The 55,499-nt window shown below is 71.4% G+C and carries 51 protein-coding genes and 4 pseudogenes; 17 read left to right on the top strand and 38 right to left on the bottom strand.

What is annotated here, in order from left to right; genetic code table 11:
* Positions 1-862: 862 nt before the first annotated feature.
* The gene (locus AAW14_RS12805) at positions 863-1,699 is read right to left on the bottom strand and encodes an alpha/beta fold hydrolase (protein WP_265563289.1); all 837 of its coding nucleotides are present in this window, start codon (positions 1,697-1,699) and stop codon (positions 863-865) included.
* A 175-nt stretch (positions 1,700-1,874) separates the two neighbouring features.
* Here AAW14_RS12805 and paaK point away from each other — a divergent pair, with 175 nt between their 5' ends.
* A complete protein-coding gene (gene paaK, locus AAW14_RS12810; protein WP_265563291.1) occupies positions 1,875-3,170 on the top strand; it encodes a phenylacetate--CoA ligase PaaK in 1,296 nt (431 codons plus the stop codon).
* A gap of 6 nt (positions 3,171-3,176) precedes the next feature.
* Here the strand turns inward: paaK and AAW14_RS12815 are convergent, their stop codons facing one another.
* The 12 genes and pseudogenes from AAW14_RS12815 to AAW14_RS12870 form a co-directional block, all read right to left on the bottom strand.
* Positions 3,177-4,676, bottom strand: a complete 1,500-nt coding sequence (locus AAW14_RS12815) for an acyl-CoA synthetase (RefSeq protein ID WP_265563293.1) — start codon at positions 4,674-4,676, stop codon at positions 3,177-3,179.
* Between the two features lie 119 nt (positions 4,677-4,795).
* Positions 4,796-6,346 carry an acyl-CoA synthetase gene (locus tag AAW14_RS12820; protein WP_265563295.1) on the bottom strand — a complete coding sequence of 517 codons (1,551 nt, stop codon included), beginning with the start codon at positions 6,344-6,346 and terminating at the stop codon, positions 4,796-4,798.
* Positions 6,343-7,467 carry a nitronate monooxygenase gene (locus AAW14_RS12825; protein ID WP_265563297.1) on the bottom strand — a complete coding sequence of 375 codons (1,125 nt, stop codon included), beginning with the start codon at positions 7,465-7,467 and terminating at the stop codon, positions 6,343-6,345. The genes AAW14_RS12820 and AAW14_RS12825 overlap by 4 nt, the downstream gene beginning before the upstream one ends.
* A gap of 137 nt (positions 7,468-7,604) precedes the next feature.
* Complete coding sequence (locus AAW14_RS12830) at positions 7,605-9,176, bottom strand: phytoene desaturase family protein (RefSeq protein WP_265563300.1); 1,572 nt, start codon at positions 9,174-9,176, stop codon at positions 7,605-7,607.
* A 58-nt stretch (positions 9,177-9,234) separates the two neighbouring features.
* Positions 9,235-11,460 carry a serine/threonine-protein kinase gene (locus AAW14_RS12835; RefSeq protein ID WP_265563302.1) on the bottom strand — a complete coding sequence of 742 codons (2,226 nt, stop codon included), beginning with the start codon at positions 11,458-11,460 and terminating at the stop codon, positions 9,235-9,237.
* A 59-nt stretch (positions 11,461-11,519) separates the two neighbouring features.
* Complete coding sequence (locus AAW14_RS12840; protein ID WP_265563502.1) at positions 11,520-12,317, bottom strand: oxygenase MpaB family protein; 798 nt, start codon at positions 12,315-12,317, stop codon at positions 11,520-11,522.
* Between the two features lie 688 nt (positions 12,318-13,005).
* On the bottom strand, positions 13,006-13,389 hold the full coding sequence (locus AAW14_RS12845; protein WP_265563503.1) for a DUF6415 family natural product biosynthesis protein: 384 nt from the start codon (positions 13,387-13,389) through the stop codon (positions 13,006-13,008).
* A 5-nt stretch (positions 13,390-13,394) separates the two neighbouring features.
* Positions 13,395-13,622, bottom strand: a complete 228-nt coding sequence (locus tag AAW14_RS12850; protein ID WP_265563304.1) for a hypothetical protein — start codon at positions 13,620-13,622, stop codon at positions 13,395-13,397.
* Between the two features lie 85 nt (positions 13,623-13,707).
* Complete coding sequence (locus tag AAW14_RS12855; RefSeq protein WP_265563306.1) at positions 13,708-13,905, bottom strand: hypothetical protein; 198 nt, start codon at positions 13,903-13,905, stop codon at positions 13,708-13,710.
* Positions 13,906-14,002: 97 nt separating this feature from the next.
* Positions 14,003-15,192 (bottom strand): annotated as a pseudogene (locus tag AAW14_RS12860) (helix-turn-helix domain-containing protein).
* A gap of 105 nt (positions 15,193-15,297) precedes the next feature.
* Positions 15,298-15,939 (bottom strand): HAD family hydrolase, encoded by a 642-nt coding sequence (locus AAW14_RS12865; RefSeq protein ID WP_265563309.1) that lies wholly within the window; start codon positions 15,937-15,939, stop codon positions 15,298-15,300.
* A 26-nt stretch (positions 15,940-15,965) separates the two neighbouring features.
* Positions 15,966-16,295 carry a hypothetical protein gene (locus tag AAW14_RS12870; protein WP_265563311.1) on the bottom strand — a complete coding sequence of 110 codons (330 nt, stop codon included), beginning with the start codon at positions 16,293-16,295 and terminating at the stop codon, positions 15,966-15,968.
* Positions 16,296-16,310: 15 nt separating this feature from the next.
* Between AAW14_RS12870 and AAW14_RS12875 the strand changes: the two genes are divergently transcribed.
* Positions 16,311-16,430 carry a DUF6233 domain-containing protein gene (locus tag AAW14_RS12875; RefSeq protein WP_265563313.1) on the top strand — a complete coding sequence of 40 codons (120 nt, stop codon included), beginning with the start codon at positions 16,311-16,313 and terminating at the stop codon, positions 16,428-16,430.
* A gap of 77 nt (positions 16,431-16,507) precedes the next feature.
* Here AAW14_RS12875 and AAW14_RS12880 read toward each other — a convergent pair whose 3' ends face one another.
* The 8 genes from AAW14_RS12880 to AAW14_RS12915 all read right to left on the bottom strand — a co-directional run bounded on the left by AAW14_RS12880 (position 16,508) and on the right by AAW14_RS12915 (position 23,581).
* Positions 16,508-16,819 (bottom strand): hypothetical protein, encoded by a 312-nt coding sequence (locus AAW14_RS12880; RefSeq protein ID WP_265563315.1) that lies wholly within the window; start codon positions 16,817-16,819, stop codon positions 16,508-16,510.
* Positions 16,820-17,291: 472 nt separating this feature from the next.
* Positions 17,292-17,489: a hypothetical protein gene (locus tag AAW14_RS12885; RefSeq protein ID WP_265563317.1), complete on the bottom strand. Its 198-nt coding sequence runs from the start codon at positions 17,487-17,489 to the stop codon at positions 17,292-17,294.
* Positions 17,490-17,556: 67 nt separating this feature from the next.
* Entirely contained in the window at positions 17,557-17,925 is a 369-nt protein-coding gene (locus AAW14_RS12890) for a hypothetical protein (RefSeq protein WP_265563319.1), read from the bottom strand.
* Positions 17,926-17,949: 24 nt separating this feature from the next.
* Positions 17,950-19,164 carry an acyl-CoA dehydrogenase family protein gene (locus AAW14_RS12895; protein ID WP_265563320.1) on the bottom strand — a complete coding sequence of 405 codons (1,215 nt, stop codon included), beginning with the start codon at positions 19,162-19,164 and terminating at the stop codon, positions 17,950-17,952.
* Between the two features lie 237 nt (positions 19,165-19,401).
* Complete coding sequence (locus AAW14_RS12900; protein ID WP_265563323.1) at positions 19,402-19,773, bottom strand: ferredoxin; 372 nt, start codon at positions 19,771-19,773, stop codon at positions 19,402-19,404.
* 94 nt (positions 19,774-19,867) lie between these two features.
* The gene (locus tag AAW14_RS12905) at positions 19,868-21,232 is read right to left on the bottom strand and encodes an NAD(P)/FAD-dependent oxidoreductase (protein WP_265563325.1); all 1,365 of its coding nucleotides are present in this window, start codon (positions 21,230-21,232) and stop codon (positions 19,868-19,870) included.
* A gap of 175 nt (positions 21,233-21,407) precedes the next feature.
* A complete protein-coding gene (locus AAW14_RS12910; protein ID WP_265563326.1) occupies positions 21,408-22,985 on the bottom strand; it encodes a glycerol-3-phosphate dehydrogenase/oxidase in 1,578 nt (525 codons plus the stop codon).
* Positions 22,982-23,581, bottom strand: a complete 600-nt coding sequence (locus AAW14_RS12915) for a TetR/AcrR family transcriptional regulator (RefSeq protein ID WP_265563328.1) — start codon at positions 23,579-23,581, stop codon at positions 22,982-22,984. The genes AAW14_RS12910 and AAW14_RS12915 overlap by 4 nt, the downstream gene beginning before the upstream one ends.
* Positions 23,582-23,664: 83 nt before the next feature.
* On the opposite strand from AAW14_RS12915, the gene AAW14_RS12920 reads away from it, so the two are divergent.
* The 6 genes and pseudogenes from AAW14_RS12920 to AAW14_RS12945 all read left to right on the top strand — a co-directional run.
* Entirely contained in the window at positions 23,665-25,260 is a 1,596-nt protein-coding gene (locus AAW14_RS12920) for an FAD-binding oxidoreductase (RefSeq protein ID WP_265563329.1), read from the top strand.
* A gap of 83 nt (positions 25,261-25,343) precedes the next feature.
* The gene (locus AAW14_RS12925; protein ID WP_265563331.1) at positions 25,344-26,222 is read left to right on the top strand and encodes a YegS/Rv2252/BmrU family lipid kinase; all 879 of its coding nucleotides are present in this window, start codon (positions 25,344-25,346) and stop codon (positions 26,220-26,222) included.
* Between the two features lie 424 nt (positions 26,223-26,646).
* Positions 26,647-27,639 (top strand): dihydroxyacetone kinase subunit DhaK, encoded by a 993-nt coding sequence (dhaK, locus tag AAW14_RS12930; protein ID WP_265563333.1) that lies wholly within the window; start codon positions 26,647-26,649, stop codon positions 27,637-27,639.
* Positions 27,640-27,674: 35 nt separating this feature from the next.
* Entirely contained in the window at positions 27,675-28,274 is a 600-nt protein-coding gene (gene dhaL, locus AAW14_RS12935) for a dihydroxyacetone kinase subunit DhaL (RefSeq protein ID WP_265563505.1), read from the top strand.
* On the top strand, positions 28,267-28,683 hold the full coding sequence (locus AAW14_RS12940) for a PTS-dependent dihydroxyacetone kinase phosphotransferase subunit DhaM (protein ID WP_265563335.1): 417 nt from the start codon (positions 28,267-28,269) through the stop codon (positions 28,681-28,683). Before dhaL ends, AAW14_RS12940 begins: the two co-directional genes overlap by 8 nt.
* A gap of 367 nt (positions 28,684-29,050) precedes the next feature.
* Positions 29,051-29,314, top strand: a pseudogene (locus AAW14_RS12945) (hydrolase); the annotation flags it as partial.
* Here AAW14_RS12945 and AAW14_RS12950 read toward each other — a convergent pair.
* The 3 genes from AAW14_RS12950 to AAW14_RS12960 form a co-directional block, all read right to left on the bottom strand.
* Complete coding sequence (locus AAW14_RS12950) at positions 29,311-29,859, bottom strand: PadR family transcriptional regulator (RefSeq protein WP_265563337.1); 549 nt, start codon at positions 29,857-29,859, stop codon at positions 29,311-29,313. The pseudogene AAW14_RS12945 and the gene AAW14_RS12950 overlap by 4 nt on opposite strands.
* A gap of 31 nt (positions 29,860-29,890) precedes the next feature.
* Positions 29,891-31,906: an NADPH-dependent 2,4-dienoyl-CoA reductase gene (locus AAW14_RS12955; protein WP_265563339.1), complete on the bottom strand. Its 2,016-nt coding sequence runs from the start codon at positions 31,904-31,906 to the stop codon at positions 29,891-29,893.
* A gap of 369 nt (positions 31,907-32,275) precedes the next feature.
* Positions 32,276-33,091, bottom strand: a complete 816-nt coding sequence (locus AAW14_RS12960) for a putative protein N(5)-glutamine methyltransferase (protein ID WP_265563341.1) — start codon at positions 33,089-33,091, stop codon at positions 32,276-32,278.
* Positions 33,092-33,485: 394 nt separating this feature from the next.
* Here AAW14_RS12960 and AAW14_RS12965 point away from each other — a divergent pair, with 394 nt between their 5' ends.
* Complete coding sequence (locus AAW14_RS12965; RefSeq protein ID WP_265563507.1) at positions 33,486-33,941, top strand: MarR family winged helix-turn-helix transcriptional regulator; 456 nt, start codon at positions 33,486-33,488, stop codon at positions 33,939-33,941.
* A gap of 52 nt (positions 33,942-33,993) precedes the next feature.
* Here AAW14_RS12965 and AAW14_RS12970 read toward each other — a convergent pair whose 3' ends face one another.
* Positions 33,994-34,710 (bottom strand): GNAT family N-acetyltransferase, encoded by a 717-nt coding sequence (locus AAW14_RS12970; protein ID WP_265563342.1) that lies wholly within the window; start codon positions 34,708-34,710, stop codon positions 33,994-33,996.
* Entirely contained in the window at positions 34,707-35,633 is a 927-nt protein-coding gene (locus AAW14_RS12975) for an NADP-dependent oxidoreductase (protein WP_265563344.1), read from the bottom strand. The genes AAW14_RS12970 and AAW14_RS12975 overlap by 4 nt, the downstream gene beginning before the upstream one ends.
* A gap of 245 nt (positions 35,634-35,878) precedes the next feature.
* On the opposite strand from AAW14_RS12975, the pseudogene AAW14_RS12980 reads away from it, so the two are divergent.
* The 6 genes and pseudogenes from AAW14_RS12980 to AAW14_RS13005 form a co-directional block, all read left to right on the top strand.
* Positions 35,879-36,012, top strand: a pseudogene (locus tag AAW14_RS12980) (oxidoreductase); the annotation flags it as partial.
* A gap of 516 nt (positions 36,013-36,528) precedes the next feature.
* The gene (locus AAW14_RS12985) at positions 36,529-37,113 is read left to right on the top strand and encodes a hypothetical protein (RefSeq protein WP_265563346.1); all 585 of its coding nucleotides are present in this window, start codon (positions 36,529-36,531) and stop codon (positions 37,111-37,113) included.
* A gap of 122 nt (positions 37,114-37,235) precedes the next feature.
* Positions 37,236-38,201, top strand: a complete 966-nt coding sequence (locus tag AAW14_RS12990) for an acetylxylan esterase (protein ID WP_265563348.1) — start codon at positions 37,236-37,238, stop codon at positions 38,199-38,201.
* An 8-nt stretch (positions 38,202-38,209) separates the two neighbouring features.
* The gene (locus tag AAW14_RS12995) at positions 38,210-38,614 is read left to right on the top strand and encodes a nuclear transport factor 2 family protein (RefSeq protein ID WP_265563350.1); all 405 of its coding nucleotides are present in this window, start codon (positions 38,210-38,212) and stop codon (positions 38,612-38,614) included.
* A gap of 133 nt (positions 38,615-38,747) precedes the next feature.
* Entirely contained in the window at positions 38,748-39,914 is a 1,167-nt protein-coding gene (locus AAW14_RS13000; RefSeq protein ID WP_265563353.1) for a serine hydrolase domain-containing protein, read from the top strand.
* Between the two features lie 129 nt (positions 39,915-40,043).
* A complete protein-coding gene (locus tag AAW14_RS13005) occupies positions 40,044-40,778 on the top strand; it encodes a GntR family transcriptional regulator (RefSeq protein ID WP_265563355.1) in 735 nt (244 codons plus the stop codon).
* An 87-nt stretch (positions 40,779-40,865) separates the two neighbouring features.
* Here AAW14_RS13005 and AAW14_RS13010 read toward each other — a convergent pair whose 3' ends face one another.
* Positions 40,866-41,618 carry a class I SAM-dependent methyltransferase gene (locus AAW14_RS13010; protein ID WP_265563509.1) on the bottom strand — a complete coding sequence of 251 codons (753 nt, stop codon included), beginning with the start codon at positions 41,616-41,618 and terminating at the stop codon, positions 40,866-40,868.
* A 449-nt stretch (positions 41,619-42,067) separates the two neighbouring features.
* On the opposite strand from AAW14_RS13010, the gene rho reads away from it, so the two are divergent.
* Positions 42,068-43,207 carry a transcription termination factor Rho gene (gene rho, locus AAW14_RS13015; RefSeq protein WP_265563357.1) on the top strand — a complete coding sequence of 380 codons (1,140 nt, stop codon included), beginning with the start codon at positions 42,068-42,070 and terminating at the stop codon, positions 43,205-43,207.
* 100 nt (positions 43,208-43,307) lie between these two features.
* The gene (locus AAW14_RS13020; RefSeq protein ID WP_265563359.1) at positions 43,308-44,459 is read left to right on the top strand and encodes a D-alanyl-D-alanine carboxypeptidase family protein; all 1,152 of its coding nucleotides are present in this window, start codon (positions 43,308-43,310) and stop codon (positions 44,457-44,459) included.
* A gap of 224 nt (positions 44,460-44,683) precedes the next feature.
* Here AAW14_RS13020 and AAW14_RS13025 read toward each other — a convergent pair.
* From AAW14_RS13025 to crcB (AAW14_RS13075), 11 genes and pseudogenes are all read right to left on the bottom strand, one after another.
* Positions 44,684-45,616 (bottom strand): annotated as a pseudogene (locus tag AAW14_RS13025) (glycosyltransferase family 87 protein); the annotation flags it as partial.
* A complete protein-coding gene (gene mptB, locus AAW14_RS13030) occupies positions 45,565-46,953 on the bottom strand; it encodes a polyprenol phosphomannose-dependent alpha 1,6 mannosyltransferase MptB (RefSeq protein WP_265563361.1) in 1,389 nt (462 codons plus the stop codon). The pseudogene AAW14_RS13025 and the gene mptB, both read right to left, overlap by 52 nt.
* A gap of 149 nt (positions 46,954-47,102) precedes the next feature.
* A complete protein-coding gene (locus tag AAW14_RS13035) occupies positions 47,103-48,035 on the bottom strand; it encodes a glutaminase (RefSeq protein ID WP_265563363.1) in 933 nt (310 codons plus the stop codon).
* 148 nt (positions 48,036-48,183) lie between these two features.
* Positions 48,184-49,596 carry an aspartate ammonia-lyase gene (aspA, locus tag AAW14_RS13040; RefSeq protein WP_265563365.1) on the bottom strand — a complete coding sequence of 471 codons (1,413 nt, stop codon included), beginning with the start codon at positions 49,594-49,596 and terminating at the stop codon, positions 48,184-48,186.
* A gap of 37 nt (positions 49,597-49,633) precedes the next feature.
* Positions 49,634-50,686: an asparaginase gene (locus AAW14_RS13045; RefSeq protein WP_265563510.1), complete on the bottom strand. Its 1,053-nt coding sequence runs from the start codon at positions 50,684-50,686 to the stop codon at positions 49,634-49,636.
* Between the two features lie 11 nt (positions 50,687-50,697).
* Entirely contained in the window at positions 50,698-52,155 is a 1,458-nt protein-coding gene (locus AAW14_RS13050; protein ID WP_265563367.1) for an amino acid permease, read from the bottom strand.
* Positions 52,152-52,829, bottom strand: a complete 678-nt coding sequence (locus AAW14_RS13055; protein ID WP_265563511.1) for a FadR/GntR family transcriptional regulator — start codon at positions 52,827-52,829, stop codon at positions 52,152-52,154. The genes AAW14_RS13050 and AAW14_RS13055 overlap by 4 nt, the downstream gene beginning before the upstream one ends.
* A gap of 202 nt (positions 52,830-53,031) precedes the next feature.
* Positions 53,032-53,865, bottom strand: a complete 834-nt coding sequence (locus tag AAW14_RS13060) for an undecaprenyl-diphosphate phosphatase (RefSeq protein WP_265563369.1) — start codon at positions 53,863-53,865, stop codon at positions 53,032-53,034.
* 84 nt (positions 53,866-53,949) lie between these two features.
* On the bottom strand, positions 53,950-54,324 hold the full coding sequence (gene crcB / locus AAW14_RS13065) for a fluoride efflux transporter CrcB (protein ID WP_265563371.1): 375 nt from the start codon (positions 54,322-54,324) through the stop codon (positions 53,950-53,952).
* Complete coding sequence (locus tag AAW14_RS13070) at positions 54,321-54,701, bottom strand: DUF190 domain-containing protein (protein ID WP_265563373.1); 381 nt, start codon at positions 54,699-54,701, stop codon at positions 54,321-54,323. Before AAW14_RS13070 ends, crcB (AAW14_RS13065) begins: the two co-directional genes overlap by 4 nt.
* A 34-nt stretch (positions 54,702-54,735) precedes the next feature.
* Complete coding sequence (gene crcB / locus AAW14_RS13075; RefSeq protein WP_265563376.1) at positions 54,736-55,206, bottom strand: fluoride efflux transporter CrcB; 471 nt, start codon at positions 55,204-55,206, stop codon at positions 54,736-54,738.
* Between the last annotated feature and the right edge of the window lie 293 nt (positions 55,207-55,499).

Below are 55,499 nucleotides of genomic sequence, written 5' to 3' on the forward strand. Positions count from 1 at the left end.
GGCAACTACGGCATCAGGCTCTACTGGCAGGGGAGGAACGCGCCGAGCAACGCGCGAACTCCTACAGGGAGATGCGGCGCGAGTCGTACGAGCGATTCCTGTCTCGGGCTGATGCTGCCTACCGAGTGCTGGATAGCGGCTGGACGGCAAGGCCGTTCACCGAGCCACCGCATTGGGAAGCGGGATTCGCTGCACGCAGGGCACTGGACGAGGCTTACATCCGGGTTCGTCTGGTGGGACCGGAGAACGTCGCAGAGCTGGGAGCCGCAGTAGTGCGGGGCATAGGTGACGAATTTCGACTGCATGCACGTGTCGTGGGCTCTCATCCCGATGCGACGGACTGCGCCGCTGAGCTCGATCCGTCTACCCGAACGCAAGTGCTCCAGGCTCGGTTTGCCACGAACGGCGAGTTCGTCGCCGCGGCGCGCCGGGCACTCGGTGCTGAGCTCGCGCAGATACCCGACGCGGTCAACGCTGGGCGGAGCCCATCGACACGGTGAATCGAGCCTTTCGAAGAGGGCGCGCGCGGCCGTGGACGACGCACTGATCCGGCACAACCTTTGCCGGATCAAGGGCGCGGATCGGCGAGGTCGGCGACTGCGGTCGCGATGAGCCGATCGGCCGACTCGGGTGGCAGGGAGGGGTTGGTGGCCAACCCCTGCAGGACGGGGTTCACGGGGAATCATCGTGCCGGAAGCGTGGTCGGGCGGCTCGAGATTTCAGCGCTGATACGGTCCCGTCAGCATCCGGTGAAGCCCTCACCGAACCCCGCGGCGCCGGTCTTACGGACGCCTTCGGCGTTCCCGCGGATGCCGCCGTCCGAGCGGCACGCGGCCCGTCCGGCCGGGCCCCGCCCTCCGCGTCATCGCGCGAAGAAGCCGCCCACGCGCGCGGCGAACCCGTCGGGGTCGTCCAGCCACGGGTAGTGACCGGCGCCCGGCTGGACCACGAACTCGGCGTGCGGCACGCATTCCGTGACGCGCCGGGCGAGGCCGGGGCGCGGACCGCCGTCGAGTTCGCCCGCGTACACGAGGACGGGCGCGTTCAGTCCGGCGAGCGCGGCCCGGGTCGCGGGCGCGTCGTAGGCGCCGTCGGAGCCGAAGACGTCGGTCGCCGTGTCGTTGAACTCCTCGTCGGCTGCCGCGTCATGGGCCTGCGCCGCCGCGTCCCAGCGCCCGTAGAAGAAGGGGGTGAAGACGGGGTCGAAGTCCCCTTTCCCCACGAGCCACTCCTCGAACACCGGGAAGGCCGCCTCGAACCAGGGTTCGCCCTTCCGCAGCAGGGCCGCTTCGAGCCGGTCCTCGGCGGTGGCGGGCATCCCCAGCGCCCATGGCGTGACGGTGATCAGGGCGAGCCGCGCGACACGCTCCGGGTACCGGGCCGCGTACAGCATGGCGAGGCTGCCGCCCGCCGAGTGCGCGAGCACATCCATGCGCTCGAGGCCGAGATGCGCGCGCAGCGCCTCCACGTCGTCGACGAGCCGGTCGCACCGGTACGTGGCGGGGTCCGTGGGGGACGCGGAGTCACCCGTGCCGCGCAGATCGAGCAGCACCAGCTGCCGCCGTTCGCCGAGTCCGCCCAGATCGCCGAGATAGGCGGAGGCCCGCATGGGCCCACCCGGCAGCACCACGAGCGGCTCCCCCTTTCCCCTCAGGTGGTAGGCGAGTCGGGTCCCGTCGTAGGCATCGAAGCTCGGCATGGCCCCGATCCTCACGTCACGGAGTGGCTTGTCGCAACGGGATTGAGTGCGGCCCGGCCGGAAAGTGGCACCGAACCCCTTGCTTCGGGCCGGGCGGCCTGGATTACTGATCTCCAGCAGATCTACCGAATGATCGGTCGCCCGAATTGGTGCGATGGGTGAGGGAGACGTTCCCATGGCGGATGCACACGACCTGCTCGACGCGGGGGAACGGCTCGGCACGGATGAACTGCGGGCCCTGCAGCTGGAACGGCTGCGGACCTCACTGCGGCACGCCTACACGCACATCCCCTTCTACCGCGACTCCTTCGACAAGGCCGGCGTCCGCCCGGACGACTGCCGGACGCTGGACGACCTCGCCCGGTTCCCGTTCACCGTGAAGGCGCACCTGCGGGAGAACTACCCGTACGGGATGTTCGCGGTGCCCCGGGAGCGGATCCGGCGGATCCACGCCTCCAGCGGTACCACCGGGCGGCCCACCGTGGTCGGGTACACCGACAACGACCTGTCCATGTGGTCGGACATGGTGGCCCGGTCGATCCGCGCGGCGGGCGGGCGGCCCGGTGACACGGTGCACGTGGCGTACGGCTACGGCCTCTTCACCGGCGGCCTCGGTGCCCACTACGGCGCCGAGCGCCTCGGCTGTACGGTGATCCCCGCCTCCGGCGGTATGACGGCGCGCCAGGTGCAGCTGATCCAGGACCTGAGGCCGGGCATCATCATGGTGACCCCCTCCTACATGCTGACCCTCCTCGACGAGTTCGAGCGCCAGGGCGTCGATCCGCGCACCACCTCCCTGCGCGTGGGGATCTTCGGCGCCGAGCCGTGGACGGAGGAGATGAGGCGCGAGATCGAGGAGCGCTTCGCGATCGACGCGGTCGACCTCTACGGTCTGTCGGAGGTCGTCGGCCCGGGCGTGGCGATGGAGTGCGCCGAGGCCAAGGACGGCCTCCATGTGTGGGAGGACCATTTCTACCCCGAGGTGGTCGACCCGATCACCGGCGAGGTGCTGCCCGACGGCGAGGAGGGCGAACTGGTCTTCACCTCCCTCACCAAGGAGGCCATGCCCGTCATCCGCTACCGGACCCGGGACCTGACCCGTCTGCTGCCCGGCACTGCCCGCGTCTTCCGCCGGATCGAGAAGATCACCGGCCGCAGCGACGACATGGTCATCCTGCGCGGTGTCAATCTCTTCCCCACCCAGATCGAGGAGATCGTGCTGCGGACACCGGGCGTGGCACCGCACTTCCAGCTCCGGCTCACCCGTGAGGGCCGGCTCGACGCGCTGACGGTGCGGGCCGAGGCCCAAACGGGCGCCACACCCGAGCAGCGTGAGGCGGCGGCGCTCGCCATCGCCGCGGCCGTGAAGGACGGGGTCGGCGTCTCGGTCGCGGTCGAGATCGTGAAGCCGGAGTCGCTCGAGCGGTCGGTGGGCAAGATCAGGCGGATCGTGGACCTGCGGCCGCGCTGACCCGCCTCAGGCCCCGGCGAACCGGTCCCGCAGCTCCCGCTTGAGGATCTTCCCGCTCGCGTTGCGCGGCAGCTCGTCCACGAACAGCACCCGCTTGGGCGCCTTGAAGGGGGCGAGCTTCTCGCGTGCGTGGGCGAGGAGTTCGGCCTCGGTCACTCCGCCGCGGGGTACGACGACCGCGGTGACCGCCTCGATCCACCGCTCGTCGGGCAGCCCGATGACCGCCACCTCGGCGACGCCCTCGTGCGTGTACAGGGCGTCCTCGACCTGCCGCGAAGCGACGAGCACGCCACCGGAGTTGATGACGTCCTTGACCCGGTCGACGATCGTGAAGAACCCGTCGGCGTCCCGCACGGCGAGGTCGCCGGAGTGGAACCAGCCGTCGCGGAAGGCCTCGGCACTCTCCTCCGGCTTGTCCCAGTAGCCCTCGCACAACTGCGGCGACCGGTAGGCGATCTCACCCTGCTCCCCGTCGGGCACGTCCTTGCCCGACTCGTCGACGAGCTTGGCCTCCACGAACAGCACCGGGCGTCCGCACGAGTCCATGCGTCCCTTGTGTTCGTACGGCCCGAGGACCATGGACAGGGGGCCGATCTCACTCTGTCCGAAGCAGTTGTAGAAGGCGAGCTTCGGCAGCCGCTCCTTGAGCCGTTCCAGGACCGGCACGGGCATGATCGAGGCTCCGTAGTACGCCTTGCGCAGCCCGCTCAGGTCGCGCGTGGCGAAGTCGGGGCGGCCCGCGAGGCCGATCCACACCGTGGGCGGCGCGAACAGGCTGTCCGCGCGGCCGGTTTCGATCAGGTCGAAGAGCCGGTCCCCGTCCGGGGCATCCAGAATGACGTTCTGCGCGCCGACGGCGAGGTAGGGCAGCAGGAACACGTGCATCTGCGCGGAGTGGTAGAGCGGCAACGAGTGCACGGGCCGGTCGCCCGCGCTGAGGTCGAGGGCGGTGATCGCACTCAGGTACTCGTGCACCAGGGCACGGTGCGTCATCATCGCGCCCTTGGGGAGGGCTGTCGTGCCGGAGGTGTAGAGCAGTTGCACGAGGTCCTCGCCCAAAGGCTCCTCACCGTCGTAGGGCTCCGTCGTGGCGAGCCGCGCGAGCAGGGAGTCGCCCGCGTCGCGCAGCGGCATGACCCGCACACCCCGGGCGAGGTTCCCCGCGAGGTCCGGATCGGTCAGGACGAGCCCGCAGCCCGCCTGGCCGACGATGTACGACAGCTCCTCGCCGGTCAGGTTCTGGTTCACCGGCACATGCACCAGACCCGCGCGGGCGCAGGCCAGGAAGGCGATCAGATAGGCGTCCGAGTTGTGGCCGTAGGCTCCGACCCGGTCGCCGGGGACGAGTCCGGCCTCGCGCAGCACACGGGCCCCGCGCGAGACGGCGTCGTCGAGTTCCGCGTACGTCCACGACCGGTCGCCGTAGTGGATCGCGACGCGTTCCGGGGTGCGCCGGGCGCTGCGTCGCAGCGTGCCGTCGACCGTGACGCTTCGTCCCGCCGTCATGACCAGCCCTTCGTCCGCCTTCCCCTGGCGTGATCCTCGTTGCGTTCCGCAAGGGCGGTCAAGTCCGGGCCGCCTTCGGAGCGAAAACGGCTCCCGGCCCGTTGCGTGCGCTGCCCGGCTCACACCGGGCGGGTACGGCCCTCCCAGTACGGGTCGCGCAGCCGCCGTTTGTACAGCTTGCCGTTCGGGTCACGCGGCATCGTCCCGATGAAGTCGACGCTCCTGGGCCGCTTGTAGCCGGCCAGTTGCCGGGTGCAGTGGTCGAGGATGTCGGCGGCGAGTGCCGGGCCGGGCTCATGGCCGGGAGCGGGTTCGACGACCGCCTTCACCTCCTCGCCCCAGTCCTCGTGCGGGATGCCGAAGGCGGCCGCGTCGGCAACGGCGGGGTGGCTGAGCAGGGCGGCCTCGATCTCCGCGGGGTAGATGTTGACCCCGCCGGAGATGATCAGGTCGATCTTACGGTCGCGCAGGAAGAGAAAGCCGTCCTCGTCGAGACATCCCAGGTCGCCGACGGTGAAGAAGTCGCCGATGCGGTTCTTGCGTGTCTTGGCCTCGTCCTTGTGGTACGCGAATCCGCCCGTGCTCATCTTCATGTATACGGTGCCCAGTTCACCGGGAGGCAGCCGGTTGCCGTCGTCGTCGAAGACGGCGAGTTCGCTGATGGGCCACGCCCTGCCGACCGTGCCGGGCTTCTTCAGCCAGTCCTCGGCGGTGGCGAAGGCACCGCCGCCCTCACTGGCCGCGTAGTACTCCTCCACGCAGTCGCCCCACCACTCGATCATCGCCCGCTTCACGTGGTCGGGGCAGGGGGCGGCGCCGTGAATGGCGTGCCGCATGGAGGAGACGTCGTAACGCGTCCGCACCTCCTCGGGGAGCGCGAGGAGCCGATGGAACTGGGTCGGCACCATGTGCGTGTGGGTGCACTCGTGGGCGTCGATGAGCCGGAGCATCTCCTCGGGCGCCCACTTGTCCATCAGGACCAGCCGGTGCCCGATGTGCAGGGACGCGCCCGCGAACTGGAGCACCGCCGTGTGGTAGAGCGGTGAGCAGACGAGGTGGACGTTGTCGTCGTACGGTTCGATTCCGAAGATGCCGAGGAAGCCGCCCAGGTACGCCTCCTCGGGCGGTTTGCCGGGCAGCGGGCGGCGGATGCCGCGCGGGCGGCCCGTGGTGCCCGAGGTGTAGTTCATGACCCAGCCGAGGGTGCGCTCGTCGGGCGTCGACTCGGGCTGTCCGGCGAGGAGTTCGGCGTACGGACGGAAGCCCTCGACCGCTCCGACGGCGTACCGTGCCGCAGCGGGCATCCCCGCCTCGTCGGCGGCGCCGCGTGCCGCGTCCGCGAACCGCTCGTGCGCGATGAGCACCTTGGCACCGGAGTCGGCCACGATCCAGGCGATCTCGGGTCCGACGAGGTGGTGGTTGACGGGTACGAGATACAGGCCGGCCTGGCTGGCGGCCAGGTAGGCGGTGAGGAACTCGACTCCGTTGGGCAGCAAGACCGCGAAGGAGTCCCCGCGTTGAAGACCTGCGGCGCGCAGTCCGTGCACCAGCTGGTTGGCCGTGCCGAGCAGCCCTCCGGCGGTCCACTCCTGCCCGTCCGGGGCGACGAGGACCGTGCGCTCGGGGTCCCCCGCTGCCTGGGCCCAGAATCCGTTGGCGCTCCGGCTCACTGCTGGCTCCTTCCGGCGATCCGGTTGATGCGGTCGACGGCCCTCTCGAAGCCCCGGGTGAGGTCGTCGACGACGGCCTGCACGCTGCGCTCGCTGTTCATACGGCCGACGATCTGGCCGACGGGTGTGCCGAGCAGCGGCCCCACCTCGTACTTCTGGATGCGGGTGACCGCCTCGGCGACGAGCAGGCCCTGCAGGGGCATGGGGAGGGCGCCCGGGCCGTTCGGGTCGTCCCAGACGTCGGTCCACTCGGTACGCAGCTGCCGGGCCGGTTTGCCGGTCAGCGCCCGGGAGCGGACCGTGTCCCCCGATCCGGCGGCGAGCAGCTTGCGGACGAGTGCGGGCGACGGAAGTTCGGCCTCCGTGGTGGTCAGCCAGAGCGAGCCGAGCCAGACGCCCTGGGCGCCGAGCGCGAGCGCGGCGGCCACCTGCTGTCCGCCGCCGATACCGCCGGCGGCCAGTACGGGCAACGGGTCGACGGCGTCGACGACTTCGGGGGTCAGCACCATGGAGGAGATCTCCCCGGTGTGGCCGCCGGCCTCGTACCCCTGGGCGACGACGATGTCGATGCCCGCCTCCTTGTGCTTGCGCGCGTGCCGGGCGCTGCCTGCCAACGCGGCCACCAGGACGCCCTGGTCGTGGGCGCGTCGGACGACGTCGGGGGGCGGGGGGCCGAGCGCGTTGGCGAGCAGTTTGATCGGGTGGTCGAAGGCGACGTCGAGCTGGGTGCGGGCGACCTGCTCCATCCAGCCGGTGATCCGCCATCCGGACTCCTCGCCCTCGGCGAGTTCGGGCACCCCGTACTTGGCGAGGGTGTCCTTGACGAACTGCCGGTGCCCTTCCGGGATCATCGCTTCGACGTCGGCCTCCGTCACGGTGTGATTCGTCGGGGCCTCCGCCTTCCTCGCGGGCATGACGACATCCAGGCCGTAGGGGGTGCCGTCGGCGTGCGCCTCGAGCCAGTCGAGGTCGCGCCGGAGGTCGTCGGGGGCGGTGTAGCGGACCGCGCCGAGCACACCGAATCCGCCGGCCCGGCTGATGGCCGCGGCCACGGCGGGAAACGGCGTGAAGCCGAAGAGGGCGTGCTCGACTCCCAGTTGCTTGCTCAGCTCCGTCTGCATGGGCGCAGGATGCCGCAGCGGCCGGGAGGAAGGAAGACTGTTTCTGATACATCGTCAGATCACTTCACCTGTCCGCGACCGTCCGGGGGAGACGCCCGAGCAGGTACCCCGGAGGCAACCGGGGACGGAGAGGTTGGTCAGCGGCCGGCAGACTCCCCAAGGTCCTCGAGCACCGCCATCGCCGCGTTGTGCCCCGGTACCCCGCTCACGCCGCCGCCGCGTACCGCGCCCGCCCCGCACAGCAGGACGTTCGCGTGCCGTGTCTCCACGCCCCAGCGGCCGGTGCCTTCCTGTTCGTACGGCCAGGCCAGCTCGCGGTGGAAGATGTTGCCGCCGGGCAGCCGCAGATCGCGCTCCAGGTCGAGCGGGGTCTTCGCCTCGATGCAGGGACGCCCGTCCGCGTCCGTGGCCAGGCAGTCCTCGACGGGCTCGGCGAGGTGGGTGTTCAGCTGCGCCAACGTCGACTCCAGCGCCTCCTCCCTGACGCCGTCGTTGTCGTGCTCGAACAGCCGCGCGGGAGTGTGCAGACCGAAGAGGGTGAGGGTCTGATAGCCCTTCTCGACGAGGTCGGGACCGAGGATGGTCGGGTCGGTGAGGGAGTGGCAGTAGATCTCCGAGGGCGGCGCGGCCGGCAGCGAGCCCCCGGCCGCCTGGGCGTGGGCGGCGGCCAGCTGTGCGTACCCCTCGGCGATGTGGAAGGTCCCCGAGAAGGCCTCACGCGGGTCGACGGCGGTGTCGCGCAGCGCGGGCAGCCGGGTCAGCAGCATGTTCACCTTGAGCTGGGCGCCCTCGGCCGGGCCGGGCGGGGTGTCGCCGGTGAGCCTGGCCAGCTCCTGGGGGGAGGCGTTCACCAGGACGTGCCGGGCGGAGACGGTCGCCTCGCCGTCCTCACCCCGGTGGGTCACTTCGGCAGTGCGCCCGTCGGTCTCGATCCGTACCACCTCGCGTCCCGTGGCGATCACCGCTCCGGCGGCACGCGCGGCGCCCGCCAGCGCGTCGGTGAGCGCGCCCATGCCGCCGACCGGGACGTCCCAGGCGCCCGTGCCGCCGCCGATGACGTGGTAGAGGAAGCAACGATTCTGCCGCAGCGAGGCGTCATGGGCGTCGGCGAAGGTGCCGATGAGCGCGTCCGTGAGGACGACACCGCGGACCAGGTCGTCGGCGAAGTACTCCTCGACGGCGGCACCGATCGGCTCCTCGAACAGCACCCGCCACGCCACCTCGTCGTCGACGCGACGGCGCAGTTCGTCACGGGTGGGCAGGGGCCCGGTGAGCGTGGGGAACACCCGCTGGGCGAGGCGCCCGGTCATTGCGTAGAAGCGCTGCCAGGCCTCGTACTCCCGGTCGGACCCGGTGAGCCGCGCGAACGCCTCCCGGGTGCGCCGCTCGCCGCCGCCGACGAGGAGCCCGGTGGGGCGTCCGTCACGCTCGACGGGGGTGTACGAGGACACGGTGCGCGCCCGCACCCGGAAGTCCAGCCCCAGATCGCGCACGATCTTCCGGGGCAGCAGGCTGACCAGGTAGGAGTACCGCGACAGCCGCGCGTCGACCCCGGCGAACGGGCGGGTGGACACCGCCGCCCCTCCGGTGTGGTCCAGTCGCTCCAGGACCAGCACGGACCGGCCGGCCCTGGCCAGATAGGCGGCGGCCACGAGACCGTTGTGGCCGCCGCCGACGATCACGGCGTCGTATCCCTCGTGTGCAGGCATGCCTCTTCGTAGCACGCGGTGATCCGGATCGGCCAGAGCCGGGCCGGTCGACCGCGGCTCATGATCCACCCGCCGCCCTCTCCCGGTGGGACACCGCCACCGACCGGTACAGCTCCACCGCTTCCTGGGCACGGCCCAGCTGCTCCAGGCAGTGGGCCTCGTCGTTGCGGCTGGCGAGCGTGTCGGGGTGACCTGCGCCGAGCACCCGCTCCCGGGCGGCCGCCACACGGCGGTAGTCCACGAGGGCGTCCGCCCAGCGGCCGAGCCAGCCGAGGCCGACGGCGACCTCGCGACGGCTCACCAGGGTGTCGGGGTGATCGGGCCCCAGCACGTGTTCACGCAGGGCGCACACCTCACGGGACTCCGCGAGGGCTTCCTCCCAGCGGCCGAGGCGCCCCAGATTGACGCCGAGGCCGTGGCGGGCGCGGAGAGTCTCGGGATGCGCCGCGCCCTGGACACGGGTGCGGTCGTCGACCAGCTCGCGGTAGCACGCGAGGGCCTGCGCGGTGCGGCCGAGCCGCCCCAGGCTGATCCCGGCCTCGTGGCGGGCCGCCAGAGTGTCCGGGTGGTCGGGACCCAGCGCACGGGCCCGTGCCACGGCCACTTCCCGATATGCCTGCAGCGCCTCGGGCCAGCGCCCCAACTGACCGAGCGCATAGGCGACTTCGTACCGCGTGACCAGGGTGTCGGGGTGCGTGGCGCCGAGCACCCGGGCGCGCGCCCGGGCCACCTCCTGCGCCACCCGGTACGAGTCCTCCGGTCGCCCCAGCCGGCTGAGGCTGAAGGCGAGGTTGTGGTGGCAGCGCAGCGTGTCGGGATGGTCGGGGCCCATGGTGCGCTCCCGGGCGGCGAGCACCGCCGTGTACACCTGGTGTGCCTCGAAGTGGCGGCCCAGCTGACCGAGGACGTAGGCCGTTTCCTGGCGGGCGGCCAGGGTGTCGGGATGGTCCGGGCCGAGCACCCGTTCCCGGGCCCGGGCGACATGCGTGTACTCGCGCAGGGCGTCGGCGGTGCGGCCGGTGCGGCTGAGCGTGACGGCGACCTCGTACCGGCTGGCCAGCGTGTCGGGATGGTCGGGGCCGAGGAGGTACTCACGCTCGGCGGCGACCGCGCGGTGCACCCGGCGCGCCTCCGTCCAGCGGCCGAGCCGGCCCAGGCCGAGTCCCGTGTCGTGCCGGCCGGCCAGGTCGCCGGCCACCTCCGGTGGCGGAGCGGACCGTTCGGCGGGTGCGGGTTCGGGCTGGCGGCCCGTGGCTGGGCGGCCGGTCCACTCGGCGGTGGGGCAGGCCGCGTGGTCCGGCGGGGTGGTGCCCAGTCCGCCGGCCGCCCTGTGACCGGCGGTCATGGAGCGGGTCCAGGAGGGCAGCCGGGGTTCACGGGACGGCGGCCGGTGAACAGGCGTGGGCGGGACCAGCATGGGCTCGTACGCGCGCGGGGCGCGGCCCTCGGCGATCCGGCGGCCGAGTTCACGCGCGTCGTGCGGGCGGTCCTCGGGGCGCTTGGCCAGGAGGTCCAGGATGATGCGCTCCAAGTACCCGGGCAGATCGCCGCGGTGGCCGCGCGGCGGATCGGGCGGGGTGTCGCGGTGTCCGAGGAGGATCGCCCAGGCGTCGTCGCGGTCGAACGGCGGGACGCCGGTGGCGAGCTCGTAGAGCACGCACCCCAGCGAGTACAGATCGCTGCGCCGGTCGACGGGCTCGCCGCCTATCTGCTCCGGTGACATGTAGTGCGGGGTGCCCATCGCGATCCCGGTGCCGGTCAGCCGCGCCGTGAAGCCGATGCCGTGGCCGAGGCGGGCGATGCCGAAGTCGCAGATCTTCACCGTGCCGTCGCCGGCCCGCACGATGTTGGCGGGCTTCAGATCGCGGTGCACGATGCCCTGCCGATGGGTGTAGGCGAGTGCCGCGGCGACCTGCTCGGCGATGTCGACGACGTCGGGGACGGGCAGCGGGTGGTGCTCGTTGTCCTCCAGGAGCTGGCTGAGGTTGCGTCCCTCCAGCAACTCCATGACGAGGTACAGCAGTTCGTCGGACTCGCCGAAGTCGTGCACGACGGTGACCCCGGGGTGCTGGAGGGCGGCGGCCACGCGTGCCTCGCGCCGGAACCGCTCCCGCAGGACCCGCGCGAACAACTGGTCGTGGTTCGGGTCCAGCGGTTTGAGGCACTTCACGGCGACCCGTCTGCCCAGCGACTCGTCCCGCGCGCGCCACACCTCGCCCATGCCGCCGCGCCCGATCAGGTCGAGCAGCCGGTACCGGTCCTTGATCAGCCTGGTGTCCGCCATCGCCCGCGATCGCCCCCGTCCCGGCCCCGCCCCTCCCCTGGCTCGTCCAGTATGGCGAGTTATCTGCCGACTTTGTACGGTGCAGGGCGCGCTCCGGGGCCGAGCCTGTCCATGGCGCGGAGGATGTGTTTGGGCGGCAGTTGCCAGCGCAGACGTGCGGGAACGCAGCGCAGAATGATGCCGGTGGCACGCAGGCGCCGGGTCACCGCCGGGGGCCTCGGGGCCGGTCTGCCGAACAACTCGTGGGCGTACGGGGGCAGGGCGGCGTACGCCAGGTTCGCCACGCGCCGCCACAGCAGGGCGCGCGCCGGGAGAAGCAGCGGGTGGACCGGGGGGCGTTGCAGAAAGTCGTCCACCTCGCGCGCCTCGGGCCCGGCGGCGAGCTCCGGCCGCACCTTCTCGAAGTACGCTGCCAACTCGTCCTGATCACAGGGAACTCGGTCCGGCTCGAGCCCCACGAGAGCGGCGGCGACCCGGTTTTCGCGGATGTACCGGTCGGCCTGCGCGTCGGTGAGCGGGAAGCCCGAGCGGCGCAGCACTTGGAGATAGGAGTCGATCTCGGCGCAGTGCACCCACAGCAGCAGCCGGGGCTCGTCGACACCGTACCGCTCCCCCGTGTCCGGGTCCGTCACGCCGAGCATGCTGTGGATCTTCCGCACCCGGCTGCCTGCCCGCTCCGCGGCCTCGGTGGTCCCGTACGTCGTCGTCCCGACGAAGTTGGCGGTACGCATCAGCCGTCCCCAGGCGTCGCGCCGGAAGTCGGAGTTCTGCACGACGCCGCGCACGGTGGGCGGGTGGAGGGCCTGAAGGTAGAGCGCGCGAATCCCGGCGACCCACATCATGGGGTCGCCGTGCATCTGCCAGGTCACCGAGGAGGGCCCGAAGAACCCCGGATCCGCGTCCACCTGGTCAGTGTGACCTTGCCCGGTACGCCCATCAACCCTCCGCGACGGGGCGGGTGCTATGAGATCACGCCGCTGACGAGTGATTGCGCGATCGAGCCTCGCACTTTTACCCAGCCAGGTAAGGACATGAGATCTTAATTCGTACAACGTGTTCGCATGCCACTCGATCCCATGCCCGCCTGGGTCTCAACCCGCCGCCGGGACATCGGGGAGCGCATTCGCATCGCCCGCTCCGAAGCCCGCCTGAGCCGAGTCGAATTCGCCGAATACGGCGGACGCGATAACAAGACGATCCGCCGCTATGAGACCGCCAAGAGCGTTCCCACCCTCACGGAGAGGCGGTCTGGAACCCGTCCCGGCGGACGTCTTGCGGAACATCCGACGGGACGGGCTGGCCCGCCTCGCCAGGTCTTGCGGATCCCGGTGAGACGGGGGTCTTGGTGCAGCCCTGACCCGAAGCGGCCGCCATGGGCCCCTACCGCCGGCGTGGCGTAGATCAGTCGATGGCCTGCTGAGCCAGCACTCGTAGCCGCCTGGCGGACTCACATAATGAACCTGCACGACAAGCAGGCCGTAGCGTGCTCCAGGAACCGGCTTTCAAGGTTCTGGGTCGGTTCTGGCTCATCGACGTCGGGAGAGCTCACTGTCCGGCCCCCTGGTGACCGGCGCTGACGTTCTCGTAGTGGTCGCACAGGGCGTTCAGGACGCGGGCCAGACGGCGGCCGTAGGCGACGTCTCCGCCGGGTGCCGAGCTCGGCGTGGCTCTGAGCCTGTCGCGCGCCTCGCCCAGGCAGGCGAACGCGCAGAAGCGTGTGACGCTGTCCTTCGGGAGCCGCTTCGCGCGCTGCTCAACCTGCGGCATGAGCAGGTCCAGGTGCTCGCGGAGCAGGAGGGTGAGAGTGCCGAGTTCATCAGCGGCGGGTGGCAGTGCCTCGGGGACGGCGTCCGGCTCGAGCAGACGGTTCACCGTCTCGCGCATCGTCTCGATGTCCGGCGCCTCCGTCTGGCTGCCGGCCTCCACCATGCTGGTCACTGCATCACCGCCTGCCCGGCCCGGCAGCGAGGGCAGGTGCACGGCGGGAAGCCACTCTCCTTCGGTAGCTGCTTCTCGCCGTAGTCGATGCTCGTGACGGTGCCGCGGTCCTCGGTGATCGTGCCGTCGTCGACCACCCTGTAGACGCGAATGCTCATCTTCACCCTGGGCCGTGCCGGGGTCGTATTGACCCTGAGCCGTTCCGCGGCCGTAGTGTTCGTCATGTCGACGCTCCTTCACCGGTTTGAGCGTTGGCCGTGACCCCGGGGCCGTGACCGCGGTCGCCGGGGTCGGCTGATCCACGTGCGTTCACGCGGCGGTCGCCTGGCTACGGCATCCGCATGTGACGGTCTGCCACACGCAGGCGCTGCCGCGGACCGCCACATGCCCAGCCGCGCGCAGGGTCTTGCTGACGGCCCCGCAGTCGAAGCAGATCTCACCGTGCAGTCGGACGATGCTCACGCATCCGTCGATGACCGTCGGCGCGAGTGGGAGTGTGTCAGGCATCCCCGAATCCCATCTGCTGGTTCCTACGCATGTAACAGATGGTGGGGGCATGGAAGGGTCACAAGTACCCCGGCAAGGGGCAGTTGGGGCAGGGCGCTCAGGTAGCGGCGCACCACTCCGCGAAGTTGGTGAGACTCTCGACGTCAGCACGTCTGATGCGGCGGAGCTTGGCAGCGTCTTCACGCACCCACGGGTGTTCGCGGGTGTGCTGCGGGGCTATATTGCGGGCAACCTTCAGCGACTCGAAGGCGTCGTCAGCGAAGCCCGACCAGAGCTGGGCCCGGGCGAGCTCGATGTAGAAACCGCTGCGGCGCTCAGCCGGAAGATCTTTGGGCGGTTTCCACTCGCTGGCGACGTCGAGGGCGCGGCCGACATGTTCGCCCCCGAGGCTGACGGCGACGGAGACTTCGTGGATACGCACCGAGTCAGGGCCGAACGCGGTGCCGCAGTAGACGTCCTCGTGCACCCTGTCGGCGAGGGCACTTGCCTCATTGAGGTGGGTGACTGTGGCGGAGGCGTCACGGGCCCGGCCCGCGATGACGGCAGCCCTCATGTGGAGCGCGCCCTTCGCTGCGATCTCTCGCGCTGTGGCCGGGGCCGGGGCGGCATCCAACGCCTGTTCCAGTGTGCGCAATCCGGCCGCGTGGGCGCGGGCGGCGAAGAAGGTCTCAGTGCGGACGTAGGCGACGGACGCGGAGAGCAGCGGATCGCCGACCTCGGGGACGGCCCACCGCATGAGTTCGATCAGGCGCGCGGATAGGTCATGGGCACCGAACTTGTAGGCGACGGCGTCGGCGCAGCGGTAGGCCTTCACCAGAAGTCCAGCCACTTCGGCCCGCTGCTCGCCGAGGGCTGCGTGGTAGGCGCAGGCAAGTTCGGCGAGCAGTTCAGGGAGCTTGTGGGCGATCCGCGTGTACTGGGCTGCGAGCCTCCAGCGAGCGGCCTGTGTCACTGCGGCCTGTGGAGCTCATGGAAGGAGCGGACCGGGCCGTCGTCCGGAAGGTCGTAGGTGGCGAGGGCAGCGGAGAGGGCGGGCAGCGCATCGCGCACGCGAGTGTGGGCGGGGCCGCGGTCGGCACGCAGAAGGCTGGGGTCGATGCCGAGCGCATCGGCGATGGCCTGCAGGGTGGAGTCGGTGACCCCTCGCTCGCCGCGTTCGATCTTGCGGATGGTGCCGAGCGCGACGCAGGCCGCGTCCGCAAGTTGCTGCTGCGTCATCGACGGGCGGACGACGCCGCGGTAGTAGGCGATACGGCGGCCTACCCCGCTGTCGGTCCGTGCGGGCATACTGGCTCCAGTTCAGGGCGTCCACCCTGAACCGTACTCGCGTCGCGACACAGCTGTACTCGAACGGCCCTAACAGCCCTGGCTGGTGGGGCCGTTTCAGTGTCGTCAGTCCGCGATGATCGATGCGAGTTCGGTGAGGCTGTCGATCCGCCAGTCCGCGACCTCCACCACCTCCGGGTCGTCTGCCCACAAATGCCCCCACGGGCCGCGGCGGATGTGTGCCACGCGCAGGCCGGCCGCCTTTGCCGGGAACACGTCGTTCGCCGGGTGGTCACCTACGTACAGGGTGGCTTCCGGACCTGCCTGACCGACCTCCAGCACACGCCGGAAGAACTCCGGCTGCGGCTTCGCCACGCCCCACTCCTCCGACGTCACAATCAGGTCCGCAGGTAGGTCCCGGTCGCGCATCAGTTCACCCGCGCGGCGCGTCTGGTTGCCGGCAATGATGACGCGCACTCCCTGCTGACGCAGTGCCGACAAGGCCGGTCGCACGTCGTCGTAGAGGTCACTCTCATCGAGCAGCTCGCCTCGGCCGGCGGCTTCGCGGGCGCGATACTCAGCGGCGACATCGATGCCAGGACGTGCGAGCCGAAGCGCTTCCGCGTTGTCATGGCCCTGGGCGACGACGGCCCCGACGAGCGCCGAAAGGGTGTGGCGAGGAACCTTCAGCCAGTCGGCCCACGAGGCCCAATAACGGTCGTCGCGGGTGATCGTCTCGCCGATGTCCAACACGATAGTCTCAATCACCCTCCGAGCCTATGGTGCGGCAATGCTCACCTGGCGAGCCGGATGCCTCGTAAGCGCAGCTCGGCCAGTTGGCCGTGGCGTCCGCGCTGCCACCTGATGCGCCGCGCCTCCGGGCGATCCTGGCGTATCCGGAAGAACAGATAGCCGACAATGAGATCGTCGGCATTTACTAGCGGCTCCAGCGCGACGCCGTACGCGAGGCGCTCTCCCACTTCGAACGACGGCCAGCCCCCGAGCAGGGACCGCAACAACCGCGTCCGGCGGCACTCCCGCCTTCCGTATCCGCTGGCAGCGAGCGGGGGCCGGCGGGCTTCGTCTGCGAGCAGATGCGCACACCACCCCGCGGGGTAATCCACACCGGCGACTGCACAATGCCTCCGAGGACGACCCGCCCGATCGCCGAGCAGGAGGCCCGCCTTGCCCTCCGGGATCCGATCTTCGAGGCGTACGCGTTCTGCCGCCCGGACTCGAAGCTGGGGATCCTCGACTGAGCGCTTCGGGCCGGACCCAGACATACGAAGAAGCCCCCGCCGCCCGAAGGCGGCGGAGGCTCGGCCTCACGCGGGTTCTACAGCCTGCGGTACCTGGCCGTCATCGCGAGCATCGCCACCGCGAGCAGGCCGTGACTCTGCGGGCTGGGCGACGGAGTACTACCGCCTCCGCTGGTCATGGGGCATGTGGAGATGCGGAGTCTGTGCCTCTTGGCCTTGCGGCTCGGGAGTCGCGTGTCGCCCTCAGCGCCGATGGCGTAGCCGATCAGGCTAACGGCCGTGACGGACAGGCCGAGCGCGGCGCCCTGTTGCTTGGCGACCTTCCCGAGGTACACCTGTCCGGCAAGGGCCGCGACCATAAGGACAGCCGCCTTCTGGTTCTTCGACATCGCTACTCACCTCCCTTCACGCAGAGTTGGGGGCAGCATTGCGCCTGGGTCTGACAATGTCCGTTCACCAACGGGGTATCCAGGGACTGGCGGGCGACACGTTAACGACTGGCATGCGCAGGCAACGCTCTGATTCGTAACGATGGCAAGTGCCGGTACGCACATAGGTGTTGGCCTCGAAAAGTTCCGCCGCCGCCTGTGACACTCCGGGGCGGGCGGGCGCAGGAGAGAGTGACCCGATCACGAGGGTCGAGGGTGGTCGCCCTCTTGGGGGAGGTAGCGAGCGCCGACGTGCAGGAGCAGGCTCGTTTCCCCCCGTAACGGGCCTGCTCCTGCTCGCACAAAGGGACCCGGACGCTAAATGGCTGGCGCCCGGGCTTTCATCATGGGCGGGCGACGGGGGTAGTTCTTGAGGGTCGCGGCAGTCAGCCAAGACCCCGCCCGAACCCGGTCGGGGCCCTGCCGCGTCCGACTAACCGAGACTGCCAGCGAACTGGCCACTCTCGGCCTCCCAGACGCCGCCGACGATTCCCGCGCCGACGGCCAGGCCGAGCAGGCCGGCTGTGAGTGGGCTGAGCCGTCTCTTCCCCGGTACCGGGGGTGTGGGCAGGACCGGAGGTTCGGTGAGCTGGGGCAGGGTGTTCGGCTGTGGCGGAAGCTGATCGGCCATGGTCCCCCCCCCAAGGATGGTGCGGGGCGGGAAGCCCCCTAAAACGGCGAGGCTTCGCAGGGTTGCGTTACTCCCAGCCGCCGAGCAGGCCGCTGCTGAGCTGCGCGTCGCAGATGTTGTACCCGCCTGACGCGTGGCCGGACTTCGTGTGGCCATCGACGGTCACGGAGCAGTGGATATCGCCGGAGCCCTGCAACTGCGCGGACACTTGGTAGAACATGACCTTATCGTTCAGCGGCAGCGTGGCAGTAAACCCACCATCCCTCCACTTGCCCTGCCGGTTGTCGCTGTCGGAGCCGTAGGTGATGTCGATCGGGCCGAGGTCGCCGACGGGGGCGTTGCCCCACACTCCCACAACCCGTCCAGCACCAGGCGCTCGACCATCAACAGCGGCCAGGCTACCGGTACCACCAAATGAAATGATCTCTAAGTGCAACCAAAAATCCTGGTCACAACCCGGTCACCTCCGCACGCGTGGCATCCCCAGGCCGATCCAGGAGATGATCTCGCGCTGGATCTCGTTGTTGCCGCCGCCGAAGGTGAAGATCACCGCCGAGCGGTAGCCGCGTTCCAGCTCGCCGTGGAGCACGGCGCCCGCCGACCCCTCCTTCAGGGCGCCCGTGGCCGCCACGATCTCCATGAGGCAGGCGTATGCGTCACGGCGGGCCTCGGAGCCGTAGACCTTGACGGCGGAGGCGTCCTGCGGGGTGAGCGTGCCCTCGTGGACGGCGTTCACCATCTGCCAGTTGAGAAGCTTCATCGCGTCCAGCCGGGTGTGCGTCCGGGCGAGACCCCGGCGCACCCACGGAAGGTCGATCACCCGGCGGCCGTCGGCGAGCTTGGTCTCCATGGCCCAGCGCTGCACGTCGTGCAGGGCGCGGATCGCCATGGTGCCGTGCGCGGCGAGAGTGACGCGCTCGTGGTTGAGCTGGTTGGTGATCAGCCGCCAGCCCTGGTTCTCCTCGCCGACGCGTCGGGAGACCGGGACGCGGACGTTCTCGTAGTAGCTGGCGGTGGTGTCGTGCGAGGCGAGGGTGCGGATGAGGGTGCAGGAGTAGCCGGGGTCGGAGGTCGGCACGAGCAGCATGGTGATGCCCTTGTGCGGCGGGGCGCTCGGGTCGGTGCGCACGGCGAGCCACACCCAGTCCGCCGTGTCGCCGTTGGTGGTCCAGATCTTCTGACCGTTGACGACGTACTCTCCCCCGCTCCCGGCTTCGCCCGAGCGGGAGGTGCCCCGGTCGTCCCGCACCGCGCGCGTCTTCAGGGATGCCAGGTCGGTGCCCGCGTCCGGTTCGCTGTAGCCGATCGCGAAGTCGATCTCACCGGCGAGGATCTTCGGCAGGAAGTAGGCCTTCTGTTCGTCGGTGCCGAACTGCATGAGCGTCGGCCCGACCGTGTTGAGCGCCATCAGCGGCAGCGGTACGCCCGCCTGGGCGGCCTCGTCGAAGAAGATGAACTGCTCCATGGGGGTCAGCCCGCGCCCGCCGTACTCCTTCGGCCAGCCCACGCCGAGCCAGCCGTCGCTGCCGAGGCGGCGGATGGTGTCACGGTAGAAGCGCTTCTGCGACGCGGGGTCGGCGTAGCGGGCGTAGGCGTGGTCCGGCACCAGTTCGGCGAAGTAGCGGCGCAACTCGGTGCGCAACCGCTGCTGCTCGGGCGTGTGGTCGAGATGCACGGCGCCTCCAGATTCCCCAGGGCGGGTACGGTCCTGACGGCGCACACCGTAGAACGTGTTTCAGAAATTGGGAATGGCGGTGCATGCGCCGGTGCACCGGCGGCGTTGGCACTCGCGCCCGGGCCGTGGTTTTCGGCCCGGTGGCTCGCGCCGCCATGAAGTCGTCGTCGGCGTCACCGCGCACACGGCCGACGGCGTCACCCGCGAACCCGTCAGCTCGGTGTCACCACGAAGTCGTCAACTCAGCGTCACCACGAAGTCGGCGCAGGCCCGGGCGCAGGCCCGGCAGGCCTGCGCGGCCTCCTCGCCGCCCGGATCCCGGTCGAAGACGTGCGCGCTCTCCAGGCACACCGCCAGGCACCACTCCGCCTGGCCGCGGATGGCTGCCTCCTTCTGCCCGCTCTGGTCGGACAGCGCGCGGCAGGTCGCGTCGCAGACCTCCGCGCATGTGATGCCCGTGCGCCGCAGAACGTCCTGGTCGTGGGGCCCGTCCGGTTCCGCGAGACTCGCGCGCAGGGCGCAGGCCCGGGCACATTCGGTGCAGGCCTGCGCGCAGGCGAAGCGGTCCTCCAGGAAGCGGTAGACCTCCTGCTGGGATGTCGTCGTCACGGGGTGCGGGTAGCCGGGGGCGGTCGCGCCAAACCCGGCGGTCCAGGCAGGGTCGGTTGCCCTCCCCGCGGTCCCGTCAGTGCGTGCGGTCCCCTCAGTCCGTGCGCCCCCTCGCCTCCGCTCCCGTGTGCGAGGCGATCAGGTCCGGGCTGAGATAGGCGTCGGTCCGCTCGAAGTCCTTGAGCGTGGCAGGGCGGCCGGCCTGGAAGCCGGTGCGCACGAAGTCGTAACCCGCCACCGCGTTGAGCGTCCAGTTCGTGAGGGTGCGCAGGCGGGCCGGAACCGTGCGCAGGGCCCCCAGGTGGTACCCACGGGCGACGACCTGTGCGGGCAGGCCCGTGAGCTCGATCCCCACCGGCTTGGACACGGCCTGGATGCCGCCGAGGTCTACGACGAGGCCCAGATCCCGGTGGTGATAGGCGGTGAGCGGCGCACCGTGCAGCGCCGCCGCGACGTTCTTCGCCGCTGCCCAGCCCTGGCGCATCGCGTGCTGGGCGGTCGGCGGGCAGATCGCGTCGTCGCCCTTGGCCAGGTCGGGCACGGCGGCCGCGTCCCCCAGGGCGAAGACCCCGTCCAGACCCGGCACGGTCAGATCCGGCCGGACGACGAGCCTGCCCCGGTTGGTCTCGGCGTCCAGCGTGGCGATCAGCGGGCTCGCCGCGACTCCCGCGGTCCAGATCAGCGTGTGGCAGGGCAGCTTGCGGCCGTCGGTGAGGGTGACGGTGTCCGCCGCGGCCTCCGCGACCGACACCCCGAGCGACACGTTCACACCGCGCCGCTTGAGGATGTCGAGGGCCTTCGCGCCGAGCCGTTCGCCGAGTTCCGGCATGAGCCTGGGCGCGATGTCCACGAGGTGCCACTTGACGAGGTCCGGGTCCAGGCCCGGGTAGCGCTTCACCGCGGCGCTGGTGAGCTGGTGCAGATAGGCGGCGGTCTCCGTACCGGCGTAACCCCCGCCCACGACCACGAACTGCAGCCGGGTCTCCTGCTCGGCCCGGTCGGAGCTGGCCGCCGACAGGTCGAGCTGGGAGATGACGTGGTCGCGGACCCAGGCGGCCTCCGCGAGCGTCTTCATGCCCACGGCGTGCTCGTCCACTCCGGGGATGTTGAACTGCCGTGTCACACTGCCCGGCGTCAGCACGAGGTAGTCGTAGTGCTGGACCGTCGTCTCGCCGTTGATCTTCCGTACCACCACGGCCTTCGCGGCGGGGTCGACGCCGACCGCCCCGCCGGGGACGATGACCGTGCGGCGCAGCAGCCGACGCAGCGAGACCGCGACCGACTGCGGAGTGAGGATCCCTGACGCTACATGTGGCAGCAGGGGCAGATAGAGCTGATGGTCGTAGGGGGTCACGAGCTTCAGCGCCGCCTCGTCGGGCTTGAGGATCCGCTCCAGCTTGCGCGCGGTCTCCATCCCGGCGAATCCGCCACCGACGATCAGGATCCGGGGCACGGTCATCACAGGTCCCTCCAGACGGAGACATCGACCACTGCAACGCTAGGGAACCTCGCTCGTACCCGCATCCGCACCCCTGAAACGGTCTTCTATTTGAAGATTCAAAAAGATTCAGGACGAGCGGTGAGGCGAGCCCGGCCGTCCGGTGCCGTACGTCCCCACAACTCCCGGTCCCCGCCTAGCCCTCGCCGAGCATGTCCCGCGCAGTGTTCAGTGCGGTGGCGCGGTCCTCGGGGATGAGGCCGATGCGGGTGCGGCGGTCGAGGAGGTCCGCCGTGTCGAGTGCTCCTTCGTGGCGTACGGCCCACAGCAGTTCGGCGCGCGTGACGGGGTGGCCTTCCAGCACGGGTTCGGCAAGCCGGGAGTCGTGTGCGCTCAGGGCCTGGACGGCCGGCGCCTCGGTGCCGTAGCGGCTGATCAGCCGGCGCGGCGCGCGCAGGGTGGTGAGCACGTGCGGGGGTGCGGCGCCGACCAGGGGCAGCATGGCGGTGGGTGAGGGCCTGGAGGTGAGGTGGTGGGTGGCCATGGCGGTGTCGACGGCGTCTTCGGCCATGCGCCGGTAGGTGGTGAGCTTGCCGCCGACCACGGTGATCACGCCGTCCGGCGAGGTGAGAACCGCATGCTTGCGGGAGATGTCGGCGGTGCTGGTCGTTGCGCCTGAGCCCGCTTCCGGCGTGGTGTCCAGCAGGGGGCGCAGTCCCGCGAAGGCGCCCACCACATCGCGGCGCTGGACGGGGACGTCCAGGGCGGAGCCGAGGACGTCGAGCAGGAAACCGATGTCGGTCTCCGGCACTTGAGGAACGTCCGGGATGTCGCCGTCGACGGGTTCGTCGGTGAGTCCGACGTAGACCCGGCCGTCGCCCTGTGGCAGTACGAGGACGAAGCGGTTGGTCTCGCCGGGGATCGGGATGTGCAGGCCGGCCGGCAGGGAACCGAGGTGGGCCGCGCGCAGCACGAGGTGAGTGCCGCGCGAGGGCCGGATACGGACGCCGTCGACCAGGCTGCCCGCCCACACACCGGATGCGTTGATCACCGCGCGGGCGCGGATCTCGCCCTCTTCGCCGGTGAGTTCGTCCCGCATCCGGGCGCCGGACCTGCTGAGCTCCAGCGCCCGTACCCGGGTCAGGATCCGTGCGCCGTGGGCCGCTGCCGTACGGGCGATCGCGGTGACCAGCCGGGCGTCGTCCGTGACGCGCCCGTCCCAGGACAGAAGTCCGCCGCGGAGCCCGCTGCTGCGCAGTGCGGGTGCGAGGTGGTGCGTCTCCGCGGCCGAGAGCCTGCGCGGTGCCGGAAGGGTCGCGCGGGCCGTGCGGGCCGCCAGGCGCAGCGTGTCCCCGGCCCGGAAGCCGGCCCAGGCCAGGGCGGTCTGGGCACGGGAGACCAGGGGGGTGAGGGGCAGGACGAACGGCTGGGCGTGCACCAGATGGGGTGCCGTGCGCTCCATGAGGATGCCGCGTTCGCGTGCGCTTTCGTGGGCGACGTCGAGCTGGGCGGAGGCGAGGTAGCGCAGCCCGCCGTGAATCAGCTTGGAGCTCCAGCGGGACGTACCGAAGGCCAGGTCGTGCGCGTCGATGGCGACCACCGACAGTCCCCGGGCGGCGGCGTCCAGGGCGGCTCCGGCGCCGGTCGCGCCGAGACCGACGACCAGGACGTCCACGGCCGGGCCGCCGACGGTCTCGGTCAGTTCACGCCGACGGCGCGCGGCCGTCAGGGAAGCGCCCGGCGCAGGGTGGGCCGGGCTGCTGCTGGGGCTCATGGCGTCAGAGTCCTTTCGAGGATGGTGCGCAGTTCGGCGGAGAAGGCCTCGGTGCTGAGATCGGCGTCGTCCTCATCGGTCATGGTCCGCAGGGACAGGGTGAAGGACTGAGCGACCAGGAGCAGGGCTCTTGCCTGCCGTTCCGGGTGCCCGGACCGCACCGATCCGTCGGCGTGGCCCTCCCGCACTGCGTCGGCGAGCAGTTCGAGGAGGGCCTCCTGGCTCGCGCCGCGCCGGTCGAGCACATAGGGCAGGAGCAGTTCGGGGTCGACGTCGATGATCTTGCGGAAGAGTGGATGCGCGCGGAAGGCTTCCGCCCCCCTCGCGAGCCCGTCGACGATCAAGGTGCGTGCGTCGATCCCCTTCGCGCGTTCGGGCATCGCCCGGGTGGCGACCTCGATCCACTCGCGGGTCATCAGGTCGCCGACCAGGGACCGCACATCGGGCCAGCGGCGGTACAACGTCATCCGGGAGACGCCCGCGCGGCGGGCCACATCGGTGAGGGTGGTGCGGCGGACGCCGACGGCCAGAACACAGTCGCGTACCGCGTCGAGCACCGGATCGCTGTCCGAGGCGTTGTGACGAATAGGCGTCATGTGTCACAGTGTAACGCCCTGCACGGCCGTGCAGGGCGTGCAGGAGTGGGCACTGTTTCCAACGACCGGTGAGGACAAGCGCCATGGACATGCTGTGGAGCGGCTGGGGGGACCCTGCCAGGGCAACTAAGTTGCCCGACACGGTGATCGGGCTGCTGCGCGACATGCTGGGGGTCAAGCCCCGCAGCACCGAGCCGGTCGCTCTGGAGAACATCACCGTGCCGGAGCCGCCGCTGGACTCCACCGTCCACCGCGCCCTGATCGACGCCGTCGGCGGCGAGGCCCATGTCCGCACCGACGCGGAGGCCCGGATCCGGCACACGCGCGGCAAGTCCACACCCGACCTGCTGCGGATCCGCGACGGCGACGTGCAGGACCTTCCCGCGGCCGTCGTCCTCCCGGCGAGCCACGACGAGGTCCTCGCCGTGCTGAGGACGTGCACCGAACACGGCGTGGCCCTGGTTCCTTTCGGCGGTGGCACCTCCGTAGTCGGAGGCCTCGCCCCCGAGCGGCGGCGCCCGTTCGTCACGCTGGACCTGCGCCGCATGGACGGCCTGCTCGCCCTGGACCCGGTCTCCCGCACCGCCACCCTGCAGCCGGGACTCAGGGCTCCGCACGCCGAGGCCCTCCTGGCCGAGCACGGCTTCACACTCGGCCACTTCCCCCAGTCCTACGAGTGGGCCACCATCGGCGGATTCGCCGCCGCGCGTTCCAGCGGACAGGCATCCGCCGGCTACGGCCGGTTCGACGAGATGGTGCTCGGCCTCACCCTGGCCACCCCCACCGGCAGCCTCGACGTCGGCCGCGCCCCGCGCTCGGCCGCCGGCCCCGACCTGCGCCAGCTCATCCTCGGCTCCGAGGGAGCGTTCGGCGTCATCACCTCGATAACCGTGCGGATCCGCCCCGTCCCCACGACCCGTGTCCACGAAGGATGGCGCTTCGCCTCCTTCGAGGAGGGCGCAGCGGCCCTGCGACGCCTGGCCCAGGACGGGCCGCGGCCGACCGTGCTGCGCCTGTCGGACGAGACCGAGACACTGATCGGCCTCGCCCAGCCCGACGCCATCGGTTCCTCCGGCGGCCAGCAGGCTGCCGGATGCCTGGCCATCGCCGGCTATGAGGGCACCGAGGAGGACACCGCCCACCGCCGGGAGCGGGCCGCGGCCGTACTGCGCGAATGCGGCGGCATCCACCTGGGCGAGGAACCGGGAGAGCGCTGGGCCCACGGCCGCTATTCGGCGCCCTATCTGCGCGACGCACTGCTGGATGCGGGCGCCTTCGCCGAGACGCTGGAGACCGCGGCGTTCTGGTCCCGCATCCCCGAGTTGTACGCCTCCGTTCGCGATGCGCTCACCGCCACGCTCACCCAGTCGGGCACTCCGCCCCTGGTGATGTGCCACATCTCCCACGTCTACGAAAACGGCGCTTCCCTCTACTTCACGGTGGTCTCCGCCCAGGGCGACGATCCCGTGGCCCACTGGGCGCCCGCCAAGCAGGCCGCCAACGAGGCGATCCTGTCCGCGGGCGGCACGATCAGCCACCACCACGGCGTGGGCGCCGACCACCGCGACTGGTACGTCCGGGAGGCCGGACCGCTCGGGGTCGAGGCTCTCCGGGCGGTCAAGCGACAGCTGGATCCCACCGGGCTGCTCAACCCCGGCGTCCTCCTGCCCCTCGACTGACCCCTCCTGCCCGTCGACTGACCCCTCCCGCCCCCGCACCACCGTCCGTCCACGACCCGTCAGGCACCTTCGGAGGCACACCGATGCGACAGTTCACCGCCATCGTCAACCCCACCGCCGGCGGATCCTCCGGGGTCGCGGCGCTGCTCCACGTGGCCCGGCTGCTCCGGGAGGCCGGGGCCGAGCTGGAGACCGAGTACAGCCGCAGCCTGGCTCACGCGCAGGACCTCGCCCAGCAGGCCGGTGGCCGGAGGCGGGTCGTGATCGCCGTCGGTGGTGACGGCATCGTCGGCGGCATCGGAGGTGCTCTCAGCGGCACCGGCACCCTCCTCGGCCTGGTTCCGGCCGGTCGCGGCAACGATTTCGCCCGAGCGCTGGGCCTGCCCGGCGAGCCGGCCGCCCTGGCCCGGATCCTGCTCCACAACGACCCCCGCTCCGTCGACACCGTCGAGGTGGAGTCCGCCCACGGTCGCGCCGTCGCGCTCGGCAGCGTGTACGCGGGCGTCGACGCGCTCGCCAACCGCCACGCCAACCACGCGAAACTACTGCGCGGCGCCGCCTCCTACTACGTGGGCGGTCTGCGGGCGGTGGCCACATGGCGCCCGGCCGACTATCGGGTCACCATCGACGGCGAGGTTCACACGCACCGCGGCTACACCGTCGTGGCCGCGAACTCCGCCTACTACGGCTCGGGCCGCATCATCGCCCCCGATGCCCGTGTCGACGACGGGCTGCTCGAGGTGGTGATGATCCGACATGCGCCGCGCAGGCTCTTCTTCACCATGATGAACGAGCTCAGGTCGGGCGCCCATGTCCACCGGCCCGAGGTGCGGATCCTCCGGGGCAAAGAAGTTCGCATCGAGGCCGACCGGCCGGTGCCCTACGGCGCCGACGGCGAGGTCGACGCCGTCCTCCCGGTCACGGCCAGGGTGCTGCCCGGGTCGCTTTCCGTGCTGTGCTGAACACCTGACCAAAAGCGCCCGCACACGCACCTGCACACCTGCACACCTGAAACCACCGCATCACCAGACCATTCGGCCCCACGTCACGCCCCGGGTGACGGAGGCTCCGGTGTCGCGGTGGTCTTCGTCGTGCACCCGGTTGCGGCCGACAGCGGGGTGACGCCGTGCCAGGTCGCGTACATGCGCGGATCCGACTCGTACGCACCCGAAAACGTCGACACACGTGACCATCACCCCCTCAGCGCCGATACTTCCGACAGCGGACTGTCGACACCTCCCGTCCGCACCACATCCATGCCTGACGACCTGCCGGAGCCCGCTTCCAACCGCCACGGACCGACCGGGCCGAGACCCACTCTTCCCCGCTCCGGCCAGGGAAAGCGCAGGTCGGATGCTCACTTGCTAGGCTCACCAGGAGGAACCCATGAGGATGTTGATCAACGTCCCGGAGACGGTGGTCGCGGATGCGTTGCGGGGCATGGCGGCCGCGCATCCCGAGCTGACCGTCGACGTGGAGAACCGGGTGATCGTACGGCGTGATGCCCCGGTCGCCGGGCAGGTGGGGCTCGTCTCCGGCGGCGGCTCCGGCCACGAGCCCCTGCACGGCGGCTTCGTCGGAGCGGGCATGCTCTCGGCGGCCTGCCCGGGAGAGGTGTTCACTTCCCCGGTCCCCGATCAGATGGTGCGCGCGGCGGCGGCGGTGGACAGCGGCGCGGGCGTGCTGTTCGTCGTGAAGAACTACACCGGTGACGTGCTGAACTTCGACATGGCGGCCGAGCTCGCCGAGGACGAGGGCATTCAGGTCGCCAAGGTCCTGGTCAATGATGACGTCGCCGTCACCGACAGCCTCTACACGGCGGGCCGCCGCGGCACCGGCGCCACCCTGTTCGTGGAGAAGATCGCGGGGGCGGCGGCGGACGAGGGACAGCCACTGGAGCGCGTGCAGGCGGTCGCCCGGCAGGTCAACGAGAACTCCCGCAGTTTCGGTGTGGCCCTCAGCGCCTGCACCACGCCGGCCAAGGGCACCCCCACCTTCGACCTCCCGCCCGGCGAGCTGGAGTTGGGCATCGGCATCCATGGCGAGCCGGGTCGCGAGCGGCGACCGATGATGACCGCCCGCGAGATCGCCGACTACGCGGTGCACGTCGTCCTGGAGGACCTGGAACCGCGCAATCCCGTGCTGGTCCTGGTCAACGGGATGGGAGCCACCCCCCTGCTGGAGCTGTACGGCTTCAACGCGGAGGTACAACGGGTGCTGACCGACCGCGGCGTCCCCGTGGCCCGCACCCTGGTCGGCAACTACGTCACCTCGCTCGACATGGCCGGTACCTCGGTCACCTTGTGCCAGATCGACGAGGAGCTGCTGCGTCTGTGGGACGCGCCGGTCAGCACACCGGCGCTGCGCTGGGGTAGGTGAGTGAGGTCAACGTCCGTACCACGCAAGGAGATCCAGTGCTCGACGCCGAGTTCTTCCGCCGTTGGATGACGGCGGCCGCCGCGTCCGTCGACCGCGAGGCGGAGCGGCTGACCGCGCTCGACTCGCCGATCGGCGACGCCGACCACGGCAGCAATATGCAACGCGGTTTCCGCGCGGTCACGGCCGTGCTGGAGAAGGAGGCACCGGACACCCCCGGCGCGATTCTCCAGTTGGCGGGCCGCCAACTGATCTCGACGGTCGGCGGGGCGTCGGGGCCGTTGTACGGCACCCTGCTGCGGCGTACCGGCAAGGCGCTCGGGGACGCCGCCGAGGTCACCGAGGAACAGCTGACGGAGGCTCTGCGGGCTGGCGTGGACGCCGTCATGGCGCTGGGCGGAGCCGCCCCCGGCGACAAGACCATGGTCGACGCACTGGTGCCCGCGGTGGACGCGCTCGGCACCTCGTTCCGGGCGGCGAGCGCCGCCGCCGACGAGGGCGCCGTCGCGACGACGCCGTTGCAGGCGCGCAAGGGCCGGGCCAGCTATCTGGGCGAGCGCAGCATCGGGCACCAGGACCCCGGTGCCACCTCCTCGGCTCTGCTGATCGCCGCCCTCGTGGAGGCCTCCGATGAGTGAGACCGAGGAGAAGCTGGTCGGGATCGTGCTCGTCTCGCACAGCGCCGCCGTCGCCGAGTCGGTCGCCGCACTGGCGAGGGCCCTGGCGGGCGGCGGTACGACGGCGCCCGTCGCCCCGGCGGGCGGCACGGTGGACGGCGGGTTCGGAACGAGCTCCGAGCTGGTCTCGGCGGCGGCCGCAGCCGTGGACCGGGGCGCGGGGGTCGCCGTGCTCATGGACCTCGGAAGCGCGGTTCTGACGGTGAAGGCGCTGCTCGCGGAGGGCGACGAGTTGCCGGAGAACACCCGGCTGGTGGACGCCCCCTTCGTCGAGGGGGCGGTCGCAGCGGTGGTCACGGCCTCGACGGGCGCGGACCTGGCCGCGGTGGAGGCGGCGGCCATGGAGGCGTACTCGTACCGGAAGCAGTGAGGGCATTGCACGGGGGACGCTGCCACCCCCGACCGGCGGCGGGCCCCTTGGCTTCCGGCTTCCCGCGGTCGCCCGCACCGTCGTCGTGCGGTCGGGCGGCCGGGGCCGCACCGGGCCCCGGCCGCCCGACGGGAGGCGCCGGCGCGGGATCAGCGACGACAGCGGACCGCGCCGTCGGCACGAACCGCCCTGGAATGCGGGCCAGTTCACACCGCGTCGGGGACCAGCATACGTAGCCCGGGCGCGGACCGCCGAACAACGCCCTTCCTCTTGATGCGACGCGCAGGCCATGGGATACAGGTACAGACCAATCCCATGAAGGGGGGCAGGCCGTGCGACGCGCTTCCGTGCCGGTGCTCTGGGGTTCGGTTCTGCTTCTGCGTACTACCTGGACCTGTCCTGGGTCCCGCCCGGGACTGACGGGGTCGTCACGGAATATCAGATCCATCTGGACGGGCGGCCTGCCACCTCGCTCGTCTGGGGCGGCTCGGTGCCGCGCGGCGCGGCCGCCTACAGCTTCTATGTGGGCCGGGACGCCGGGGTCACGCACCGGGTCCGCATCCGGGCGAGGCTGCCGGACGGCACATGGGGCGGGTTCTCCACGGAGCGGTCGGTGACGACCGGCCCTTAGCCGCTCTCCGCGGGCAGCTGCTCGAACTCGCCCAGGGCATGGGTCAGCCACTGGATCCAGAAGGTCTCCAGGTCGATGCCGGCCCGCAGCACAAGATGGTGGAGGCGGGCCTGTGCCGAGTCCGTGCCGAATCCGAAATCGCGCTCCTCGATCTCCTGGTACTCGGCCAACTGCCGTTGGTGCAGGGCGAGATGGTGGCGCAGGTCCGCCGCAATACCCTCGGTGCCGACGACGGCCGCCGCGCGCAGCCGCAGCAGCAGTGCGTCGCGCGCGGGCTTGGGGTCCTGGGAGGCGGCGGTCCAGCGGGCCAGTTCCGCGCGGCCCGCGGGCAGAACCTCGTACGACTTCTTCTGCCCGCGGGCGGGCTGCTCGGTGGGCAGGGCACGGATCAGGCCCTCGCCCTCGAGCCGTCCCAGCTCGCGATAGATCTGCTGGTGGGTCGCCGACCAGAAGTAGCCGATCGACTTGTCGAACCGACGGGTCAGCTCGAGCCCCGACGACGGCTTCTCCAGCAGGGCGGTCAGGATCGCGTGCGGGAGTGACATGAGCCCATCCTAGGGAGGTGGCGTACGACTCCTACAGAGCCGCAGCCAGCTCCGTACCCTGCTTGATCGCGCGCTTGGCGTCCAGCTCGGCCGCCACGTCGGCGCCGCCGATGAGGTGTGGCGTCCGGCCCGCGGCCACCAGCTCCTCGTACAGGTCGCGGCGCGGGTCCTGTCCGGTGCACAGGACGATCGTGTCGACCGCCAGGACCCGGCTCTCGCCGTCGACGGTGAGGTGGAGCCCGGCGTCGTCGATGCGGTCGTAGCGGACACCCGGGACCATGGTGACCCCGCGGTGCTTCAGTTCCGTGCGGTGGATCCATCCGGTGGTCTTGCCGAGTCCCGCGCCGACCTTCGACGTCTTGCGCTGGAGGAGGTGGACGGTGCGCTGCGGGGCGGGCCGCTCGGGCGCGGCGAGGCCTCCGGGGGCACGGTACTCCATGTCGACGCCCCAGTGGCGGAAGTAGGTCGCCGGGTCTTCGCTCGCCCTGTCGCCGCCGTCGGTGAGGTACGCGGCGACGTCGAAGCCGATGCCGCCCGCGCCGAGGATGGCGACGCGCTCGCCGACGGGTGCGCCGTCGCGCAGCACGTCGAGGTAGCCCAGGACGCTGGGGTGGTCGGCACCGGGGATCTCCGGGGTGCGCGGGGTGACGCCGGTCGCGACGACGATCTCGTCGTACCCGGCGAGGTCCTCTGCCGCGACGGGCGTGTTCAACCGGACGCCCACGGCGTGCAGTTCGAGCTGGGTGGTGAAGTAGCGGAGCGTCTCGTCGAACTCCTGCTTGCCGGGGACCCGGCGCGCGACGTTCAGCTGGCCGCCGATCTCGTCGGCCGCGTCGTAGAGCGTGACCTCGTGCCCGCGCTCGGCGGCCGAGACGGCACAGGCGAGCCCGGCGGGACCGGCACCGACCACGGCGACCCTCTTGCGCAGCCGCGTCGGCGAGAGGACCAGCTCGGTCTCGTGACAGGCGCGCGGATTGACCAGGCAGGAGGTGATCCTGCCGCTGAAGGTGTGGTCGAGGCAGGCCTGGTTGCAGCCGATGCAGGTGTTGATGGTCTCGGGGCGGCCTTCGGCCGCCTTGGCGACGAAGTCGGGGTCGGCGAGCATCGGGCGGGCCAGGGACACCATGTCGGCGTACCCGTCGGCGAGCAACTGCTCCCCCAGCTCCGGGGTGTTGATGCGGTTGGTCGTCACGAGCGGGACCGACACCTCGCCCATGAGCTTCTTGGTGACCCAGGTGTACGCGCCGCGCGGCACGGAGGTGGCGATGGTCGGGATGCGGGCCTCGTGCCAGCCGATGCCGGTGTTGATGATGGTCGCTCCGGCGGCCTCGACCGCCTTGGCGAGCGTGACGACCTCCTCGAGGGAGGAGCCGCCGGGCACGAGGTCGAGCATGGACAGCCGGTAGATGATGATGAAGTCCTCGCCGACCGCCTCGCGCACACGGCGCACGATCTCCACGGGGAACCGCATCCGGTTCTCGTACGAGCCGCCCCAGCGGTCCTCGCGCCCGTTGGTCTGCCTCGCGATGAACTCGTTGATGAGGTAGCCCTCGGAGCCCATGATCTCGACTCCGTCGTACCCGGCCTGCCGGGCGAGACGGGCGGCGCGCGCGTAGTCGTCGATGGTCTGCTCGACCTCGGCGTCGGTGAGCGCGTGCGGAACGAACGGGCTGATCGGGGCCTGAACGGCGCTCGGCGCGACGAGGTCCTGGTGGTAGGCGTACCGGCCGAAGTGGAGGATCTGCATCGCGATCCTGCCGCCCTCGCGGTGCACCGCCCCGGTGATGACGGAGTGCTGCTCGGCCTCCGCGTCGGTGGTGAGCTTGGCGCCGCCCTCGTAGGGACGTCCGGCCTCATTGGGGGCGATGCCGCCGGTGACGATGAGCCCCACTCCGCCACGCGCCCGGGCGGCGTAGAAGGCGGCCATGCGCTCGAAGCCGCGCTCCGCCTCCTCCAGGCCGACGTGCATCGAGCCCATGAGCACACGGTTGGGCAGCGTGGTGAAGCCCAGGTCGAGCGGGGTCAGCAGATGCGGGTAGCGGCTCATCGGGCCCTCCGTACGGCGTGTCGTGCGTCTGTTGTAGACGACGACGGGGCCGTTGTGCAACTAGTTGCACAATCGGTCGGGGGTGGGCCGCGTCACCACCGCCGAGGGCATCGGCCCCGAGGTCGACCGGCGCCCCGGGTTCGATCGGCAAGCGCTTCCGGGACGAGCCGGACCGTGCCGTACCCGTCACCGGGACACCTGGGCCCGGGCGGCGAAAATCGAGGACCCCGCCCGGGCCGTCGGCGCGGCGTCGGCTCGACCCACCACGCCTCCGCAGGGCGGCGCGCCGTGGACACACCATCGCGTGCGGCCGGGCCACGGTCGTCGAGGGCTCGGCACATCACCCCGGCGCGGAGCGGCCCGACGTCTTCACCGCGATCCTCCGGGACCCGCCGGCTCACCGGAGTCCTGGCGCCGGGTGCCGATCAGGACGCTGGCGTGCAGCTCCACCGAGACGGCGAGCCGCACGTCGAGGCCGGCCCGGGTGAACGCCTCTACCGCGAGCGGCACTTGGCGTTCGCTCGCCTCGACGAGCAGGGAACCTCCCGGGGCCAGCCACCGGGACGCCTCGACGGTGACCCGGCGCAGGACGTCCAGGCCGTCGGGGCCACCGTCGAGCGCCACGAGCGGCTCGTGGTCACGAGCCTCGGACGGCAGCAGCGCGACCTCCTCCGTCGGCACGTAAGGGACGTTGGCGGCCAGGATGTCGATCCGGCCGCACAGATCCCGCGGAAGGGCGTCGAAGAGGTCGCCCTCGTGCACCCGCCCGCCGTACGCGGCGACGTTGCGGCGGGCACAGCGCACGGCGGCCGGATCGATGTCGGCGGCATGCAGTTCGGGGCCGCCGAGCCCGGCCGCCAGGGCGGCACCGACCGCGCCCGATCCGCAGCACAGGTCCACCACCAGGGAGGCGTTCGGGCAAAGAGCGAGGGCCTGTTCGACGAGGAACTCGGTGCGGCGGCGGGGCACGAAAACGCCGGGCGCCACGGTGACGCGCAGCCCGTGGAACTCGGCCCAGCCCAGGACCTGTTCGAGGGGCAGCCCGGCGACACGGCGGTCCACCATGGCGTCGGCCTCGTCCGGCGTGCGGGCGGTGGAGAGGATCAACTCCGCCTCGTCCTCGGCGAAGACACAGCCGGCGGCACGAAGGGCGGAGACGACACGGGAGCGGGAGAGTGGTGGCATGGAGCCGAAGAGCCTTCCGGTTGACCGAAGGGCGCCCTCGCGATCACCTACCGGCGATCCGCGCCGTCCTGAGACGAGAGCACCCGAACCGATGACACTGCGGAAATGGGGCTCACCTCCTCGGCCACGACCGGCCGGGACGATCCACGGCCGCTGGTCACCCTAGCAGGAGCGTCCGGGAACCGAACGGCTCCTCAACCCTCCGCCAGGTTCGGCCGTACGGCCCCCGAGCCCCTGCTCGGCTCATGCGACCCCGGCCTGAAGTTGTACCGTACAACCAGCAGTGCGAGGAGGTCCCGTGAAGTCAGCCGAGGGGTCCGGCGACACCGATGTCGCCGAGCGTGCCGCCGCCACGTCGGGGGCAGAGTCCGCCGTCGAGACCATCCAGCGCGAGATGACGGTGTTCGCCCGGCGCGCTCGCGCCTCGGCCGGACGCATGCATCCGGAACTGTCCCTCGTGTCGTACACGCTGCTCGGGCACCTGGAGGAGAGCGGCGGCTGCCGCGCCACCGATCTGGCCGCGCACTACGCGCTGGACAAGTCCACGGTCAGCCGGCAGGTCGCCGCGCTGGAGCGGTCCGGACTGATCGAGAGACGGCTCGATCCGGACGACCACCGGGTGCAGGTGCTCCACCTGACCGAGGCCGGGACACGGATCCTGGCCCAGGTCACCGAGAGCCGCCGGGAGGCGTTCCGGGCGCGGCTCGCGGGCTGGCCGGCCAAGGACCTGGAACTCTTCGCGGCGTATCTGCTGCGGTACAACGAGGCTGCGGCAGCCACCCCCGTCGTGCCGCCCACCACGCTCGCGCCACCCACCCCGGACGCGCCGCCCGCTCCGGACGCCGGCTGACGGACGTTCAGCGCTCGGGAGCCGGCCGCGGGATGCGGGCCCCGCCCGGTCGTCAGATCCCCACGGCCTGCGCGTCCGCCAGGTGCTCCGGAACCCGCGCCGAGAGGAATCTCGTGGTGCGGCGCAGCCGGAAGCCGAGGGACTCGTAGAGCCGGATGGCGTTGGTGTTGCCCGCGCCGGTGTGCAGGAACGGGGTCTCGCCGCGCTCACGGATGCCGTGCGCGACCGCCAGGATCAACCGGGTGGCCAGTCCCTGACCGCGGAATCCGGGGTCGGTGCACACGGCGCTGATCTCGGTCCAGCCCGGCGGGTGCAGCCGTTCGCCCGCCATGGCGATCAGGGCACCGTCCCGGCGGATGCCGAGGTAGGTGCCCAGTTCGATGGTGCGCGGCAGGAACGGTCCTGGCTCGGTGCGTGCCACCAGGTCCAGCATCTCGGGCACGTCGGCCGGGGTGAGCCGTACGGCTTCCGGGTCGGGCGCGGCGGCGGCCCCGTCGTCGACGAGCTGCACGCCGTCGACAGCGAAGGTGATCTCCCAGCCGCCCGGAACCTGCCCGCAGAACCCGGGCAGCGGAGCCTCCGCCCCCGGGCCGGCGAGCGCCGCGAGGGCGGCCCAGTCGTCGGCGTCGGGGTCGTCGGGCAGCCCCACCCACGGCGAGACGTCCAGGGGGTAGCGCAGCACGCGCCCCCGGCGCTCGGCGAAGCGGGCGTGGGGACCGCTCAGCGAGGCGAGGGCGGGGTTGTCGAGGACGTGCCGGGCGTCACTCATGCGCCGACCTCGATCACGATCTTGCCCCGGGCGTGGCCGTTCTCGACCACGCGCAGGGCGTCCCCGGCCCGCTCCAGCGGGAGGATCCGCGTGATGCAAGGGCTCAGCTCGCCACGCTCGACCAGGCCCGCGACCTCGTCCAGCACGGCCGCGGTGCGGGCCCGCAGAACACGCGTGCCGCCCAGCCGCTCCACGTCCTGGGCCGGTGCCCCGGCGGTGATCAGCCTCGAGCGGTCGGTCAGCAAGGTGGCCACCTCCTCCAGTACGTCACCTCCGACGAGGTCGTAGACGCCGTCGACCCCGTCCCGCGCGGCCGCGCGCACCCGCGCGGCCAGATCCGGGCCCGCCGGTACATGTACGGCGCCGAGGCGCTCGACGAAGTCCTTCTTGCCTTCGCTCGCCGTACCGACGACACGCACACCGAAGGCACGCGCGATCTGCACGGCGGCGGCACCCACTCCCCCTCCTGCACCGGTGACGAGCAGGGTCGCGCCCGCGGGCAGGCCGAGCCCACGGACTCCGTCGTACGCCGTTGCCGCCGCGACGGGCAGGACCGCCGCGTCCGTGTAGGACAGCCCGTGGGGCACGTGCGCGGCCACCGCCGCGTCGAGCAGCGCGTACTCGGCGTATCCGCCGGCCACGGTATTGCCGAAGACGGCGTCCCCGGCGGCGAAGCCCTTCACGCCCTCGCCGATCTCCTCGACCACACCGGCGGCCTCGCTGCCGAACACCACGGGGAACCGGGGCGAGTCCGGGTCTCCGGGCCGCCGGTGGCCCGCGCGCAGCTTCCAGTCGATCGGGTTCACACCCGCGGCGCGCACCGCGACGAGGATCTGTCCGGGGCCGGGGCTCGGCCGGTCCACCTCGACGAAAGCCTGGGTCTCCGGGCCGCCGTACCGCGTGTACGCGTACGCCTTGGGCATGTGGGGTCTCCTGCTCTTTCGCTGTCGCCGGGCCGCCGGTCACCGGACGACGGGAGCCACCGGTACCGGCCACTACCGGCAAGGGAGATCACGGGGCGGGTATTCCCGGGCCTCGGGGGAGTTCATACGCCCGTCATGGTCGAGGACGACCGGTCGAGGACCACCGGGGCGGAAGACACGGCCGGCGGGAGGCGACCGGCCCGCGCTGCTGATCGGCGCGGGCTCGGGGGTGGTTCCACTGAAGTCTCCTGGCCGAGGCACCTCGCGGCGGGTGGGAAGCCCATGTGTGCGGCTCCAACGGGTTCGCGGAGCACCCTCGCGGCTGCTCTTCGAGGCCGGGCAGCCGATGGACCGCATCCGGATCGAACGCTTCGGCTGACCGTGATACCCGCCGCCCCGGCCTTCGGGAACGGCGGCTCGTCCGGCCGCCCGGACCGGTGGCCCCCGGCGGCCCCCGGCCGACGACCGGCGACCGTCGGTGCGACCGGTGCGGGTTTCGGCCGCGTATCGGCCCCCGGGTTTCGAGGCCAAATGGCCGGGAACTTCGCCCGAGAGGAGAATGGGCATAAAAGCCGTCGGGGGTTCGGATGCGTCCCGTGCCGCGTGTGCACATGTCCGTGAGCGGCCGTCCTCCGGCCGGTGGCCGGCGAGGACGGCCGGTCCGGCTTGGGCCGGTCCCGGACACGGGGCGCATCCGGACCACCACCGCCGTGCGGGGCGCGCGGGGGCTCCGTGACGGTCTGTCCTCGGATGACGGGCCGGTGTGCCGCGGGCGCTGCCGCGCGACACTTCGCCGCGGGGGTCCGGCATCCGACCGGGGGCCGTACGGGGCTTCAAGCGGCCCCGGGGACGGTCGCCCCCTCCACGGGCGGGACGTGGCGGCAAGGAGGTCGAGATGCGAACCCGGGTGCGCGGCTGGCGCTGGCGGCGCAATCCGCTGCGCCGCCGATCGGATGTCGTGGAGGCGTGGACGGCGCTGCTCATCACCGTTCTGCTGTGTCTTGGAGCGCCGCTCGTCGGCATGGCCGCGGGCTGGGCGGCGTACGACAGCGCGCATACGGCTCAGCTGACCGAGCGGGCCCAACGCCATCAGGTGCCCGCGGTGCTCGCGGAGGACGCTCCGGCCACGGTGCCCTCGACACAGAGCGCCAAGCAGCCCCTGTACCAGGTGAAGGTGCGCTGGACCGAGCCCGGCAAGGGCACACGGATCACGCCCGCCCTGGTTCCGGGCGGCTCGCGGAGCGGCGACCGGGTCACGGTGTGGCTGGATGCCCGGCGGCACGGCGTCGCCCCGCCGCGGAACGACGCCGCGGTGTGGCAGCACGCCCTGACGAGCGGGGTGTGGACCGCGGGTGGGGTGGCCGCCGCCGTTTTCCTGGGCCGCGCCGTGATCGGACGGGTCGCCGAGCGGCACCGCATGAGGGAGTGGGAGGCCGAGTGGGCCCGCACAGGGCCGGAGTGGGGACGACGGACGGCGTGACCGTGCGGCCGGAGCGTGCCCGGCCACCGCGGCCCCGACGGGCGGACAGGCCGCCTGGCGCGTCCCGGGCCGCCGCCCTACGGTGTGATCATCCGCAGTCCTGACGTCAAAGGTGGTCCTCCATGGCCCTGTTCGACCTGCCGCTCGACCAGCTGCGCGAGTACCGCAGCGCCTCCGTCGAGCCCGCGGACTTCGACGCGTTCTGGACGAAGACGCTGCGGGAAGCCCGCGAGCACGATCTGGACGCCCGCTTCGATCCGGTCGACACGGGTCTGAAGACGGTCCAGGTGCACGACGTGACGTTCGCAGGGTTCGGTGGGCATCCGGTCAAGGGCTGGCTGACCGTGCCCACCGCCGTGGACGGGCCCCTTCCCACGGTCGTGGAGTTCATCGGCTACGGCGGCGGACGCGCCCTTCCGCATATGCATCTGCTGTGGGCGTCGGCGGGTTGCGCGCACTTCGTGATGGACACGCGCGGGCAGGGCAGCGCGTGGGGCGGCGGCGGGACGCCGGACCCGGTGGGCAGCGGACCGACCTATCCCGGGTTCATGACGCGTGGCGTCGAGGACCCCGAAACGTACTACTACCGGCGGCTGTTCACCGACGGGGTGCGGGCCGTGGAGGCCGCCCGGGCGCACCCGCTGACCGACGCCTCCCGCACCGCGGCCGTCGGCGTCAGCCAGGGCGGCGGCATCGCGATCGCGGTCGGCGGTCTCGTACCTGATCTGGTGGCGGTGGCGCCGGACGTGCCGTTCCTGTGCGACTTCCCGCGCGCCACGACGGCCACGGACCGCGATCCTTACCGGGAGATAGGCAACTACCTCAAGACGCACCGCGGTCGCACCGAGCGGGTGATGCAGACGCTGTCGTACTTCGACGCCGTGCACTTCGCCGCGCGCGGCCGGGCCCCCGCGCTGTTCTCGGCGGCCTTGGAGGACCAGACCTGTCCCCCGTCGACGGTCTTCGCCGCGTTCAACGCGTGGGCGCACGTGGACAAGGAGATCGAGGTGTACGACTTCAACGACCACGAGGGCGGCGGCCCCTTCCAGGACGCGGTCAAGCTGCGCTGGCTGCCGGCCCGTTTCTGACGGCCCGCATGGACACGGCCGAGGCGGCACGCAGGTTCGTACGGGTGTGGGAGCGGGGCTGGGCGGAGCACGACGTGGACTCGATCCTGGCGCTCTACGCGCGGGGCTGCGTCCACCGGTCGATGCCGTTCCGCGCGCCGCACCGGGGACGGCACGAACTCGCCGCGTACCTGCGGTGGTCGTTCGCGGGCGAGCGCACGCTCGACGTCCGCTTCTCCGAGCCGATCGTCGGCCCCGAGGGCCGCGTGGTCGCGGAGTTCCGGGTGCTGGCGGAGGAGGACGGCACGCCCTCCACCCTCGCCGGATGCGTCTTCGTCCGCTTCGACGGCGAGGGACTCGCGGTGGAGTCGCGGGACTACTGGCACGCCGTCACCGGCCGTCAGGAGCCGGAAGGTTCGCTGTTCTTCGCCTGAGTCGGGGCGGTGGTTCCGGTCGTCGTGACCGGTCGGTCCTGCGGGTTGGTTCCCTCAAGTCCGACCAGTCGGTACGTTCGTTGCGCCCGGTCCGTCCCGGCCGGGTGCACCCGCGAGGGACCACGGAGGGCCCATGTCCCAGTACGTGCCAGAGGTTGACGGCCGGTGCGACCCGCGCTTCACGGCGGTGCGCGCGGCGTTCGAGGAGAACTTCCGCGAGCGGGAGGAGCTGGGCGCGGCGGTCACCGTCACGCTGGACGGGAAGACGGTGGTGGACCTCTGGGGCGGCTGGACCGACGCGGCACGCACCCGGGCCTGGGAGCGCGACACCGTGGTCAACGTCTGGTCCACGACCAAGGGTCCGGCGGCCCTGTGCCTGCACATCCTGGCGGACCGCGGTCTGCTCGACCTGGACGCGCCCGTGGCGGCGTACTGGCCCGAGTTCGCCGCCGCGGGCAAGGGGTCGGTCCTCGTACGGCATCTGCTCTCGCATCGCGCCGGGCTGGCGGGGCTGCGGGAACCGCACTCGGTGGACCAGCTCTACGACTGGGAGCTGACCGTGGCTCGGCTCTCGGCGACCGAGCCCTGGTGGGAGCCGGGAACGCGAAGCGGGTACCACGCGCTCACCTACGGCTTCCTGGTGGGCGAGGTGGTTCGGCGGGTCTCGGGGCTGCTGCCGGGCGCGTTCCTGGACCGGGAGGTGACCGGACCGCTCGGCATCGACTTCACCATCGGGCTCCCCGACAAGGAGGCCGGGCGGGCGGCCGAACTGGTGCAACCACCTGCCGCGAACTCCGGTGAACAGGCCGCGGTCTTCGCCCAGTTGACGCCGACGGCACTGGCTGCGCTGGCGAACCCCCTCGTCGGTGCCGCCGAGGCCGGCACTCCCGAGTGGCGGGCCGCCGAGCTCCCGGCGCTCAACGGGCACGGCACGGCCCGCGCGGTCGCCGCGCTGTACGGGATCTTCGCCGGGCGGGGGTCGTGGGGCGGTCGACAAGTGCTGTCCCCCGAGGCGGCCGAGCGCGTGCGCGAGGGGCAGGGCACCTGCCGCGATCTGGTGCTCGGGGCGGGGCTGGGCCGGGACACGGAGATCGGGCTCGGGCTGTGGCTCAGCGGCCCCGAGGGGTCGTACGGGCCGAACCCGAGAGCGTTCGGGCACGACGGATTCGGAGGCTCGTGCGGTCTCGCGGACCCCGAGGCGGGCGTCTCGCTGGGCTATGTCATGAACCGGATGGGCCCGCGCATCGCCGACGATCCGAGGAAGATGGCGCTAGTGAACGCCCTGTACGGCGCGTTGTAGGGACATGGGGGAACGGGTCGGATTCGGCCGATCTCCTCGACTGCCCTTCCCTGGTGGTTTAGACCAATGCTAGATCTGGTCGCGCACCGATTCCGCACGGCTACACCTTGTCACCAGGAGGCTGCGGACATGGCCCGCACCACCCGACCCGACCACCCTCACCCCTACCCGCACGAGGAGCCGCTGTACTGGCGGATCGCCACCGAACTGCTGAGCGAACTACGCGAGGGCGCCATTCCACCCGGTGAACGACTGCCCGGAGAGCGGCAGTTGGCCAGCCACTTCCATGTCAGCCGGGAGACCGTGCGCCAGGCCCTGCAGATCCTGCGCCGCGAGGGCCTCGTCGCCACGGACCGGCGCGGCAGCCACGCGACGCTGGCAGGCGCCACGGCCGAGCTCGTCCCCTCGGGTACCTTTCCGGTGGGAGCGCAGGACACGGAGCCCGGCCGGGCGACCGTCACCTGGGAGGTGCCGTCTCCCGAGCACGCCCTGGCGCTCGGCCTCGCGCCGCAACGGCCGACCCTCGTCCATCGGTACACGTCGGCGGCGGCGGACGGGAGCGGAGCACGGACGGCCGTCACCTCGTTCTCCGCGGTCGCCGTCTCCGAGGTCCCGGAGCTGACCCGCTACCGCGACCGCGCGGACGGCCGGGCCTCGGCCGAACTGTGGCGCGCGTACGACTGGATGCGCACGGCTGGGCTGACGCTGCATCACCGCGACGCCATCACCCCGCTGCCGCCGTCCATGCGGGTCACCCGGCGCGTGCACGACCAGTGGGACCGGCCGCTGGAGATCACCGATCTGGTGGTGGAGGCCCAACGGGAGGCACTGGTCTACGAGTTCACCCTGCCGTCGGCCGGATGAGCACAGCGGTACCCCTCGGAAGGCGACTCCGTTCCGCAGGAGCGTCCCGTGGACGACACGGCGGCCGCGGCGAACGGGCCGGGACGGTCAGCGCGGTGGGGCCTGCAGTGTGCCGCTCATCCGGGTGGCCACGATCAGCCGGCAGCGCGGGCTGCCGTCGGGCCAGCGGCCGAACTCCGGCAGCGCCCGATGCTCCACCGAGAGTCCGGCACGCCTCAGTTCGCGTCGTACTTCACCGAAGCGGAAAACCCGGTAGTACATGACGAACGGAGGTCGCCAGAGGGCATTGCGGACGCGCATCGCGGTGTCGAAGCCGAGCAGCGCCCAGTACCAGGGCGAGGCCGGGCGCGGCGGGGCCCCGACCGGGAACACGAACCGCCCGCCCGGCCGCAGCACGGAGTGGACCTGGGCGAACAGGCCGGGCAACTCGCCCGGCAGGAAGTGGCCGAAGGCGCCGAAGCTCACCACCAGGTCGAAGGCGGGCCCGAACGGAAGCGCGCGGGCGTCCCCGCGCACCCAGGCGACACGCGGCTGACCGTCCGACCGGACCCGCCGCCGTCCGACGGAAAGCATCCCCGTGCTGAAGTCGACGCCGGTGACGCTCTCGCGGCAGACCCTGCGCAGCACCTCCGCCCCGGCGCCCGTGCCACAGCACAGATCGAGCCCGTGTTCGAAGTCGCCCATGGCTGCAAGCGCCCCCTCGACGGCGTCCAGGACAGTGTCCGGCGTCCGGAAGGGGGTGTGGTCGAACTTGGGCGCGAGCAGGTCGTAGCCGTGCTCGACCGAGGACAGCGCCTGAACGGCCAGCTCGCGGAGTGTGGGACCTTGCCGGGAGAACATCGCCGCAAGCTTAGGGCCCCATCGGCCGTCCGCACCGGGTCTCGCGAAGGTCGCCGGCGTCCAGCCGTCGGCGATCCGCCCTTCCCGCAGTGCCGTGAAGTGCGGTGCGTTCTTGGCGACATCGGGGTGCGCGAGGATCGGCACACGGGAACAGACGGTGAGTCCGGCGCGTTGAGCGGGGTGGCTGAAGCCGCATCTGTGCGTCTGGTGCTACAGTGCGGTCAGCACTTGTGTACGCCCCGTTCGGGCGCCGGTGCCAGTTCCTCATCGGTTCGCCGTCCCACCCGCCGTCTCCGAGCGGCACATCGGCTTCCCGGCACAACCTCGCGAGCAGCACGCATCCGCCGTGCCCGAGGTGATGCATCCCGCCGTACCGAGGCGTGATCAGGCCGCCTCCCGGCTTCTCCCCCTCTCGTTCTTCCCGCTTTCCGTCCGTGAAAGGACCATCCATGACCACCACACTCGAAACCGCTCCCGTACAGCAGGAGCACACGCCCCGAACCGCCACCGGCGTCCTCGACATCGACCAGAACGGCAAGGGGCATCTGCGGGCAGGCAGCTGCCTGGCCGCACCCGGCGACCTCCAGGTCTCCCCGGCCCTCGTCCGCCGCCACGGCCTGCGCAAGGGCGACACGCTCGTCGGCGCCAGGGACGGACGCTCCCTCACCGAGGTCGAGCGGATCAACGGCCGGGCGCCCGAGGAGCTGCGCGGCCGTCCGCACTTCCGGGACCTCACCCCGCTGCACCCGCGCGAACGGATCCGGCTCGAACACCCGTCGGCTGGCCTGTCCGGGCGCGTCATCGACCTACTCTCCCCGGTCGGCAAGGGACAGCGCGGCCTGATCGTCGCGCCTCCCAAGACCGGCAAGACCGTGCTGCTCCAGCAGATCGCGGCGGCCGTCGCCGGCAACCACCCCGAATGCCACCTCATGGTGGTGCTGCTCGACGAGCGGCCCGAGGAGGTCACCGACATGCGCCGCTCGGTGCGCGGCGAGGTGTACGCCTCGACGTTCGACCGGGCCCCGCGGCAGCACATCGCGCTCGCCGATCTGGTCGTCGAACGCGCCAAGCGGCTCGTCGAGCAGGGGCAGGACGTCGTCGTCCTGCTCGACTCGCTGACCCGGCTGTGCCGGGCGCACAACAATGCGGCCGCCGCCGGTGGGCGCACTCTCAGTGGCGGTGTCGACGCGGCCGCCCTGCACGGCCCGAAGCGGCTCTTCGGCGCCGCGCGCCTGGCCGAGGAGGGCGGCTCGCTCACCATCCTGGCCACCGCCCTCGTCGAGACCGGTTCCCGCGCCGACGATTTCTTCTTCGAGGAACTCAAGAGCACGGGCAACATGGAGCTCCGCCTGGACGGCACCCTCGCCTCGCGTCGCGTATTCCCGGCCGTGGACATCACCCCCTCCGGCACCCGCCGCGAGGAACTCCTGTTCTCCGCAGGAGAGTTGACGGCCGTACGAGGACTGCGACGCGCCCTGCAGTCACGGGACGGCCAGGCGACGCTGGAGACTCTGCTGGAGCGGATGCGGTCCACCCCGGACAACGCGGCCTTCCTGCGCCAGGTCCAGCCCACGCTGCCGGCCGGCTGACCCGCCGGGCCGTGCCCCGCGTGCGGCATCCGGGTGTCCCGTCCCCCGCACGGCTCAAGGTATCCGGGCGTCCGCGCCCAGCCTTCCTACGGTGGCTGATATGACCATCGGATTCTCAGCCCGCGCCGTCACCGCCTGCTGTGCCCTCAGTGCGGTCTGTGCGCCGGCCTTTTCCGCGCACTCCGCCGTCGCCGTGACCGGCACAGGTACCGCCACCCCGGGTCCCGCCGCCTCGCAGCCGTCGCTCCCGTACGGGTCCGGCACGCAGGTGCGGCCCCGCGCCGGGGCCCCCGAACTCCCGGACGTGTCGGCGCTGTCGTGGGTGGTGGCCGACGCCGGCTCCGGCACGGTGCTCGCAGCACACGACCCGCACCGCCCGCTGCCGCCCGCGAGCACCCTGAAGACGCTGTTCGCCCTCGCCGTCCTGCCGCGCTTTTCGGGCGACACCCAGCACACCGTCTCCGAGCGGGAGCTGGCGGACATCGGCCCAGGCAGCAGCCTCGTCGGGGTCCGCGAGGGGCACACCTACCGGGTGGCCGACCTGTGGAGGGGGGTCTTCCTGAACTCCGGCAACGACGCCGTGCACGTCCTGGCCGCGCTCAACGGAGGCGTGGAAACCACCGTCCGCAAGATGCAGGCCAAGGCCCGGGCGCTGGGCGCCCTCGACACCCATGTGGTCACGCCCGACGGCTACGACGCCCCGGGGCAGGTGTCGTCGGCGTACGACCTGGCGGTGTTCGGGCGGGCCGGGCTGCGCGATCCGGACTTCGCGCGCTACTGCGCCACCGCGGAGTCGACGTTCCCCGGTGACGGGGGATCGTACGAGATCGCGAACACCAACCGGCTGCTGACCGGTGCCGACGGCGTCGCGGCCTACCCCGGGCTGATCGGCGTCAAGAACGGCTACACCAGCGGCGCGGGCAACACGCTCGTGGCCGCCGCCCGCCGCGGCGGGCGCACCCTCGTGGTGACGGTGATGAACCCTCAGGAAGGCGGCGGTTTCGCGGTTTACGAGGAGGCGCGCTCGCTGCTGGACTGGGGGTTCGCCGCGGCCGGGCGGGTCACACCGATCGGCTCGCTCCTGCCCGCCCGGCCGCCCGGTGCCGCACCGGCAAGGACGGCACGGCGTCACGAGGGCGACGACGGAGCCGGCTGGCCGGAGGCGGCGGCCCTGGCGGGTGCGGTCGGTGTGGGCACCGCGGCGCTGGTGCTCGCCCTGCGGCTGAAGGGCGGTCGGTCCACACGCGGTTGACCGACCGGCAGCCTCAGCAGCAGACCCAGCGTGATCCATACATATGCGTTGCTGCCGAGGAAGCCGTCGATCCCGGAGGCGTCGTCGAACCACAGCCACACCACGCTGCTGCAGAGCAGCACGTACACCGCGCCCGCGATCCGCAGTCGGCGCCCGTGCACCAGTACGGCGAGCGACGGCAGCAGCCACACCAGATGGTGCACCCAGGTGATCGGGCTGACCAGGCAGGCGGCGAGCCCGGTGAGCGCGAAGGCGGCCCGCCAGTCGTCGGCCCGCAGTGCGCGGTGTGCGCGCCACGCCCACACTGCGAGGACCAGGACGACGGCGAGTGCCCAGGCGGCGCGGCTCGGGTCGCCCGGAGCGGCGAGCCGGGCGAGTACGCCCTGCAGGGACTGGTTGGAGACGTAGACGAGGCGGCCCACGCGGGTGGTGTCCCACACGGCGTGCGTCCAGTAGAAGCGGGAGGCGCCCGGTGCCGCCCAGGCCGCGAGCGCGGTCGCGGCCACCGCGACGGCGGTGGCCACGGCGGCGGCCCGCCATCTCCGGGCGAGGAGCAGCAGACCGATGAAGAGCGCGGGGGTGAGCTTGACGGCCGCCGCGAGTCCGATGCCGGCCCCGGCCCAGCGCTCCCGGCCGGTGGACAGCAGCCGGGCGTCGCCCAGCACGAGGGCCAGCAGCAGCAGGTTGACCTGCCCGAAGCTGAAGGTGTCCCGCACGGGTTCGAGCAGTGCCAGCGCGCACCCGGCCAGGGCCCAGCCGAACCAGCCGTGGCGGCGCAGCTTCTGACCCACGAGGATCCACAGCGCGAAGGCGGCGGCCCCGAGGTTGAGCAGCAGCGTGAGGACGATCGAGGCCCCCAGGCCGATGAACGCCATCGGCAGCATGCTCAGGGCGGCGAACGGCGGATAGGTGAAGCCGTAGGTCGTACCCGGCACCCGGTAGTCGTAGATACGACCACCGTGGTGCGCCCAGGCGTCCACGGTCCCGTAGTAGACACGCAGGTCGAACCAGCCCCGCAGCAGCGGCACCGTCGCGGTGAAGACGGCCACGGCGGCGGCGAGGCTCAGGACGAGGGCGATCCGGCCCCGCTCGGAGCGCGGCGCTCTCACGCGGTCCGTCCCAGCACGGGTGCCTGCGCCGCCTGGTGCGCCTGCCACAGCACGACCAGGGCGAGGACTCCGCCGGAGACGGCGAGAACCACCTGCGCGAGGTCGGGCGGGCCGCCGCTCGGCAGCACACCGAGCGCAAGGACGGCGGTGGCGGCGGCCACCCGGTGCCGTACGGAGGTGCTGGGTGCCGCGGCGGCGATGAGGAACAGCCCCCACAAGGCGTACCAGGGCCGGATCGCCGGGCCGAGGACGGCCACGACGGCGAGGCTCAGGCCGAGCGCGTAGACCGGTGCGGGGCGCAGCTTCAGCCAGATGACGATCACCGCGGCCGTCGTGGCGAGGAGACCGGCGGCGTGCCACACCGGGATCGCCAGGGGGGCCAGACCGCTTCCGAGTCCTTCGAGTACATGCCCGGTGATCCGGCCGAGGACGCTGGTGGGCGACCAGTTGTGCGGGGAGACGGGCGTCTTCAGGGCGGCGATCCAGCCGTATCCCGTGCCGGTCACGGCGGTGGCCACGAGCGTGGTGGCGAGCGCGGCCACCGTGGTCGTCACCACCGCCCGTACGGTTCCGGCGGGCCTGCGCAGCGCGATCACGGCCAGCAGGCCGAGCGCGGCCGGAGCCTTGACCAGCGCGGCGAGCGTGACGAGGGCGACGCCGAGGAGGTGCAGACGGCCGCGGGCGATGAGCAGGCCCACGCCGAGCAGCCCCAGCATGATGGCGTCGTTGTGGGCGCCGGCGACCAGGTGCAGCAGCACCAGCGGGTTGAGGGCGCCCAGCCACAGCGCGGCGGCCGGATCGGCGCCGCACTGCCGGGCCAGTCGCGGCAGTGCGGCCGCCATGAGGGCCACGCCGAGGAGGGCGACCAGCCGCATGCCGAGCAGTCCGGCGGGCAGTTCGCCGCGGGTCAGCCCGGAGAGCGCGGAGGCGACGGCGAGGAAGACCGGCCCGTAGGGGGCCGCGGTGTCGCGCCACACCGGTGCGACCTCGTCCGCCAGCGGGCCGCCGAGCTGCGCGGGCCCGTGCGTGTACACGTCGATGTGTGCATCGACCATGGCGCCCTGCGCGAGGTAGCTGTACACGTCCCGGCTGAACAGCGGCGGCGCGAGCAGCAGCGGTGCCGCCCAGACGGCGAGGACCAGCAGCAGGGCGCGCGGAGTCGGCGGCTCGGGGCCGCGTATCACCCTGCCGAGCAGCGCCCATGCGGCGATCAGCAGGACGACGCCGAAGTACACCCCCACCAGTCCGAGGGCGGCGCGTCCGGACTCGGGGGAGACCAGATCCGCGACCGGCAGGGCCCCGGCGGTCTCACCGCCCAGCGCGAGAAAGGCGGTACCGGCCAGACCGAGCGCCTGGCAGCGGCGGAGATCGACGGGGAAAACCATGGCCAACACTCGGGAAGCGTGTCAACGCCGGGTGGCCGGAAAGCGACGCCTTTCCCTCGTCGGGGCGGCCCCCGGGTGACCGCCGTGTGAGCGGTGGCCGTCGGGGAGTGCGGAAGTCCCGGTCAGAGCCTCGGGATGCGACCCCCGGATCAGAACACGGACAGCCCCGTCAGCGTGGTGAAGCGGTCCAGTGCCGCGACGCCCGCCACGGAGTTGCCGCGCTCGTCGAGGCCGGGGCTCCACACGCACAGCGTGCAGCGGCCGGGCACGACGGCGATGATGCCGCCGCCGACACCGCTCTTGCCGGGCAGACCGACCCGGTAGGCGAAGTCGCCTGCCGCGTCGTAGGTGCCGCAGGTCAGCATCACCGCGTTGACCTGCTTCGCCTGGCTGCGGGTCAGCAGACGGGTGCCGTCGGCGCGGACGCCGTGGCGGGCCAGGAAGCCGGTGGCCAGGGCGAGATCCGCGCAGGAGGCCTCGATGGAGCACTGGCGGAAGTACTGCTCGAGGAGGACCGGCACCGGGTTGTCGATGTTGCCGTAGGACGCCATGAAATGGCCGAGTGCGGCGTTGCGGTCGCCGTGCGCGGCCTCGGACACGGCGACCTCCAGGTCGAAGGAGAGGCCGGGGTTGCCGCTCTCGGCCCGCAGGAAGTCGAGCAGGGTGCCGGCCGCGTCACCCGTGCGGGTGTGCAGCCGGTCGGTGACGACGAGGGCGCCCGCGTTGATGAAGGGATTGCGCGGGATGCCGTTCTCGTACTCCAGCTGGACCAGGGAGTTGAACGGATTGCCCGACGGTTCCCGGCCCACGTGCTCCCACAGCTCGTCGCCCTCGCGGGCCAGGTCGAGGGCGAGGGTGAAGACCTTGGTGATGGACTGCGTGGAGAACGGCTGCCGCCACTCCCCCACCCCGTACACCGTGCCGTCCGGCTCGGCGACCGCCATGCCGAAGCGGCGCGGGTCCCAGGCGGCCAGGGCCGGGATGTAGTCGGCGGGCCGTCCGCGCCCGGGCCGCCGCTCCATCTCTTCGGCGATACGTTCCAGCACGGGCTGGAAGCTCTGCGACGGGGCCATGGTCACCATCGTGCCGCCGCTCGGGACGGACCGCTCACCTGAGGTACCTCATGATCATGCGATGGATCCTACGACTGTTCCCCCGCTCTTGCGGAGGGCGGGGGCGGCGGCTGTCGGCCGCCGCCCCGTGGAGCGTCGCTCCCGCTGGACTGCCGGATCAGACCTTCGGCAAGCCGCTGCCCGCGACCACCTCGGGCCGCAGCAGCGCCTCCAGTCGCTCGGCCGGCAGCAGGCCCTTCTCCAGAACGAGTTCCGCAACACCGCGCCCGGTGGCGAGGGCCTCCTTGGCGATGCCGGTCGCCGCCTCGTACCCGATGTACGGGTTGAGCGCGGTGACCAGGCCGATGGAGTTCTCCACGGCGGCCCGCAGTTCCGCCTCGTTGGCCGTGATCCCGGCGACGCACCGTTCGGCGAGGGTGAGGCAGGCGCGCTCCAGGTGCGTGATGCTCTCGGAGAGGGAGTGCAGGATGACCGGCTCGAAGGCGTTCAGCTGGAGCTGACCGGCCTCGGCGGCCATGGTGATGGTGACGTCGTTGCCTATCACCTCGAAGGCGACCTGGTTGACGACCTCGGGGATCACCGGGTTCACCTTGCCGGGCATGATGCTGGAACCGGCCTGCACCGGTGGCAGGTTGATCTCGTTCAGTCCCGCACGCGGTCCCGAGGACAGCAGCCTGAGGTCGTTGCAGCTCTTGGAGAGCTTGACGGCGATCCGCTTGAGCACACCGGACATCTGCACGAATGCACCGCAGTCCTGGGTGGCCTCCACCAGGTTGGCGGCCGTCACCAGCGGCAGACCGGTGATCTCGGCGAGGTGGCGGCGCGCCGACTCGGCGTATCCGGCGGGGGCGTTGAGCCCGGTGCCGATCGCGGTGGCGCCGAGGTTGATCTCGTGGACCAGCTCGACCGCCTCCGCGAGCCGGCTGCGGTCCTCGTCGAGCATGACCGCGTACGCCGAGAACTCCTGCCCGAGCGTCATCGGCACCGCGTCCTGGAGCTGGGTGCGGCCCATCTTCAGCACGTCGCGGAACTCGACGGCCTTGCGGGCGAAGGCGTCCTGGAGCACCGCCATCGCCTTGAGCAGCCCGCGCACCGCGAAGACCGTGGCGATCTTGACTGCGGTCGGGTAGACGTCGTTGGTGGACTGACCGAGATTGACGTCCTCGTTCGGGTGCAGGTGCCGGTACTCGCCCTTGGCGTGGCCGAGCAGTTCCAGCGCGCGGTTGGCGACGACCTCGTTGGCGTTCATGTTGGTCGAGGTGCCGGCGCCGCCCTGGATGACGTCGACGACGAACTGGTCGTGCAGCTTGCCGTCGCGGATCTCGCGGCAGGCCTCGACGACAGCGGCGGCCTTCTTCGGCTCCAGCAGGCCGAGCTCCTCGTTGGCGAGGGCGGCGGCCTCCTTGACGGCGGCGAGTGCGTCGATCAGGTGCGGGTACGCGGAGATCGGCGTCCCCGTGATGGGGAAGTTCTCCTTGGCGCGCAGGGAGTGGATGCCCCAGTACGCCTCGGCGGGTACGTCGCGGTAGCCGAGCAGGTCGTGTTCGCTGCGGTGGGCTGCGGCGGTCATGGCTGTGCGGGCCTCTTTCGGAGGTGGAGGGTTCGGATCAGGCGTACGTCTGGGTGTGTGAGTCCCCGCCGGTCGAGCCGAGCCGAGAGCTCGGGAGCGGGTCGAGCGCGCGGACCGGCCGGACGCTGCCGACCGGCTTGCCGCCGCCGAGCAGGGGTTCCCCGTCGAACTCGGCGAGCGCGGCCGGGTCGACCCCGGCGCGGGCGAGCGCCGCCGCTGCGACCGGGACGCGGGCCCGGTTCGCCCCGTCGGAGATCTTCACGGCGACGGTCCGGCCGTCCGGCAGTGCGGCGACCTGGACGCCCTCGAAGCCGTCCTTGGCGAGCAGCCCCGGCACGGCGCGCATCAGCGCGGCGACGTCGCGCCCGGAGCCGGAGGCCATCTCGGCGTGTTCGCGCATGGCGTCCGCCACGCGCGCCTCCGGGGTGCCGGCCGGTGCGGTCACGATCCGGGCCGCGGCACGCGCGAGTCCGTGCAACGAGACGGAGAACAGGGGTGCGCCACAGCCGTCGACGGTGACCCGGGCGACGCGCTGGCCCGTGAGGTCCTCGACGATCTCGGCGATGGCCTGCTGGAGCGGGTGCGCCGGGTCGAGGTAGTCCTCCAGCGGCCAGCCGTTGAGCTTGCAGGTGTACAGCATGGCCGCGTGCTTGCCGGAGCAGTTCTGCGCGAGCCGGGAGGGCGGGCGGCCCTCGCGCACCCAGGTGTCGCGGACGACCGGGTCGTACGGCAGGTCCGGAACGTTGCGCAGGTCTTCCTCGGTGACCTGGGCCAGTTCCAGGATGCGCCGGGTGCCGGCCAGGTGCCGCTCCTCGCCGGAGTGGCTGGCCGCGGCCAGCGACAGCAGTTCCCCGTCGAGCGTCAGCCCGGCTCTCAGCATCGCCACCGCCTGCACCGGCTTGAGCGCCGAGCGCGGGTAGAAGGCGGCCTCGATGTCACCGAGTTGCAGCTGGACGGCTCCGTCGGCGCCGAGGACGACGACCGAGCCGTAGTGGATGCCTTCGACGACCCCACCGCGGATGAGGTGGGCGACTGGGGCGTGGAGGGGCTCCCGGATCACAGGAGCCTCGGCCACCGAACTTCCGTACAACACTGCGTGGTTCACACATTCACCTTGGAGGAGTTACTGCGGGCGACCCGGCTGCGTATGCCGTACCAGCCGCCCACCAGGGCAGCCCCGATCAGCGGCAGGCACAGCACGGTGGTGCGGCCGGCGCCGCCGTCGGCGTACATCAGGACGAACACCGAGACGAGGAAGGCGAGCGTGACGATCTCGGTCCACGGGGAGCCGGGGAGTCGGTAGCCCGGCCGGGTCAGTTCGCCGTCCCGGGTCTTCTTCCAGAAGAGCAGATGGCAGACCATGATCATGCCCCAGGTGGACAGGATGCCGATCGCCGCGAAGTTGAGAACGATCTCGAACGCGTCGGCGGGGACCACGTAGTTGAGGCCGACGCCGAGGACGCACATGCCGCTGGTGAGCAGGATGCCGCCGTACGGTACCTGGCTGCGGCTCATCACCCGGGTGAACCTGGGGGCCGAGCCGGACATCGCCATGGAGCGCAGGATGCGGCCGGTGGAGTACAGACCGGAGTTGAGCGAGGACATGGCCGCGGTGAGGACGACGAGGTTCATCACACCGCCCGCGGCGGGGACGCCGATGTGGGACAGGACCGTCACGAAGGGGCTCTGGCCTGCTGAGTACTTGTTCCAGGGCAGCAGCATCGACAGCAGGACGACCGAGCCGACGTAGAAGAGGCCGACGCGCCACATGATGGAATTGATCGCCTTCGGCATGATCTTCTCGGGGTTCTCGGTCTCGCCCGCGGCGACGCCGACCAACTCGACGGAGGCGTAGGCGAAGACGACACCCTGGATGATCAGCAGCATCGGCAGCACGCCGTTGGGGAAGACGCCGCCGTGGGCGGTGATCAGGGACGGGCCGGGGGTGTTGCCGTCGACGGGGTGCCGGGTGACCAGAAGGAAGATCGCGATCGCCATGAAGACCACGAGGGCGCTGACCTTCACGATGGCGAACCAGAACTCCAGCTCGCCGAAGATCTTCACCGAGATGAGGTTCACGGTGAGGACCACGGCCAGGGCGACGAGGGCGATCACCCACTGCGGGATGTCGGAGAACATGCCCCAGTAGTGGGTGTAGGTGGCCACGGCGGTGATGTCTGCGATACCGGTGGTCGCCCAGTTGAGGAAGTACATCCAGCCCGCGGTGTAGGCGCCCTTCTCACCGAGGAACTCCCTGGCGTACGAGACGAAGGCGCCGGAGGAGGGCCGGTACAGCACGAGTTCTCCGAGCGCTCGCACCACGAGGAAGGCGAAGACGCCGCAGATCGCGTAGGCGACGAAGAGCGAGGGGCCGGCATCGGCGAGACGGCCGCCGGCACCGAGGAAGAGGCCGGTGCCGATGGCGCCGCCGATGGCGATCATGTTGACGTGCCGGGACTTGAGGGACTTGCTGTAGCCCGCGTCACCGGCGTCGACGTGACCGGACGAGGTGCGTATCTCCGCCTGACGGGACTCTTCCTGGAGGTACTGCTCGCTCACGCCGCGGGTCCGCCTTCCGTGGGGGTGTCCGCGCGCCGGGGGCGCACGATGTCGGTGAGGGTCGTCTCGACGCGGTCGAGGTGGTGGGTCATGGCCTCCACCGCGTCGTGCTCGGAACCGTCGATCAGCGCCTCGACGATCGCCCGGTGCTCGCGGTTGGACTGCTCGCGCCGGCCGCCCAGTTCGTTGAGGAAGGCCGACTGGCGCGCGAGCGCGTCCCGGATCTCCTCGATCACCCGGCGGAAAACCGGGTTCTGGGCGGCCTCGGCCACCGCGAGATGGAAGAGCGTGTCCATCGCGACCCAGGCGGTGGTGTCCGTCTCCCGCTCCATCCGGTCCAGGAGGTGGGCCAGGTGGTCGAGGTTCTCCGAGGTACGGCGCAGCGCCGCGTACCCGGCGACCGGGATCTCGATGTGGCGGCGAACCTCCAGCAGGTCGCTGGCCACGTAGTCGCCGAAGGTGGGGTCCTCGACGGCGTTCGCGACGACGAAGGTGCCCTTGCCGGTCTTCGAGACGGTCAGGCCCATCGCCTGCAGAGCCCGCAGGGCCTCGCGCAGCACGGGCCGGGAGACCTCAAGGGTGCGGCACAGCTCGGCCTCGGAGGGCAGCTTGTCGCCGATCGCGTAGTCGCCGCGCTCGATGGCGCCGCGGAGGTGGGTGAGCACCGCTTCCATGGCGCTGACGCGCCGCGGTCCCCGACCAGCTGTCTGGCTGTCTGACAGGTTCACGGGAGCGATCCTGCGGGCAACAGGACGGGACTGTCAAGGGGGGGCGGTCAAGCGGACTTTCATGGGGCGTAAAGCCTGAATACCGACTTCACGCCCCACGGGTGATCAGCGGCGACCGGCCGGGCGCGCCGATCACGAGCGGCCCGGATCAGCTGAGCGCACCGGCCGAGAGCATGCCGAGGAGCGCCACACCCACGACGATCCGGTAGATCACGAAGGCGTTGAAGGAGTGCTTGGCGACGAACTTCAGCAGCCAGGCGATGGACGCGTACGCGACCACGAACGAGACGACGGTGCCGACGGCCAGCGGCGCGGCACCCACGCCCGCACCCAGGGCGTCCTTCAGTTCGTAGAGGCCGGCGCCGGTGAGGGCCGGGATGCCGAGGAAGAAGGACAGACGGGTGGCCGCTACGCGGTCGAGGTCCAGGATGAGCGCGGTGGACATGGTGGCGCCGGAGCGGGAGAAGCCGGGGAAGAGCAGGGCGAGGATCTGCGAGCACCCGACCAGCATCGCGTCCTTGAACGAGGTGTCGTCCTCGCCGCGCTTGTGCCGGCCCATCTGGTCCGCCGCCCACATCACGCCACTGCCGACGATCAGCGAGGCGGCCACCACCCACAGCGAGCCGAGCGCGCCGTCGATGAGCGGCTTGGCGGCGAGGCCCACGATGACGATCGGGATGGTCGAGTAGATCACCCACCACGCGAACTTGTAGTCGTGGCGCTGCCGTTCCTCCCGGTTGAGCAGGCCCCGGAACCAGGCCGAGACGATGCGCACGATGTCCTTGAAGAAGTACAGGAGCACGGCCGCGATCGCGCCGACCTGGATGACGGCCGAGAAGCCGACGACGGACTTGTCGTCGACGGGGATCCCCATCAGCCCCTCAGTGATCTTGAGATGGCCGGTCGAGGACACGGGGAGGAATTCGGTCACCCCCTCGACGACTCCGAGGACGACGGCCTGACCGACGTTGATGACGCTCATGGGATCCAGTTCTGAGTTGGTCGACAGTGCTGTAGACGGTAGAGGTGCAAGAGATTTTTACTATGCCGAGGTGACGTCGTGGGGCTACGGCCACAAAGCCTGGGCGAACGAAACCCCGGCGAAGGCCGCACCGAGGCCCGCCGCCACGCCGGCGACGACATTGGCGGCAGCGTAGAACCCCGCACCGGTCTCGGTCAGCCGCAGCGTCTCGTACGAGAAGGTCGAGTACGTGGTCAGCGCCCCGCACAGGCCCGTGCCGATGAGCAGCTGCAGGTGGGAGGAGGCGTGGCCGGCCGCGACCGCGCCCGTCAGCAGGCCGAGGACCAGACAGCCCGCCACGTTGACGACGAACGTGCCCCAGGGGAAGACGGTGTCGTGCCGCAGTTGTACCGCGCGATCGGTGAGGTACCGCAGGGGGGCACCGACCATGGCACCGACGATCACCAGGAGCCAATTCACAACGAATTCTCACCTTTCCCGTCGGTCCTCCGCGGCCCGGCCTCCCGGCCGACGTACCGGATGACCTCGCACTCGTCGAGCGTCACGAGTCCTTCGGTGACGAGTTCGTCGAGCTGCGGGAGGAAGGCGCGGACGCGCTCCTCGGTGTCGACCACGACGACGGCCACCGGCAGGTCCTCGCTCAGCGACAGCAGTCGCGAGGTGTGGACGACCGAGGACGCACCGAAGCCCTCGACACCGTGGAAGACGCTCGCCCCCGCGAGGCCCGCGGCATGCGCGCGGTGCACGATCTCGCTGTAGAGGGGCTTGTGGTGCCAGGTGTCGTGCTCACCGACGTAGACGGTAAGCCGCAGGGCCCTGCCGGTCAGTCGTGTCATCGCCGCCTCCGCGGTGCGCCGTTGTGTGATCCGTTCACCGTTGCCGCCACATGAGGGCCCGCCGGGTCGCCGTCATCGCGAGCCACACCGCCGCAAGAGCCCCGAAGAGGGTCGCGAACAGATAGGCGAGTGCGGTGCGCGCGTGGCCCCCGGCGACCAGGCGCTGGATCTCCACGGCGTACGTCGAGAAGGTGGTGAAGCCACCGAGCACGCCCGTGCCGAAGAAGGGCCGCACCAGGCGGTGGGCCGCCCACACGTCGGTGATCACAACCATGAACACGCCGATCACGGCACAGCCGACGAGGTTGATCCCGAAGGTGGTCCAGGGGAATCCGCCGGCCCGCCAGGGCCACCACAGCGAGGCGGCGTAGCGCGCCGTGGCGCCGAGGGCGCCGCCGAGGGCGACGACCGCCAGGACGGGACCCTGCCCCTGCCAGGGCGACGGCCGCCGCGCCTGCCCGGACGGGGCCATCGGGTCGGCGCTCTTGGGGTGCGGGACTGACATGGACGCGCTTCTCCTACTCGCCGGGGCCCTGCGGAACGGGCACGCTCCATCGCAAGTAGGGACCGTGGGCGGCGACGCTGCCGCGGTTGTGGTGCGGCGGGCCCCACCACCGCGCCGCGGGGCATGATCGCGGCCGGGGAACAGGTTAACCCCGAGCGCGGCGGCCTCGCACCCCCGGCCGGTCGGTGCCACTGGTACCGCGCACCCCGGTCGGCCGTTGCCCACGATGCCGCACCCACCCGGTCAGTCGGTCCCCCCCGATGCCGCACACCCCCAGCCAGTCGGTCCCCCCG

Source organism: Streptomyces hygroscopicus (assembly GCF_026168105.1).
Classification (GTDB): Bacteria; Actinomycetota; Actinomycetes; order Streptomycetales; family Streptomycetaceae; genus Streptomyces; species Streptomyces hygroscopicus_D.

Coding starts and splice junctions, on each gene's coding strand:
- AAW14_RS13060 (WP_265563369.1), bottom strand. CDS start 53,865: ATGAGCGTCATCAACGTCGGTCAGGCCGTCGTCCTCGGAGTCGTCGAG.
- AAW14_RS12855 (WP_265563306.1), bottom strand. CDS start 13,905: ATGCCTGACACACTCCCACTCGCGCCGACGGTCATCGACGGATGCGTG.
- AAW14_RS12905 (WP_265563325.1), bottom strand. CDS start 21,232: ATGACCGTGCCCCGGATCCTGATCGTCGGTGGCGGATTCGCCGGGATG.
- AAW14_RS12960 (WP_265563341.1), bottom strand. CDS start 33,091: ATGCCACCACTCTCCCGCTCCCGTGTCGTCTCCGCCCTTCGTGCCGCC.
- AAW14_RS12880 (WP_265563315.1), bottom strand. CDS start 16,819: ATGTCGAAGAACCAGAAGGCGGCTGTCCTTATGGTCGCGGCCCTTGCC.
- AAW14_RS13070 (WP_265563373.1), bottom strand. CDS start 54,701: ATGACACGACTGACCGGCAGGGCCCTGCGGCTTACCGTCTACGTCGGT.
- AAW14_RS12850 (WP_265563304.1), bottom strand. CDS start 13,622: ATGACGAACACTACGGCCGCGGAACGGCTCAGGGTCAATACGACCCCG.
- AAW14_RS12990 (WP_265563348.1), top strand. CDS start 37,236: ATGGCCCTGTTCGACCTGCCGCTCGACCAGCTGCGCGAGTACCGCAGC.
- AAW14_RS12925 (WP_265563331.1), top strand. CDS start 25,344: ATGCGACAGTTCACCGCCATCGTCAACCCCACCGCCGGCGGATCCTCC.
- mptB (WP_265563361.1), bottom strand. CDS start 46,953: ATGGTTTTCCCCGTCGATCTCCGCCGCTGCCAGGCGCTCGGTCTGGCC.
- AAW14_RS12875 (WP_265563313.1), top strand. CDS start 16,311: ATGCCTCCGAGGACGACCCGCCCGATCGCCGAGCAGGAGGCCCGCCTT.
- AAW14_RS13010 (WP_265563509.1), bottom strand. CDS start 41,618: ATGTTCTCCCGGCAAGGTCCCACACTCCGCGAGCTGGCCGTTCAGGCG.
- AAW14_RS12840 (WP_265563502.1), bottom strand. CDS start 12,317: ATGCACGGCGACCCCATGATGTGGGTCGCCGGGATTCGCGCGCTCTAC.
- crcB (WP_265563376.1), bottom strand. CDS start 55,206: ATGTCAGTCCCGCACCCCAAGAGCGCCGACCCGATGGCCCCGTCCGGG.
- AAW14_RS12955 (WP_265563339.1), bottom strand. CDS start 31,906: ATGAGCCGCTACCCGCATCTGCTGACCCCGCTCGACCTGGGCTTCACC.
- AAW14_RS12845 (WP_265563503.1), bottom strand. CDS start 13,389: ATGGTGGAGGCCGGCAGCCAGACGGAGGCGCCGGACATCGAGACGATG.
- AAW14_RS12950 (WP_265563337.1), bottom strand. CDS start 29,859: ATGTCACTCCCGCACGCGATCCTGACCGCCCTGCTGGAGAAGCCGTCG.
- AAW14_RS12885 (WP_265563317.1), bottom strand. CDS start 17,489: ATGGCCGATCAGCTTCCGCCACAGCCGAACACCCTGCCCCAGCTCACC.
- AAW14_RS13020 (WP_265563359.1), top strand. CDS start 43,308: ATGACCATCGGATTCTCAGCCCGCGCCGTCACCGCCTGCTGTGCCCTC.
- paaK (WP_265563291.1), top strand. CDS start 1,875: ATGGCGGATGCACACGACCTGCTCGACGCGGGGGAACGGCTCGGCACG.
- AAW14_RS12985 (WP_265563346.1), top strand. CDS start 36,529: ATGCGAACCCGGGTGCGCGGCTGGCGCTGGCGGCGCAATCCGCTGCGC.
- AAW14_RS12815 (WP_265563293.1), bottom strand. CDS start 4,676: ATGACGGCGGGACGAAGCGTCACGGTCGACGGCACGCTGCGACGCAGC.
- rho (WP_265563357.1), top strand. CDS start 42,068: ATGACCACCACACTCGAAACCGCTCCCGTACAGCAGGAGCACACGCCC.
- AAW14_RS12920 (WP_265563329.1), top strand. CDS start 23,665: ATGGACATGCTGTGGAGCGGCTGGGGGGACCCTGCCAGGGCAACTAAG.
- AAW14_RS13035 (WP_265563363.1), bottom strand. CDS start 48,035: ATGGTGACCATGGCCCCGTCGCAGAGCTTCCAGCCCGTGCTGGAACGT.
- AAW14_RS13000 (WP_265563353.1), top strand. CDS start 38,748: ATGTCCCAGTACGTGCCAGAGGTTGACGGCCGGTGCGACCCGCGCTTC.
- AAW14_RS12940 (WP_265563335.1), top strand. CDS start 28,267: ATGAGTGAGACCGAGGAGAAGCTGGTCGGGATCGTGCTCGTCTCGCAC.
- AAW14_RS12995 (WP_265563350.1), top strand. CDS start 38,210: ATGGACACGGCCGAGGCGGCACGCAGGTTCGTACGGGTGTGGGAGCGG.
- AAW14_RS12805 (WP_265563289.1), bottom strand. CDS start 1,699: ATGCCGAGCTTCGATGCCTACGACGGGACCCGACTCGCCTACCACCTG.
- AAW14_RS12910 (WP_265563326.1), bottom strand. CDS start 22,985: ATGAGCCCCAGCAGCAGCCCGGCCCACCCTGCGCCGGGCGCTTCCCTG.
- dhaK (WP_265563333.1), top strand. CDS start 26,647: ATGAGGATGTTGATCAACGTCCCGGAGACGGTGGTCGCGGATGCGTTG.
- AAW14_RS12830 (WP_265563300.1), bottom strand. CDS start 9,176: ATGCCTGCACACGAGGGATACGACGCCGTGATCGTCGGCGGCGGCCAC.
- AAW14_RS12965 (WP_265563507.1), top strand. CDS start 33,486: ATGACGGTGTTCGCCCGGCGCGCTCGCGCCTCGGCCGGACGCATGCAT.
- AAW14_RS13055 (WP_265563511.1), bottom strand. CDS start 52,829: ATGGAAGCGGTGCTCACCCACCTCCGCGGCGCCATCGAGCGCGGCGAC.
- AAW14_RS12975 (WP_265563344.1), bottom strand. CDS start 35,633: ATGCCCAAGGCGTACGCGTACACGCGGTACGGCGGCCCGGAGACCCAG.
- AAW14_RS12835 (WP_265563302.1), bottom strand. CDS start 11,460: ATGGCGGACACCAGGCTGATCAAGGACCGGTACCGGCTGCTCGACCTG.
- AAW14_RS12825 (WP_265563297.1), bottom strand. CDS start 7,467: ATGCAGACGGAGCTGAGCAAGCAACTGGGAGTCGAGCACGCCCTCTTC.
- AAW14_RS12970 (WP_265563342.1), bottom strand. CDS start 34,710: ATGAGTGACGCCCGGCACGTCCTCGACAACCCCGCCCTCGCCTCGCTG.
- aspA (WP_265563365.1), bottom strand. CDS start 49,596: ATGACCGCCGCAGCCCACCGCAGCGAACACGACCTGCTCGGCTACCGC.
- AAW14_RS12915 (WP_265563328.1), bottom strand. CDS start 23,581: ATGACGCCTATTCGTCACAACGCCTCGGACAGCGATCCGGTGCTCGAC.
- AAW14_RS13005 (WP_265563355.1), top strand. CDS start 40,044: ATGGCCCGCACCACCCGACCCGACCACCCTCACCCCTACCCGCACGAG.